Source organism: Streptomyces sp. NPDC052043 (genome assembly GCF_044548235.1).
In the GTDB taxonomy this organism is placed as follows: domain Bacteria; phylum Actinomycetota; class Actinomycetes; order Streptomycetales; family Streptomycetaceae; genus Streptomyces.
In genome coordinates, this window is sequence record NZ_JBIUBT010000010.1 from 274,246 (window position 1) to 328,930 (window position 54,685).

The window sequence follows — 54,685 nt, forward strand, 5'->3', positions numbered from 1 at the left end:
CGGGACGTACGCCTCGCGCACCTCGCCGTCCAGTCGGCGGGTCTGCGGTGCCACGAACGCCGGGCCCGCGTCGGGGTCGTAGTCGAACCCCGACGCCGGCGACGCGCCCGGGCCGGGGGACGACGAGGACGAGTACGAGAGGGGCATGGCGGCTCCTGGGACCTGCGGCTGCGCGCCGCTCTGCTGCGGTGATACGCGCCGCGCTCACCGGTCGTTCACCGGGGTGCGCGCTCTGAGGTGTTACCGCCGGTTGCCAAAGGAATCGTACGGGGCCGGGATGGCGAGTGCGTGCGGGTTCGGGAAGGGTCCGGAGACGGTCCGGGGCCGGGGCCGTGTACTCCCCCGATCTCCCGGGGCCCCCGGCCCGACGTAGGATTACCTCCGGTAACCTGCGGTGGGGCAGGGAGGGTGACCCCTGGGGAGAGGGACATGGCCGACCACGTCGTGGGCTTCGCCCGCACCGCGTCCACGCGGGACCTCCGCCTGACGACTGCTCTGGTCCGCGGCGCCCTGCGCTCCCCCTTCAAACGGCCCCGCCCGGACGCCCCCTTCCCCCGCACCCGGCTCGTGCTGCCCTCCGTCCGCGTCGACCTCGCGCGGCTGGCCGCCTACGAGCGGGTGTGCGGCTTCGCGGCCGGCGACGACGCGCTGCCGATCACCTATCCGCACGTACTGGGCTTTCCGGCCGCCATGAGCCTGATGAGCGACGGGGGCTTCCCGCTGCCGCTGCTCGGGCTGGTGCACACCTCGGTCACCCTCACCCGGCACACCGCCCTGTCCGCCACGGACGCCTACGAACTGAGCGTGCACGTGGCCGGGTTGGCACCGCACCGGCGCGGCACGGAGGCCGCCGTCGTCACCGTCCTCAGGACGGCGGGCGGGGACGTCGTAGGGGAGTCGACGAGCACGTACCTGGCCCGCCACCGCACCGACGGGCCCGCGCCCGGGCCCGCGCGGCGGGAACACCGAGCCCTGCCCGCCGTCGCCGAGTGGTGCCTCGGACCGGACGTGGGGCGGCGCTACGCGGCCGTCTCCGGGGAGCGCAATCCGATCCACCTCCACCCGCTCACCGTCCGGCTGTTCGGCTTCCCGCGGGCGATCGCGCACGGCATGTGGACCGTCGCCCGCTGCCTCGCCGCCCAGGGCACCCCCGCCGCCGCCCTGGTCCGGGCCCGGTTCGGATCCCCGGTGCTGTTGCCGGGCACGGTCGTCCACGCGGCCGACACCCTCGGCCACTTCGAGCTGCGCGACACCTCCGGGATGGAGGTCCCCCCGCTCGAGCGAAGGCGAGAGTGGGGGAGGGTCCACCTGACGGGCCAGGTGCTTCCACCGCCCGCGTGAGCGCCGTCGGGGGCGTGGTGGCCCTCATGCACTCCGGCGCGGACCGCCCGGGTCAGCCCACCGGCCGGATCAGAACGTCAGTCAGGACGTCGACCCCTGGGCCTGCTCCTGGGACCGCAGCCGGTCGTCGGCGAGGTCCTCCTGGCCCGCGTTGGCCTCGAAACCCGCCTTCATGCGGTCCACCCGCTCGGCCACCTGCACCGACGCGCGATCCCGCTCCTTGCGCAGGACGACGAAACTGATCGGGGCCGAGAGCACCAGGGCGAGCGTGGCGATCCACAGGCCGTTGGAACCCCCGAGGCCGCGCGGGGCGAGGCCGGAGTAGACGAGGCCCCAGACGACCAAGAGGCAGCCCACGAAGATCCCGAGGCGCATCAGCGTGTAGCGGAGCATCTCAATCCACTCTTCCCGTTCCGAAGGTTCCCAAAGGGGCACCGTCCAGTGAAGCACGCCGAACGCGGGATCCCGCAGGCGGGTGCCAAGCACCGGTAAAGCCTCAGGTCAGCGGAAGAAGCATGATCACGTCGTCCCGGTCGTCGCCCGGCTCGACGCGGATGGCGCCGGGCACCCGTCCGACCTCCTTGTAGCCGCAGGAGGCGTAGAACCGCTCCAGGCCGAGCCCGCCGCGGCAGGCGAGCCGGATCGCCTCGATGCCCGGGAAGCCGCGGGCCGCGTCCGCGGCGGCCGCCAGTAGGTCCCGTCCGTAGCCCCGGCCCTGGTGGCGCGGGTGCACCATCACCGTGTAGAGCCAGAGCCAGTGCGTCATCAGCCGGTGGGTGTTGAAGGTCAGGAAGGCGGTGGCGGCCACCCGCCCCTCCTCGTCGTGGCCGACCAGCAGCCGGGCGCGATCCTCGGCCAGCACCAGGAACTGCTTGACCAGTTCCGGACGTATCTCCTCCCGCGTCACGGGCGGCAGGAAACCGACCGCTCCGCCGGCGTTCGTGACGTCGGTCCACAGGTCGAGGATGCCGTCGCGCAGGGCCGGGTCGACGGTGGGGTCAAGGGTGAAAGTAAGGGGCATTGGGCGATGGTATCTATTACATCAGGGCGCGCGCAGCCACTTTCAGGTCGGAGACCAGCCCCCGGTACGCGGCTTCCCGGTCGTCCGCGCGCAGCACGGACGAGGGGTGCACGGTCGGCACCAGCCGCTCCTGGCGCCCGTGGATCTCCTCCTCCAGCACCGTCCCGCGCACCTCGGTCACCCGGAACGAGGAGCCCAGCAGCGCCTTGCCGGCCGTCGCCCCCAGGACCACGATCAGCTCGGGCTCCACGAGCCTGAGTTCGGCCGCGAGCCAGGGTCCGCACGCCACCGTCTCGCGCAGGCTGGGCGCCTTGTGGATACGGCGCTTGCCGGGCGCGGACCGGGTGAACTTGAAGTGCTTGACCGCGTTGGTGACATACGTCCCGCCCGGGTCGATGCCCGCCTCGGCCAGCGCCCGGTCAAGGAGCTTCCCCGCGGGCCCGACGAAGGGCCGGCCCCGTCGGTCCTCCTGGTCCCCGGGCTGCTCGCCGACGAGCATGACCCTGGCGTCGGTGTCCCCGGCGCCGAACACGGTCCGGGTGGCGTCCCGGTGCAGCGGGCAGCCCCGGCAGCCCGCGGCCGCCTCGCGCAGGGCGGCCAGGTCCGCGTGCTCGGGGACGAAGGGCGCGGCGGTGTAGGCGTCCTCGGGTGCCTTGGTGGTGGCCATGCCGGGCGGGTACCCGCCCGGCCCGGGACGTCACGGGGGTGCGCCGAACGCGCCGGCTCAGACGCGCATCGGCTGCGGCGACTCGCGGCGCGCCGGGTCCGGGCCGTCGTACTCGCGGATGATCTCGTAGCGCGTGTTGCGCTCCACCGGGCGGAACCCGGCGTCGCGGATCAGGTCCAGCAGGTCCTCGCGGGTCAGCTTGTTCGGGGTGCCGTAGTTGTCCGCGTCATGCGTGATCTTGTACTCGACGACCGAGCCGTCCATGTCGTCCGCGCCGTGCTGGAGCGCGAGTTGGGCGGTCTGCACGCCGTGCATCACCCAGAACACCTTGACGTGCGGGACGTTGTCGAAGAGCAGCCGCGAGACGGCGAAGGTCTTCAGCGCCTCCGCGCCCGTCGCCATGGTGGTACGGGCCTGGAGGCGGTTGCGGACCTTGCCGTCCTGCATGTCGACGAAGTCGTGCTGGTAGCGCAGCGGGATGAAGACCTGGAACCCGCCGGTCTCGTCCTGGAGTTCACGCAGCCGCAGCACGTGGTCCACGCGGTGGCGGGGCTCCTCGATGTGCCCGTAGAGCATGGTGCACGGGGTCTTCAGGCCCTTCTCGTGCGCCAGCCGGTGGATGCGCGACCAGTCCTCCCAGTGGGTGCGGTGGTCGACGATGTGCTGCCGGACCTCCCAGTCGAAGATCTCCGCGCCGCCGCCGGTCAGGGACTCCAGGCCGGCGTCGATCAGCTCGTCGAGGATCTCGGAGGCGGACAGCCCGGAGATCGTCTCGAAGTGGTGGATCTCGGTGGCCGTGAACGCCTTCAGGGACACGTTCGGCAGCGCGGCCTTCAACTCGCGCAGGGAGCGCGGGTAGTAGCGCCACGGCAGGTTCGGGTGCAGGCCGTTGACGATGTGCAGCTCGGTGAGGTTCTCCGACTCCATCGCCTTGGCCAGCTTCACGGCCTCCTCGATGCGCATCGTGTACGCGTCCTTCTCGCCCGGCTTGCGCTGGAAGGAGCAGTACGCGCAGGACGCGGTGCACACGTTCGTCATGTTGAGGTGCCGGTTGACGTTGAAGTGCACCACGTCGCCGTTCTTGCGGGTGCGCACCTCGTGGGCGAGACCGCCGAGCCACGCCAGGTCGTCCGACTCGTACAGCGCGATGCCGTCCTCACGGGTCAGGCGCACACCCGCCCTGACCTTCTCCTCCAGCTCGCGCTTGAGCCCGACGTCCATGCCTCTACCTCTTTCCTGAAGACTGCGACCACCGTACTCCGCCACCCTCCGGGCGAAGGCGCCCCCGAAGGGCGCTCCGCGCCCGGACGATCACACCTGTTCGGGCAGCTCGCCCACCCGGTTCTCCCACTTCGTGGACAGCACGATGGTGGTGCGGGTCCGGGAGACGCCCTTGGTTCCGGACAGCCGACGGATGATGCTCTCCAGTCCGTCGACGTCCGGGGCGCGCACCTTGAGCATGAAGGAGTCGTCGCCGGCGATGAACCAGCAGTCCTCGATCTCGGAGAGGTCCTTCAGCCGCTGCGCCACGTCCTCGTGGTCGGCGGCGTCGGAGAGCGAGATGCCGATCAGGGCGGTGACGCCGAGACCGAGTGAGGCGGAGTCCACCGTGGCGCGGTAGCCGGTGATGACGCCGGCCGCCTCCAGCCGGTTGATGCGGTCGGTGACACTCGGTCCCGACAGGCCGACGAGGCGTCCCAACTCCGCATAGGAGGCCCGGCCGTTCTCCCTCAGGGCCTGGATGAGCTGCCTGTCCACCGCGTCCATGCGATCGAAGCCTTCCACTGAAGAGATCCGACGAGAGATCTGAAGAAAGTTCCTGAAGTGTCGAGTGGTACTGGTCCTGCTGGAGAACACCGCGCGGCACTCACGCGGGCCGGGAGCCGCCCAGTTCGCCCTCCCAGCGACGGTAGAGACGGTGGGGCACGCCCACCGCGTCCAGGGCCCGGCCGGCGACGAAGTCCACGAGGTGCTGGATGTGCGTCGCCCCGGCGTAGAAGGCGGGCGAGGCGGGCAGAACGGTGGCGCCCGCGTCGTCCAGCGCCACCAGGTGCCGCAGCGTCCGACCGTTCAGCGGGGTCTCCCGTACGGCCACGACCAGCGGCCTGCCCTCCTTGAGGGTCACGCTCGCCGCCCGTTGCAGCAGGTCCTTGGACAGCCCGAGGGCGACGCCCGCCACACAGGCCGTCGAGGCGGGCACGATCAGCATGCCCTTCGCCGGGTACGACCCCGAGGACGGCCCGGCCGCCAGGTCACCGGCGCTCCAGTGCCGCACCCCGGTGAGGTCCACGTCGAACGTGCCGGGCTTGCCGTCGGCGCCGAGGGACAGCCAGGCGCGCAGGTCGTCCCGCCAGTGGGCGTCCCGGAAGGAGATGCCGGTCTCGTCGAGCAGGGTGAGCCGCGAGGCCCGGCTGACCACCAGGTCGACGCTCTGTCCGGCGTCGAGCAGCGCACGCAGTACAGCGGCCGCATACGGCGTGCCGGACGCTCCGGACACCCCCACGATCCAAGGCGCGCGCTGCGTTTCTCCTGCGTTCACGCGGCTAGCCTACCGGCGGGGCGTGGCGGGCTCAGGTCCGGCTCGTACTCGCCGCGGTTCTCGGCCTCCGCCGCTGCCGGGACGGGGGCAGTGGCGGTTCGTCAGGTCGCCGGGGAACGTGTCCTCCGGCTGCCCGTATTCATCGAATCCGTTCTCCTCGGATCCGGTCCCCTGCCCTGCGATCGGGCCCGCCGCGCGGGACGCGGTCGGACGGGTTCGGGGGGTTGAGCTGCGCGGCCGGCAAGGCGGCGAGAGCGAGGGGGCGGACCACAGCCGTAGCCCTTCCTGTGCGGCGGATCCCGTCGTCCCGCGTGGCCGGGGAGTCCACGCCGCCGCACCCCGACGCTCTACACCGTCAGCCCCCGCACCAGCAGATCGAGCAGCGCGCACACGAAGAGCGCGATGCCGATGAACCCGTTGACGCTGAAGAACGCCCGGTTGAGGCGGGACAGGTCGTGCGGCCGGACGATCGTGTGCTCGTAGACGAAGGCGCCCGCGACGACGACCAGGCCCAGCCAGAAGAAGGCGCCGGCGCCGGTGGCGAGGGCGTACCAGACGAACAGCGCGGTGGTGACGAGGTGGCAGGCCCGTGCTCCACGGATGGCGGCGGGGACGCCGAAGCGGGCCGGGACCGACTTCACGCCGACCTCGCGGTCGGTCTCCACGTCCTGGCAGGCGTAGATGAGGTCGAAGCCGCCGATCCAGACGCCGACGGCCAGGCCCAGGATCACCGCGTCCCAGGACCAACTGCCGGAGATCGCCAGCCAGCCGCCGATCGGGCCCATCGCCTGGGCCAGGCCCAGGATGGCCTGCGGGAAGTTCGTGAACCGCTTGCCGTAGGGGTAGACCACCATCGGGACCACCGCGATGGGGGCGAGCGCCAGGCAGAGCGGATTGAGCAGGGCCGCTGCGGCCAGGAACACGACGAGCGCGACGAGCGCGCCCGTCCAGGCGTGCCGCACCGACATCGCGCCGGTCACCAGTTCGCGGTGCGCGGTGCGCGGGTTACGGGCGTCGATCTCCCGGTCGATGATCCGGTTGACCGCCATCGCGAACGTGCGCAGCCCCACCATCGCCACGGTGACGAGCAGCAGCCTGCCCCAGTGGATGGTCCTGTCCCACTCGTACATCGCGGTCAGGGAGGCGATGTAGGCGAAGGGCAGCGCGAAGATCGAGTGCTCGATCATGACCAGGCGCAGGAAGGCCTTGGTGCGTCCCGGTTGCGGGATCGCGGCGGACGCCGAGCTCACAGGCCGTACTCCTTCCAACGGCGGTCCACCAGGGCCGCCGTGTCGGGGTCCGAGAGGACCATCTCCGGCCACCCGCCGTCCCGCGTGTAGCCCTCCTCGGGCAGTTTCCTCGTCGCGTCGATGCCCGCCTTGCCGCCCCAGAACTGCTGGTAGGAGGCGTGGTCGAGGTGGTCGACGGGGCCCTCCACGACTGTGAGGTCGCGGGCGTAGTCCGTGTTGCCGAGGGCCCGCCAGGCGACCTCGTGCAGATCGTGCACGTCGCAGTCGGCGTCGACGACCACGATCAGCTTGGTCAGCGACATCATGTGTGCCCCCCAGATGGCGTGCATCACCTTCTGGGCGTGCTTGGGGTACTTCTTGTCGATCGAGACGATCGCGCAGTTGTGGAAGCCGCCCGCCTCGGGCAGGTGGTAGTCCACGATGTCCGGGACGATGATCTTCAGCAGGGGAAGGAAGAAGCGCTCGGTGGCGCGGCCGAGCGGTCCGTCCTCCGTCGGGGGGCGGCCCACGACGATCGACTGGAGCAGCGGCCGCCTGCGCATCGTCACGCAGTCGATGGTCAGCGCCGGGAAGGGCTCCTGCGGGGTGTAGAAGCCGGTGTGGTCGCCGAACGGCCCCTCGGGCAGCATCTCGCCGGGCTCCAGCCAGCCCTCCAGGACGACCTCGGCGTGCGCCGGGACCTGGAGCGGAACGGTCTTGCAGTCGACCATCTCGATCCGCCGGCCCGCGATGAACCCGGCGAACAGGTACTCGTCGATGTCGCCGGGGAGGGGAGCGGTCGAGGCGTAGGTGACGGCCGGGGGGCAGCCGAAGGCGATCGCCACGGGCAGCCGCTCGCCGCGCCGGGCGGCGACCTGGTAGTGGTTGCGGCTGTCCTTGTGGATCTGCCAGTGCATGCCGATGGTGCGCTTGTCGTGGCGCTGGAGGCGGTACAGCCCGAGGTTGCGGATGCCGCTCTCCGGGTCCTTGGTGTGGGTGAGTCCCAGGTTGAAGAAGGAGCCGCCGTCCTGGGGCCAGGTGAAGAGGGCCGGCAGGGCGTCGAGGTCGACGTCGTCGCCGTGCAGGACGACCTCCTGCACGGGTGCGCTGTCGGACTTCACCTTCTTCGGCGGTACGTGCGTCATCGCGCCGAGCTTGCCGAACGCCTCGCGCACGCCCACGAAGCCGTGCGGCAGCTCGGGCCGCAGCAGCCCGCCGATCCTGTCGGAGATCTCGCCGTACGACTTCAGGCCGAGGGCCTTCAGCAGCCGCCGGTCGGTCCCGAAGACGTTCATGGCCAGCGGCATGGCCGAGCCGCGCACGTTCTCGAAGAGCAGCGCGGGGCCGCCGGACTTCTGCACCCGGTCGACGATCTCACCGACCTCCAGATGCGGGTCGACCTCGGCCTTGATGCGCTTGAGGTCGCCCTCGCGCTCCAGCGCCCTGAGCAGGGAACGAAGATCGTCGTACGCCATGGGGTCCAGTATCCCCGAGCGGCTACCCTGGCCCCGTCACGGGGCCGGTGCAGGGCCCCTCCGCCGCTTTCCAGGGGGTTCTCGACATGCTCAGGGTGCTGCTCTACGTCGTGCCGCTGGCACTGACGATCTTCGCGTTCATCGACTGCCTGAACACGCCGGAGGACGAGGCCAAGCACCTTCCCAAGGTCGCCTGGGTCTTCATCATCCTGCTCTTCTGGATCGTCGGCCCGATCGTCTGGCTCGCCGCGGGCAAGGACCGCCGTCCGCCGGCGAACGGCCGCACGCCCTCGGAGTGGCACCAGAACCAGCGGCTCGATTACATCGCCCCGGACGACAACCCGGCGTTCCTGAAGTCCCTCGCCGAGGAGAACAAGAAGGACGAGGACCTGCTGAAGAACTGGGAGGCCGATCTGCGCCGCCGCGAGGAGGAACTGCGCCGCAAGGAGAACGGCGAGGAGCCGAAGAGCAGCTGAGCGGCCCCGGTCGGGGGGCGATACGGCTAGCGCAGCCGGGACGACGACAGGATCGACAGCAGGTGGGCCGGGACCATCACCCAGGTGATGGCGGCGAGGGCGATCAGCGCCCAGCGGGTGACGTCGGCTCCGCCGGTGACGGTGTCGCCGACGGCCGCGGCCAGCAGGAGCAGGGAGGCCTCGATGCCGTTGGTCACCCGGTGGATCTTGAACGCGGCGGCCAGCCGGCGCACCGTGGCCACGCCCTGCGAGCGGGGCCGGGTGGACTCGTCGTCGGCGACGGCCAGCCCGCGCCGGGCCCGGGCCACGTCGACCAGGTCGGTGGAGGCCTTCAGCAGGACCACGCCGAGGGCGGTCGCCAGGCCCAGCGACACCCAGCCGCCGAAGCCGGACCGCGCCGCGTGGAAGCCGGCGCCCACCATCAGAGCGGCGTCCGCGAGGTAGGCGCCGAGCCGGTCGACGTAGATGCCGACGGCGCTGTTCTGGCCCTTCCAACGGGCGACCTCGCCGTCCGCGCAGTCGAAGAGCAGGAAGAGCTGCATCAGCACGACGGCCAGGACGGGACCGGTCAGGCCCGGGATCAGCAGCGCCGCCCCGGAGGCCATCCCGCACCCGACCATGGTCCAGGTCAGCTGGTCGGGGGTGACGGGGGTGCGCACCAGCTGCCGGGTCAGGCGCAGCGAGATCCTCCGCATGTACAGGCGCCCCGCCCAGTGCTCGCCGTTGCGGCTCGCCAGTTTCGCCTGCGGCTGGCAGACCTCCCGCAGCTCCTCCAGGACCGGAGCAGCACCCATGACCGTTTCCTCCCACCCACCGAACCCGACTGCCGCGCACGCGGCGATGATCGGGTCAGGGTACAGAGTGCGGAGCGCGCGGTTTCCGGGGGCGTGCGCCGGGCCGTTGCCGTGGGGCGGGCGCGTCAGCACAGTGAGTGCATGGATCGGGAACAGGCACGTTCATGGCTCGCCACCGCCCTCGCCGAGGCCCGCGCCGGGCTGGCCGAAGGGGGCGTCCCCATCGGTGCCGCGCTCTACGGAGCCGACGGCACCCTGCTCGGCCGCGGCCGCAACCGCCGCGTCCAGGACGACGACCCGTCGACGCACGCGGAGACGGCGGCGTTCCGTGCCGCGGGACGGCAGCGCTCGTACCGCGGCACGACGATGGTGACCACGCTCTCGCCCTGCTGGTACTGCAGCGGGCTGGTCCGTCAGTTCGGCATCGCGCGGGTGGTGATCGGTGAGACGGCCACGTTCCGGGGCGGGCACGCGTGGCTCGCGGAGCACGGTGTGGAGATCGTGGTCCTGGACGACGCGGAGTGCGTCGCGTTGATGCGGGACTTCATCGAGCAGCATCCGGACCTGTGGAACGAGGACATTGGCGAGCCACCACTTCGATCAGACGTTCGAAGCGACTCCGCCAGCGTCGCTCCGTCTCCGCCTCGCCCCGGAACTCGTGGGTGAAGCGGAGCACGGAACCGTCCTCCCCGTCGCGCTCCAGATGGAAGCGGACGCGGCCGCCGCCCTCCACGGTGTACTCGGCGACCCGGTCCACGTCCCACGCGGTGATCCGCCCGCTGCCCAGGCCCCGCAGGCTCACCGCGCCGCCGAGCCTAGGTTCCAGCTCGTCGGCGCCGGTGAACCAGCGCGCCAGCCCCTCCGGTGTGGTCAGCTCCGGCCAGACCTGGTCCATGGGCCTCGGGAGCCGCACCAGGAAGGTGAGCAGGTGCGTGTTCCCGTGGATCCGGCTGGTGCCCTGTTCGATGGAACCGGTCATGACACCAGTGTCACCGAGGGGCCGGTCAGACGCCCGAGTACGAGTGCTTGCCGCTGACGAAGATGTTCACGCCGTAGTAGTTGAACAGCCAGCAGCCGAACGCGATCAGCGCGATGTAGGCCGCCTTGCGGCCCTTCCAGCCGGCCGTGGAGCGGGCGTGCAGGTAGCAGGCGTAGGCGACCCAGGTGATGAAGGCCCAGGTCTCCTTGGGGTCCCAGCCCCAGTAGCGGCCCCAGGCGGACTCGGCCCAGATGGCGCCCGCGATGATCGTGAACGTCCACAGCGGGAAGACGGCGGCGTTGACGCGGTAGGAGAACTTGTCCAGGGACGCCGAGGCGGGCAGCCGCTCCAGGACGGAGGTCGCGAAGCGGCCGGGCTTCCCGCCGGAGGCGAGCTTGTTCTCGTAGGAGTCCTTGAACAGGTACAGCAGGGTGCCGACGGCGCCGACGTAGAAGACCGCGCCGCAGAAGATCGCGGTGGAGACGTGGATGTACAGCCAGTACGAGTGCAGGGCGGGGACCAGCTGGTCGCTCGCCGTGTAGAGCACGGTGACCGCGAGGCCGAGGTCGAGCAGGACGGTGGTGGTCAGGAACAGGCCGAGCCAGCGCACGTTCTTCTTCAGCGCGAGCAGCAGCAGGTAGACGCCGACCGCGACCGTGGAGAAGGTGATGTTGAACTCGTACATGTTGCCCCACGGCGCCCGCTGCACGGAGGCCGCGCGGGCGACCACGCCGCCGAGCGCGAGGAGGAAGCCGAGGACGCTGAGGGACACCGCGATCCGGCCGTACAGGTCGCCCTTCTCGTCGCCGCCGTGCGCGCCGGGCCCGTCGGGCACGTCACGGGCGCCGGCGGCGGACCGTACGACCACCTGGGGGCGCTCCAGCACGGCGGTGCTCCCGGCGGACTTCACCGTCACCGCCGGGCCCTGCGCCTTGGCCGCGCCGCCCTCGGTGGTCAGCGCGGCGGCCGTGCGGGCCACCTTGCTGCGGCTGCCGAAGAGCCACTCGGTGATGTACGCGAAGAAGGCCAGGGTGTAGACGGCCATCGCGGAGTAGATCAGCGTGTTGCTGATGTTGGCCAGGTTCTCGTTGGTCGCCGTGGCGAGCTCTGTTGCGGCGGCGAGAGTCACTTCTCCTCAGCCCCTTCGGCGGGTACGGGGGTGCCGGCGTCCGGCTCCCGGTCGGGGTCGGCGTCGGCCTGTGCAGGCGCCTTGTCGTGGACGAGGGCGGCCAGGTCGCCGAGCTCCTCGGGGAGTTTCGCGGACTCGCTGCGGCCCAGGCCCGCCATCTCGACGACGGTCACGCCGTCGGCGCCCCGCACGGCGCGCACCCAGACGCGGCGGCGCTGGATGAACAGCGAGCCGGCCAGTCCGGCGATGGCGGCGAGCGCTCCGGTGAGCGCCCAGCCGGTGCCCGGCTGCTGCACGATCTGGAAGCCGGCCCACTCCTTGATGTCCTTGTCGAAGGTGATGGAGCCGGCGCCGTTGGGCAGCGTCATGGTCTCGCCGGGCAGCAGCCGGGCGGCCACGGGGTTGCCCTTGGCGTCCTTGAACTGCTTGAGGTTCGGGTTCTTGGTGTCGAGCTGGTAGACGTTCTGCGGCACGCCCGCGTCGACGCCCAGGTCGCCGTGGTACCCGGTCAGCGCGAGGACAGGGAAGTCCAGCGCGGGGAACTGGGAGAACATCGTGCCCTTGCCGGCACCGGCGAAGGTCGGCACGAAGAACGCGGAGAAGCCGAGCTGCTCGGACTTGCCCTGGGCGTTCTTGTAGCCGTCGAGCACCTTGATCGCGCCCTGCGAGGTGACGTTGGGGTCGACCGGCAGCAGCGGCACGGCCTGGTGGTAGACCACGTTGCCCTTGCCGTCCCGGACGGTGACGGTGGGGGCGTAGCCGTGGCTGACGAGGTAGACCCGGGCCTCGTCGACGGTCAGCGGGTGGTTGGGCGAGATGCTGGCGTTCCGCTCCTCGCCGTGGGCGCCCAGGCTGTAGGCGATGTCCGCCCGGTACACGCGCGGCGTGCCCTTCTGCGGGCCGGTGCGCTCGTAGGTACCGGTGAACTTCTTCAGGTTGAAGCTGAAGGGCACCAGGTCGTCGTCGTTGAAGAGGTTGCCGGACTTGAAGTCGTCGTACTGGGTGAGGGTGTTGGCGAAGCCGTCGCCCTCGACGATCAGCTTGTTGCCCTCGGTCTTGTACAACTGGCCCCAGGCGAAGGCGATCAGCATCACGATCAGCGCGATGTGGAAGACGAGGTTGCCGGCCTCGCGCAGATAGCCCTTCTCGGCGGCGACGGCGTCGCCTTCGGGGTGGGCGCGGAAGCGGCGCTGCTTGAGGATCCTCAGCGCGGCCTCGCGGACCTCCTCGGGGGCGGCGGCGGTGCGCCAGGTGGTGTACGCGGGCAGCCGGGTCATCCGCTTGGGGGCGCCCGGCGGGCGGCTGCGCAGTTGGCCGACGAACTGCCAGGTGCGCGGCACGATGCAGCCGATGAGGGAGACGAACAGCAGGATGTAGATCGCGGAGAACCACACCGAGCTGTAGACGTGGAACAGGCCGAGCTTGTCGTAGATCGGCGCGAGCACGGTGTGCGCCTGCCGGAAGGCCTCGACCTTCAGCGCGTCGGTGCCGCTCTGCGGGATCAGCGAGCCGGGGACCGCGCCGAGGGAGAGCAGGAACAGCAGCATCAGCGCGACCCGCATGGAGGTGAGCTGCCGCCAGAACCAGCGGAGCCAGCCGAAGACCTCCCGCCAGGTCCAGGCGAGCCGGCCGGCCAGTCCGGGCGCCCGGTTGCCGCCGAAGGAGCCGGGGACGGATGTCTCGGCGGGGGCGGTGGACAGCTGGGAGCCGGCAGCGCCGAGGTCCTCGTCGCCGGGCGGCACCACCGCCGGGCTCCCGTCGTCCGTCGTACTGGTTGGCGTCTTGCTCATGGATCAGATCCCCACAGTGAAGCCGGTGGACCAGGTCTGCATCTCCTGCACCAGCCGGTCCCAGGCGCCGGTGAGCAGCAGCACGCCGGTCACGATCATCATCGTGCCGCCGGCGCGCATCACCCAGACATAGTGGCGCTTGACCCAGCCGAAGGCTCCCAGCGCCTTGCGGAAGGCGATCGCGGTCAGCACGAACGGAATGCCGAGGCCGGCGCAGTAGGCGACGGTCAGCAGGGCGCCGCGGCCGGCGCTGGCCTGGGTGGAGGAGAGCGCCACCACGGAGGCGAGGGTCGGGCCGATGCACGGGGTCCAGCCGACTCCGAACAGGGCCCCGAGGAGGGGTGCGCCCACCAGGCCCGTGGTGGGGCGCGTGTGGAAGCGGAACTCGCGCTGGGTCAGCCAGGGCATCAGGCCCATGAAGAAGACGCCCATGAGGATCATGAGCACGCCCAGCACCTTGGACAGGGTGCCCTTGTAGTCCTGGAGGGTCTGCCCGAAGAAGCCGAACAGTGCCCCGCCGGAGACGAAGACCACGGTGAAGCCGAGGACGAAGAGGCAGGCGCCGACGGCCATCCGGCCGCGCCGGGCCTCCGCCAGGTCCGTGCCGGTGACTCCGGTCACATAGGAGAGGTAGCCGGGCACGAGCGGCAGGACACAGGGGGAGAAGAAGGAGACGAGCCCCCCGAGTACGGCGACGGGCAGCGCGAGCAGCAGGGCTCCGCTGAACACCGTCTGGTTGGGATCAGTGGCTGCGGCCAGTAGCACGGCGGCTCACTTCTCCGCGACGACCGGGTCGAGCATCTTGCGCAGCTTGTCCTCGCTGAGCGCCTGGAGAGCGCGCGCGGCGATCTTCCCGTCCCGGTCGACGATGATCGTGGTGGGGATCATCTGCGGGTTCAGGGTGCCCTTCTGGAAGCGGAGCATGAGCTTGCCGGTCGGGTCGTACAGGCTCGGGTACGGCACGTCGAACTGCTTCTCGAACGCGAGGGCCGGCTGAGTGCTGGAGTCCCGCGTGTTGATGCCGACGAACTGCACGCCCTTGCCGGCGGTGTCCTTGGCCACCTTCACCAGGTTGGGCGCCTCGGCCCGGCACGGCGAGCACCAGGAGCCCCAGACGTTCAGGACGACGACCTGGCCCTTGTAGGCGCCCATGTCGAGCTGCTTGCCCTCGAGGCTCTTGCCGGACAGGTCGGGAGCGGGCTTGCGGTCGGCCTTCGGCACGGTCGCGATGCCGTCGGCGCCGGTGATGAAGTTGGTGTTGCCCGAGCCGCCGGAGGTGCCGCCGGAGCCGCAGGCGGACAGGGCGAGTGCCAGGGCGGCGCTCCCGGCGGCGAGCAGGGCGGCGCGGCCACGGACGCGGCTCGGACGCGTGCGGTGCGGACGGGGCGTGCGGTTCGCCCGGTTCGAGCACTGGGGGGCACGACTGACGGCACTCATGTGAAAAGTTTCGCATGCCCCTTCCGGGGATCTTGCGCACCCCCCTCACGGCAGGAAAAGCGCATTTCAGGCGGCCTTCGAAGGGGCCTTGGCAGGTGCCGTGCCGGTGCCTGCGGCGTCCTCGAGGAACTCCTTCCAGCCGCCCGCCGGCCGCTGCCCCACGTCGAGGGTGCGCAGCTTGGCGAGCACCTCGGGCCTCTGCACGTCCATCCAGTCGACGAACTGCCGGAAGGAGACCATGCGCACGTCGGCGCCCTTCTCCCGCTCCCGCGCGATGTGCTGGAAGGCCTCTTCGACGGCGTCCATGTAGATGCCGCCGTTCCACTGTTCGAAGTGGTTGCCTATGAAGTACGGCGCCCGGTTCGTCTCGTATGCCCGCTTGAAGCCCTGGATGTAGGCCTGCCCGGACTGCTTGCGCCAGCCCGGGTAGTTGTAGGCGGGGGCGTTGGTGGAGTTGACCGACTGGTTGGCGAGCATGTTGTAGTCCATCGAGAGGACCTCGAACCTGTGCCCGGGGAACGGTATCTGCTGCAACGGCAGGTCCCAGATGCCCAGCCGCTTGTCCGGCCAGACCTGGCGGCCGCCGGGCGAGGACGCGTCGTAGCGCCAGCCGAGCTCGCGGGCCGTGGGCAGCAGCCGGTTCTGGCCGAGCAGGCAGGGGGTGCGGCCGCCGACGAGTTCCTTGTCGTAGTCGAAGGGCAGCGCGGGCAGGTCGCTCCAGCCGGTGTTGGTCCGCCACTGCTTCACGAAGCCCTTGGCCTGGTCGATCTCGCTGCGCCACTGCCGGGGCGTCCAGCCCGCGACCGAGCCGCCGCCGGAGCAGAAGTGGCCGTTGAAGTGGGTGCCGATCTCGTGGCCCTCGAGCCAGGCGCGGCGGACGTTGGTGAGCGTGGCCCTGACGTGCTCGTCGGTCAGGTAGCCGATGTCGGAGGCGCCGCGCGGGTTGTTCGGCGGGTCGTACAGACGCTTCTTCGACTCCGGCAGCAGATAGAGCCCGGAGAGGAAGAAGGTCATGTGCGCCTCGTGCTCCTTGGCGAGGTCCAGGAAGCGCGGGAACAGCCCGTTGCCGACCTCGCCGGCCCCGTCCCAGGAGAAGACGACGAACTGCGGCGGGGTCTGGCCCGGCTCCAGCGGGACCGGCGCGGCCGGCTGGTGCGGCTGCCTGCCGGTGAACGAGGTCGAGCCGTCGCCTATGGGACGCACGGGGGGTGTCGTCCGCGCACTCGGCGTGGGCGTGCTCGCACGGGGGGAGGCGGCGCTGCCCCGGGCCGGGGACTCGACCGTGCCGCAGCCCGCGAGCCCGGCGGCCGCCGCGGCGCCCGCGCCGAGGCCGAGTAGTCCCCTTCGGGAGAAGGTGCGCATGGAGATCCCCGATTCGTCACTGCCGCTGATGGTCACTCACTCAGAGGCAGTGACGAACGCGGGGGTTCCGCGAACCAATATGAACTTCACAACAAGCGCACAGGCAAAGGCGGAGTGCTGCCTTACGCGCCGAACGCCTTGCCCTGCCCCTTCACCGGCTTGGCACCCGCGAGGAGATGGGCCGGCACCAGGTCACGGGCCGGCTCGGTGTAGCCGACGGAGACGATCCGGTCGCCCCGGAAGGTGAACGTCGTCAGCGAGGCGAGCGTGCACTGCCGCTTGCGCGGGTCGTGCCACAGCCGCCGCCGCTCGACGTAGGAGCGCACGATCCAGATCGGCAGCTGGTGGCTGACGAGCACCGCCTCGTGCCCGCGCGCCCTGTCCTTGGCCGTGTGCAGCGCGCCCATCATGCGCACCACCTGGTCGAGGTACGGCTCGCCCCAGGACGGCTTGAACGGGTTGACCACGTGCTTCCAGTTGGCGGGCCGGCGCAGCGCGCCGTCGCCCACGCCGAAGGTCTTGCCCTGGAAGACGTTGGCCGCCTCGATCAGCCGCTCGTCGGTGGCCAGGTCGAGTCCGTGCGCCTTCGCTATCGGCGTCGCCGTCTCCTGCGCCCGCTCCAGCGGGGAGGCGACGACGTAGGTGATGTCGCGCGGGGCGAGGTGCTCGGCGACCCGCTCGGCCATCTTCCGGCCCAGCTCGGACAGGTGGTAGCCGGGCAGCCGCCCGTACAGGATCCCGTCCGGGTTCTCGACCTCGCCGTGCCGCATCAGGTGGACGACGGTGATGTCGTCCTGGCCGTTCGTCTCGGGGGCGTCGCTCATGCCGTCGCCTCCGCCGCCGCACGGGCCGCCGCCGGAAGGGCGTCGGCGATCCGCTCGAGTGCCCGCTCGTCGTGCGCGGTGGAGACGAACCAGGACTCGAAGGACGACGGCGGCAGATAGACGCCGTTCTCCAGCATCGCGTGGAAGAACGCGGTGAAGCGGAACGACTCCTGCGCCTTGGCGTCCTCGTAGTCGCGCACCGGGCGGTCCGTGAAGAACACGGAGAACATGTTGGAGGCGTTCTGCAGGGTGTGCGCCACGCCCTCCTTGGTCAGCGCCTCGGAGACCAAGGCCTGGATCTGCCGCGAGACGGAGTCGACCGTGGTGTACGCGACGTCGTCGAGCAGGCGCAGCTGGGCGAGCCCGGCGGCGGTGGCAACAGGGTTCCCGGAGAGGGTTCCGGCCTGGTAGACGGGCCCGGCGGGGGCGAGGCGCGCCATGACGTCGGCGCGTCCGCCGAACGCGGCGGCCGGGAATCCGCCGCCCATCACCTTCCCGAAGGTCATCAGGTCGGGCTCGACGCCGTCGACGCCGTACCACCCGGCCCGGCTGGTGCGAAAGCCCGTCATGACCTCGTCGGAGATGTACAGGGCGCCGCCCGCGGCGCAGAGGTCCTTGAGCCCCTGGTTGAACCCGGGCAGCGGCGGCACCACGCCCATGTTGCCGGGCGAGGCCTCGGTGATCACGCAGGCGATCTCGCCCGGGTGCGCGGCGAAGGCGGCACGCACCGCGTCGAGGTCGTTGTACGGCAGCACGATCGTGTCGCCGGCCTGCGCGCCGGTGACGCCGGGGGTGTCGGGCAGGGCGAAGGTGGCGACCCCCGACCCGGCCGCGGCGAGGAGCGAGTCGACGTGTCCGTGGTAGCACCCGGCGAACTTGATCACCTTGGACCGCCGGGTGAACCCGCGGGCGAGCCGGATCGCGGACATGGTGGCCTCGGTCCCGCTGGAGACCAGCCGCACCCGCTCCAGCGGGCCGACCCGGTCCACCATCTCCTCGGCGAGCGCGACCTCGCCCTCACCGGGCGTCCCGAAGGACGTGCCGTGCACGACCGCCTCCTGCACGGCGGCGATCACCTCGGGGTGCGCGTGCCCGAGGATCATCGGACCCCAGGAGCACACGAGGTCGACGTACTCCCGTCCGTCGGCGTCCTTCAGGTACGGACCGCTGCCGGAGACCATGAACCGGGGCGTACCGCCCACGGCGCGGAAGGCGCGCACCGGCGAGTTCACGCCGCCGGGCGTGACGGCCGCCGCACGGTCGAACAGCGCCTGCGAGACAGGGGCTTCGTAGGAATAGGGCAGTTCGCTCATGACCTGCGACTTCTCCGATTTCTCGGGGGTTCTCCGAATACGGTGGGCAGTGACCTGTTCAGGGTAGGCCAGCGACGGGGGCGGACCGGGGGCGGTGCGGCCAGGACCGGCCGGATCCAGGTGCGGCGAACGGCGGATTCGCGGATTCGGAGCGACCCATCTGCGAAACTGGGCTCCGCGTACGTATGGACAAGCGAAGGGTCGTGTCGGGGACCGTCCGGATCCCGCGGGCAGATGGTTGGGCGCACGTTTCGGCGGGCGGCCGCGGGGGAGGTCACTGACACGATGATCGGGTTGCGCAGCGGGCGCCACGCGTCCTAGAAAAGCAGTCGGGTGGAGATATGCATCGCGGTGGCGGACTGGGCGAGGGGACTGACGGCCTGGGTCCTCGACGTGCCCGGCGGGGAAGGCACCGGCGCGACGCTGAGGAAGCGAGCGAAGCACGCCAGGCACGGGATGTACCGAGTGAGTCCGAGCGGAAGGACCGGCGAGGCGACCGCCGGGCCGAGCTGCTGGGAGCAGGGAGCAGGAATGGTGGTCGGGTGGGGGTGACGTACAAGTACTTCGGCGCGCCCGACGGTGCGACGGCGGCCCGCGTCCCGATCTCGATGCGGCCCGAGGAACTCGGCGGCGACGAGCTCGGCATGGGCGGCATGTTCACCAAGATCAAGCCGGAGACGATGGCCGCCATGGTGCTGACCGGCATCGAGGGCGTGCCCCTGCACAAGGTGCCACCGCTGGAACTGGTCGTCCTGCACCCCGACTACGCGGTCGTGAAACTCCCGACGACCGCGGTCGACCCCCTGCGCGACATCGGCGAGGAAGCGGTCGGCGCGGCCGCCTTCATCTGGTCGACGGTCCCGGACCGCGGCGGCCCACGCGACGCGTTCAACGTGTACCAGCTGCTCCACGAGTGGCAGGACTTCAGCCACCGCCTGCACGAGGCGGGCCACCAGCCGTACTGCCTGGTGTGGCCCTGACCTAGGGTTTCGCGGAGTTCGGGCGGGGCTTTCGGGTCCCGCCCCGTGCCGGGTGGGGCCGTCAGACGGCCGGGGCGCGCGAGCACGCCCCGCACACGTCACCGGCGGTCCTGCGCCGACGCCGTGTCGAGGCCGCGCCGACGTCGTACTAGTGCCGCGACAGGCAACGTTTGCCCCGTCGCGACGCCCGGCACGCCCTCTCGCCGCACCGGCCGAAAGCCCGAGTACATCCAGTACGAGGACTTCCGGCCGGCACACCGAGAGCACGCACCGGACGCCGCTCCTTGACGGGCAAACGTTGCCCGCCGCGGCACTAGGTCGCGGAGCCGCGCCGGTCGCCCCGGCGGTCGGAGCCGCGGCCACCGGCGCCGGAGGAACCGCGGCCGCCCGTGCCGGAGGAGCCGGGTGTGGCTCCGCCGGACGACGGGCGGCGGCCGGAGCCGCGGGCCGTCTTGCCGGAGGCGGAGCCGGAGCCGGTCGTGGCCCGGCGGCCGGAACCGCGGCCGCCCGTTCCGCCCGCGGCGTTCTGGGCCCCGTCGGCTCCCGCCCGGCGGGCGGCACCGCGACCGCCGGACGCGGAGGCGCCGTCGGCCGCACCGGCCGACGCGCGGCGGTTCCGGCCGCCCGTGCCGGTGGCGGCGCCCGTCGCCGGTCCCGCCCCGGCGCCGTTGCGGCGCCGTCGGCCGGAGCGCCTGCCGGGCTCGGTGCCGGCCTTGCGGTCCGGGCTGGACGCCGGCGGCGTCGCGGGCTGGGGCACCTCGATGGTGACGGCCACGCCGGAGGGCTCGCGGGCACCGGTGAGGGTGGCCAGTGCCACGTCGCTCGACTTGATGCTCGCCGTCCGGGGACGGATGCCCGCGTCCGACATGAGCCGGGTGACGTCCCGCTTCTGGTCGGGCAGGACCAGCGTGACCACGCTGCCGGAACCGCCGGCGCGAGCCGTGCGGCCGCCCCGGTGGAGGTAGTCCTTGTGGTCGGTGGGGGGATCGACGTTCACCACGAGGTCGAGGTTGTCGACGTGTATGCCCCGGGCCGCGACGTTCGTCGCCACCAACGCGGTGACCTGGCCGTTCTTGAACTGTTCCAGGGTGCGGTTGCGCTGCGGCTGCGAGCGGCCGCCGTGCAGTGCCGCCGCGCGGACACCGACGGCGAGGAGGCGCTTGGCAAGCCGGTCGGCGGACCTCTTGGTGTCGAGGAAGAGGATGACCCGGCCGTCACGGGCCGCGATGCGCGTGGTGACCGCCTTCTTGTCGGTCTCGTCCTGGACGTGGAGCACGTGGTGCTCCATGGTGGTCACCGCTCCCGCGGACGGGTCCACGGAGTGCACCACCGGGTCGGTCAGGAACCGCTGCACCAGCCGGTCGATGTTGCCGTCGAGGGTGGCCGAGAAGAGCATGCGCTGCCCGTCCGGCCGCACCTGCTGGATCAGCTTGGTGATCTGCGGCAGGAACCCCATGTCGGTCATCTGGTCGGCTTCGTCCAGCACCGTGATCCGTACGCCGTCGAGTACGCAGTCCCCGCGTTCCACGAGGTCGTTGAGCCGGCCGGGGGTCGCCACGAGCACCTCGGCGCCGCGCCGGAGCGCACCGGCCTGCTTCGTGATGGACAGCCCGCCGACGACGGTGGCCAGCCGGAGGTTCACGGCCGACGCATAGGGGGCCAGCGCGTCCGCGACCTGCTGGGCGAGTTCGCGGGTGGGCACCAGCACGAGGGCGAGGGGCGCCTTGGGCTGCGCGCGCTGTCCGGCCGTGCGGGCCAGGAGCGCCAGCCCGAACGCGAGGGTCTTGCCGGAACCGGTACGTCCGCGTCCCAGCAGGTCACGGCCGGCGAGGGAGTTGGGGAGCGTGGCGGCCTGGATGGGGAAGGGCGTGGTCACGCCCTGCTCGGCAAGGGTCTTCAGCAGCCCCACGGGCATGTCCAGACCGGCGAAGTCCTCGACGGCGGGAAGAGCGGGCGTCCTGCTCTCCGGCAGCCGGAACTCCCTCGGCGACGCGGAGGACGGGGATGATGAGGCACGCCGGTTGTTCGGCTTCTGGGGTCTGCGGGACATGCGGTGGTCGGCCTTCCTCGAAACAGCACAAACCGGGGTCAGCACCATGTCGGTGCCGACCCCGGTGAGCAGATACGCGCCCGGCGATCAGGCGGGGACGATGTTCTCCGCCTGCGGGCCCTTCTGGCCCTGCGTGACGTCGAAGGAGACCCGCTGGCCCTCCTGGAGCTCACGGAAGCCCTGGGTCGCGATGTTCGAGTAGTGAGCGAAGACGTCGGGGCCGCCGCCGTCCTGCTGGATGAAGCCGAAACCCTTTTCGGCGTTGAACCACTTCACGGTTCCCTGTGCCATGACTTTCTCCTTCTGTAGGCAGAGGCCCCATCCGGAGATGCCGGAAAACAAATAATGCGCCCAGAGGAGAAACATTCCCGTCAGGCGCACATAGGTTCATGGGTACCACAACTGCAACGTCCAAACGGTAACACAGTCCGGCGGGCCCGCGCCGGGTCGACGGTGGAACCGAAGGTGACGATGACGTGGCGGTCGGACACGGCCGGTGACTGAGCGAGTTTCCCTCCGGCAGCGGCCCTACGTACTGTAGGGGGTCGGCTCGCCACTCAACCACCGACGGGGGACCCATGCAGGAAGCACGTGGTACGGGGCGGCCCGGTGCTTCGCCCGGGGAGAACGGGCAGGGCGGGCTCGGGCCGACCGTCGTCCTGCTCGTCGTCAGTCTCACCATCGCCGCCGTCGGCGTCTATCTGCTGTGCGGCTTCGGGCTGCACAGCCTCAACCCGCGGCCGCGGCTGTTCCGGGCCGGTTTCGCCACGGCCGGGGTGATCGTCGCCGTGGTGGCGGCCGGCGCGGCGGTGGGGAACCTGGCGTGGCTGCTGACGGCGTCCCGCAGACACACGGCCGCGGGCGGCGCCCCACGCGGCGCGTCCGCCGAAGGCCGGCGCGCCGCGCGGGCCGCCGAGTAGACCCGGCCGCTCCCCACCGAGTGGACCCGGTTCCACCTCAGGTGCCGCGGTCCGGGTCCCGGGCCGGACCGCGGGGCCCGGTCGCCCCTCCGCCCGTGTCGTGGTGGCCCCGTTGGGCGCCCGCGGTGAACCCGATGACCGATCCGCCGCCCTCGCGGCGGAACGCGAACGGCGCGCCGCCGTGGGCCAGGGCCACCTCGCGGACGATGGACAGGCCGAGGCCGGATCCGGGCAGGGAACGGGCGTCGGCGGCGCGGTAGAAGCGGTCGAAGACGCGTATCAGGTCGCCGGCGGCGATACCTGGCCCGCGGTCGAGGACCTCGACGCGGACCATGCCCGGCCGTGCGGGTCCGGCGACGGCGATCTCGATGGGTGCCGTGCCCGCGCGGTCGAACTTGACGGCGTTCTCCACGAGGTTGGACAGGGCCCGCTGGAGCATGCCCGGCCGGCCCTGGATCGTGGTGTCTCCGCTGGAGCGGACCACGATGTCGCGTCCGCTGCGCCGGCGCGCCAGCCCCGCGACGTCCTCGGCGATGTCGGCGATGTCGACCCGCTGCACGGGCTCGGTGTCGGACTGCCCGGCCGCGAGGTCGACCAGTTCGTTGACCAGGTCGGTCAGTTCGCGGGCCTCCTGGGTCAGGTCGGCGACCAGTTCCTCGCGGGTGGCGGGCGGCAGTTCGTCGATGCGGCGCAGCAGGGAGATGTTCGTGCGCAGGGAGGTCAGCGGTGTCCGCAGTTCGTGGCCCGCGTCCTGGACCAGGCGGCGCTGGTCCTCCTCGGACTGGGCGAGCCGGCCCAGCATGCGGTCGAAGGAGCGGCCGAGGCGGCCCACCTCGTCGTAGCCGGTGACGGGCACCTCGACGCCGAGTCGCCGGGTGCGGGCGACGTCCTCGGCGGCGGAGGTGAGGACCACCAGCCGGCGTGTGATGCGGCGGGCCAGCCACCAGCCGCACAGGCCGGCGGCGACCACCACGGCGCCCATCAGGATCAGGGTGCGCTGCTGGAGCGCGCGCAGCAGGTCCTCGGTGTCGCTGAACTCCTGGGCGACCTGCACGGCGCCGTGGCCCTTGCCGAGGGCGACGGTCGCGACCCGGTACACCTCGCCCCCGACGACCACGTCCTTGTACTCGACGGCCTTGCCGGCCTTCGCGGCGGCGGCGACGGCCTTGTCCTGGGCGGTCACGGGCAACGGTGGTGTGCCGTGGTCGACGATCTCGCCGTGGGCGCCGAGCACCTGCACGTTGGTGCGGTTGGGCCGCACCAGCTCGTGCCCGGGGCGGGAGGAGGTGAAGTCCGCGGGCATCAGCTGGTAGCGCCGCACCTCGTCCTGTACGTCCTGGACGACCTGCGTGAACACCGACTGCTGGTCCACCCGCACCAGCCGGGCGGCGGAGTTGTACGACAGGATGCCGACGAGGACGGTGACAGCGGCGGTCACCGCGGCGAACGACACCGCGAACGTGGTCCGCAGCGACGACAGCCGGGGCCGCGGTCTGTCCAGCAGCCGCGCGAGGCGGCCCACTCAGTCCTCCCGGAGCACGTAGCCCACGCCTCGGACCGTGTGGATCAGCTGCGGCGCGTTCGGCTCGTCGAGCTTGCGGCGCAGGTAGCCGACGTAGACGGCGAGGTTCTTGGAGCCGGGGCCGAAGTCGTAGCCCCAGATCCGGTCGTAGATGGTGGAGTGGTCGAGCACGATCCCGGCGTTGCGGACGAGCAGTTCGAGCAGTTCGAACTCGGTGCGGGTCAGCTCCAGCTCGCGCGTGCCCCGCCACACCCGGCGGGCCTGGAGGTCCATGCGGATCCCGGCCGCCTCGATCTGCCGCTCGGGCACCTGCGGCTCCTTCGCGGATACGTCCCCCGCGCCGGCCGCGCCGGCCGCGCCGCCCGAGCCGACGCCGACCGGGCTGGTGCGGCGCAGCAGGGCGCGCAGCCGGGCGAAGACCTCCTCGACGTCGAACGGCTTGACGACGTAGTCGTCGGCTCCGGCGTCCAGGCCGGCGATCCGGTCGGCGGTCTCCACCAGGGCGGTGAGCATGAGGATCGGGGTGCGGTCGCCCTCGGCCCGCAGCACCCGGCAGACCTGGAGGCCGTCGATGCCCGGCATCATCACGTCGAGGAGGAGGACGTCCGGCGGGTTCTTGTGGGCCTGGGCGAGTGCCTCGACGCCGTCGGCGACCGCTGTCACGTCGTAGCCCTCCAGTGTCAGGGCACGCTCCAGGGCGTGACGGATGGCACGGTCGTCTTCGGCGAGGAGCACAGTCTGAGGCACCCGTCCAGTCTGCCAAGGCCGCGGGCCCGCAGCCGAGACGAATGGGCCTACGATCACCCTTTTTACCCGCCTCTCACCGACTCGGGGGCAACGCGGCGGGCCGTCTACCGTCCTCTCACCGGCGGCGGCATCGTTGGCCCGCCCGTGTCCTTCCCGAGCAGCACGAACGCGTCACTTCCTCAGCGCCGCCAGCTGCTCCGCGAACGGCACCACCGTGAACCCGCCGGCCTGCGCGGGCGCGGCCTGCTCCGGCACGGAGGCCTGATCCGGGGCGGAGGCCTGCTCCGGCACGGTGGGCCGCTCCGGCCGCCGGCTCGCCGACAGCCCCGTCATCAGCGCCGCCAGCTCCCGCGCGGCCCGCGCGATCCGCTCGGGCAGGCCCTCGGCGCCCCAGTCCTCGGAGGCGGCGTAGACGCCGGTGGGGATGACGACGGCCTTCAGGTACGCGAAGAGCGGGCGCAGCGCGTGGTCGAGGACCAGGGAGTGCCGGGCGGTGCCGCCGGTCGCGGCGATCAGCACCGGCTTGCCGGCCAGCGCGCTCTCGTCCCGTACCCCGAGCACGTCGAAGAAGGACTTGAACAGTCCGCTGTAGGAGGCGGAGAACACCGGCGTGACGACGATCAGCCCGTCCGCCTCCGCGACCGCGTCCAGCGCGTCGGCCAGGGCCGGGCCGGGGAAACCGCCGGTGAAGTTGTGCGCGATCTCCACGGCCAGGTCCCGCAGTTCGATCACGCGCACGTCCGCCGCGGCGTGCTCGGCGGTCGCGGCCGCCAGCCGGTCGGCCAGCAGCCGGGTGGAGGACGGGACGCTCAGCCCCGCCGAGACGACGACGAGCCTCATACGGTGCTCACCTCTTCCTCGTTCCCGGGCCGGCTCGCGGCCGGCAGGGATCCATGGGTCGGCGCGTCCGGCACGCCCGCCGGGCGACCCTTGGCGAACTCCTCGCGCAGTACCGGCACGACCTCCTCGCCGAGCAGGTCGATCTGCTCCAGCACGGTCTTCAGGGGCAGGCCCGCGTGGTCCATCAGGAACAGCTGGCGCTGGTAGTCGCCGGCGTACTCGCGGAAGGACAGCGTCTTCTCGATGACCTGCTGCGGGGAGCCGACGGTCAGCGGGGTCTGGGCGGTGAAGTCCTCCAGGGAGGGCCCGTGGCCGTAGACCGGCGCGTTGTCGAAGTAGGGACGGAACTCGCGGACCGCGTCCTGGGAGTTCCTGCGCATGAACACCTGGCCGCCGAGCCCGACGATCGCCTGCTCGGGCGTGCCGTGCCCGTAGTGGGCGTACCGCGCCCGGTACAGCTCGATCATCCGCTTGGTGTGGTCGGCCGGCCAGAAGATGTTGTTGTGGAAGAAGCCGTCGCCGTAGTACGCGGCCTGCTCGGCGATCTCCGGGGAGCGGATGGAGCCGTGCCAGACGAAGGGCGGTACGCCGTCCAGCGGGCGGGGCGTGGACGTGAAGCCCTGCAGAGGCGTGCGGAACTTCCCCTCCCAGTCGACGACGTCCTCGCGCCACAGCCGGTGCAGCAGGGCGTAGTTCTCGACGGCGAGGTTGATGCCCTGCCGGATGTCCTGCCCGAACCAGGGGTAGACCGGGCCGGTGTTGCCGCGGCCCATCATCAGGTCCACCCGCCCGTCGGCCAGGTGCTGGAGCATCGCGAAGTCCTCGGCGATCTTCACCGGGTCGTTGGTGGTGATCAGGGTGGTGGAGGTGGACAGGACCAGCCGCTCCGTGCGCGCGGCTATATAGCCGAGCATGGTGGTCGGGGACGACGGCACGAACGGCGGGTTGTGGTGCTCACCGGTCGCGAAGACGTCCAGGCCGACCTCCTCGGCCTTCAGCGCGATGGCGACCATGGCCTTGATCCGCTCGCGCTCGGTCGGCGTACGCCCCGTGGTGGGGTCCGGCGTGACGTCGCCCACGCTGAAGATCCCGAACTGCATGGCCACTCACCCTCCAAGTTGTTGACGGTTCAACTATACCTGCCCAACCGTCCCCGTTCCGGAAGTATTCCGCCCCTCCCCCGCACGACGACCGAGCAGAGGGGTCGTGCGAGGCTGCCCCCATGCTGATCCTCCGCTCCGCCGCCCTCTTCGTCGTCGCCGCGTTGTTCGAGATCGGCGGCGCCTGGCTGGTCTGGCAGGGCGTGCGCGAACACCGCGGCTGGATGTGGGCCGCCGGCGGCGTCCTCGCGCTCGGCGCGTACGGCTTCGTCGCCACTTTCCAGCCCGACGCCCACTTCGGCCGCGTCCTCGCCGCCTACGGCGGGATCTTCGTCGCCGGTTCGATCCTGTGGGGCATGGTCGCCGACGGCTACCGGCCCGACCGCTGGGACGTGACCGGCGTGCTGGTCTGCCTGGCCGGCATGGCCGTGATCATGTGGGCACCACGGAACGGCGGCTGACCTTCACCTACTCTGGGCAGAGCGACCGAACGCACCACACCTCCGCCCCGAGGAGCCGCCCATGGCCACCGCCGCCCCGTCCGCCGCCTCCCGCATCGCCGTCGTGACCGGTGCGAGCAGCGGCATCGGCGCCGCCACGGCCCGGCAGCTCGCGGCCGCCGGCTACCGGGTCGTCCTGACCGCCCGCCGCAAGGACCGCATCGAGGCGCTGGCCGAGGAGATCAACGCGGCCGGCCACTCCGCCGCCGCCTACCAGCTGGACGTCACCGACCGCGCGGCGGTGGACGAGTTCGCCACGGCCTTCAGCGCGATCGGTGTCCTGGTCAACAACGCGGGCGGGGCGCTGGGCGCCGACCCCGTCGCCACCGGCGACCCGGCCGACTGGCGCACCATGTACGAGACGAACGTCCTCGGCACCCTCAACCTCACCCAGGCCCTCCTGCCCCGGCTGGAGGCCAGTGGCGACGGCACGGTGGTCGTGGTCTCCTCCACCGCCGGCCACGGCACCTACGAGGGCGGCGGCGGCTACGTCGCCGCCAAGCACGGCGCCCACGTCCTCGCCGAGACCCTCCGCCTGGAGATCGTCGGCAGGCCGGTCAGGGTCATCGAGATCGCCCCCGGCATGGTCAGGACGGACGAGTTCGCCCTCACCCGCTTCGGCGGCGACCGGGAGAAGGCCGCCAAGGTCTACGCCGGCGTGGCCGAGCCCCTGACCGCCGACGACGTGGCCGACACCATCACCTGGGCGGTCACCCGCCCCAGCCACGTCAACATCGACCTCCTCGTCGTCCGCCCCCGGGCCCAGGCGTCGAACTCCAAGGTCCACCGGGAGCTGTGATGGTCGACGACCGCGACGACGACCGCGACCGGGAGGCGGAGCGCGCCCGGCTCGCCCTGGAGAAGAAGCGCGAACGGTACGTCTGGTACTACCTCGGCTACTTCCTCTTCGGCATCCACGTCGTCGCCTTCGTCATGATCTACGCGGTCCGCCACGCCAAGTAGCCGTACGGGCCGGGCGTACGACCACGACCGAGGGCCTCAGCCCTTCACGCAGACGACCTGCCTCAGCTTCGCCACGACCTCCACGAGGTCCCGCTGCTGGTCGATGACCTGCTCGATCGGCTTGTAGGCGCCCGGGATCTCGTCGACGACGCCGGAGTCCTTGCGGCACTCCACACCCCGCGTCTGCTCCTCCAGGTCCTTGGTCGAGAAGCGGCGCTTGGCGGCGTTGCGGCTCATGCGCCGACCGGCGCCGTGCGACGCGGAGTTGAAGGACTGCTCGTTTCCGAGGCCCCTGACGATGTACGAACCGGTGCCCATGGAGCCCGGGATGATGCCGTACTCCCCGGCCCTGGCGCTGATCGCTCCCTTGCGGGTGACGAGAAGGTCCACGCCCTCGTAGCGCTCACGGTTCACGTAGTTGTGGTGGCAGCTCACCTCGGGCTCGAAGGTCACCCTGGCCTTCTTGAACTCCCTGCGGACCACGTCCTTCAGGAGCGCCATCATGATCGCGCGGTTGTACCTCGCGTACTCCTGGGCCCAGTACAGGTCGTGCTCGTACGCCGCCATCTGCGGTGTGTCCGCCACGAAGACGGCGAGGTCGCGGTCGACCAGACCCTGGTTGTACGCGAGTTTCTGGGCCACGCCGATGTGGTGCTCGGCGAGTTCCTTGCCGATGTTGCGGGAGCCGGAGTGCAGCATGAGCCACACCGACTGGGACTCGTCGACGCAGACCTCCACGAAGTGGTTTCCGCTACCCAGCGTCCCCATCTGCTTCGTGGCGCGCTCCTGGCGGAAGCGCACCGCCTCGGCCACCCCGTCGAACCGCCCCCAGAACCCGTCCCACCCCGCGGTGGCCAGGCCGTGGAAACGTCCCGGGTCGACGGGATCGCCGTGCATCCCCCGCCCCACCGGGATCGCCTGCTCGATCTTCGAGCGGAGGCGGGACAGGTCGCCGGGGAGGTCGCCGGCGCGCAGCGAGGTCTTCACGGCCGACATTCCGCAGCCGATGTCCACGCCCACCGCCGCCGGGCAGACCGCGCCCCGCATCGCGATGACCGAGCCGACCGTCGCGCCCTTGCCGTAGTGCACGTCCGGCATGACGGCGAGGCCCTTGATCCACGGGAGGGTCGCGACATTGCGAAGCTGCTGCATCGCCACGCCCTCGACGGTCGCCGGGTCGGCCCACATGCGGATCGGGACCTTCGCGCCCGGTATCTCCACATACGACATATCGCCCTCATTCCCCCGAAAGGACACAGAAATCCAGAAACGCAATACCGGCGCCAAGGTCGACGAAACAGGACATCGGACCGGCGTCCACGGCAGTGCGTGCGATACACATTGTCTCCGGAGAGCGGCCCCGCCCGGCAAGCGAATAACCAGCGGGGCCATCGAAAGCGAGAGGAGCCTGACCGTGCTGCGGAAGGCGTACGTACCCGGTGCTGCCGCGCTCCTCGCGGCGCTGCTGCTGGGCGGCTGCACCGGCGGTTCGTCGAGTGGCGGCCGGGCGGACAACGCCAACCCCGGCGGCGCCGACGTGACGACGCCGGCGGCCCAGCCGGGCCGGTACCGGACGCTTCCGGAGGCCTGTCACGCGGTCGGCGACAGCACCCTCGACGCGCTGCTGCCCGGCATCAGGCAGATCACGGACGCGGACCAGCGGGAGAAGGCCTACGCGGGCCAGGCGACGCTCACGTACGACACCGACCGCAAGGTCGGATGCCGCTGGAAGGTGGAGTCCCCGGACGCCACCGACCACCTCTACGTCGACTTCGAGCGGGTCGTCTCCTACGACAACACCGTCAGCGACGACACCCAGGCCGAGTCGGTCTTCGCCACCAAACGGGCCGCCGCCGACCTTCCCGAGCCGACCGCCGGCGGGAACTCCGCCTCCACGACGGAGTCCAAGGCCGCCTCCGACTCCGGCAGCACCCCGTCGCCCTCGTCGCCCTCGTCGTCCTCGGCGTCTCCATCGCCTTCGTCGTCCTCGTCGTCCTCGCCCTCCCCCGGCTCCCCTTCCTCCTCCGAGGCCGCCTCCGGCGACGCCGCTCCGGCCGACCTCCAGCCCCGGATCCTGAGCGGTCTCGGCGACGAGGCGTTCCTCGACGACGTCCTCGGCAGCGCCGGTTCGACCGCCGGGCAGCGCACCGTGACTGTGGCATTTCGCACGTCCAACGTGGTCGTGACCATCGTCTACGAGGAGCAGCCGGCGACCGTCGGCGTGGTCCCGGACAGCGAGGAAATGCAGGACAAGGCAAGGAAACTGGCGGCTCGGCTGGACGATTCACTGGGTGGTTGACGGCCCCCGCGCGACACCCACCGCCTCCGCGCTCAGGACGGCGAAAGAGACCGCACATCTGTCTCACCGCGTACGGTGGCCCCTCGGACCCGATCCCGACCGCAGGAACCACGAGCGTGATGAGTGAAGGAACCATGCAGCGAGAAGAGCGAGCCCCGCGCGCGAAGCGTCCGAACCGCGTCCTTGTCTGCGCGATATCCGTCCCCGTGATGCTGCTGGCCGCGGCCTGCTCCTCCTCGGACTCCGGTTCCGGTTCCGGTGCCCAGCAGACTCCGGCGGGCGACGTGAAGGGCTCCGCGAGCGCGAGCCCGTCACCGACGGTACAGGCGGCGGCGTACGGGAAGCTGCCCCAGGCCTGCAAGGTGCTCTCCGACAAGACGCTCGGTGAACTGGTCCCGAAGGGCGTGAAATCGGGCAAGGAGAGCTCCTCCAGCGACCTCTCCGCGCGCGCCGGATGTTCCTGGACCAGCCTGGACAACAACGGCGTGAAGGGCTCTCAGTTCCGCTGGCTCAACGTGTCACTGCTGCGTTTCACCTCTGACGCCACCCGCGGCACGGGCGAGAAGCAGGCGCATGAGTTCTACCAGCGGCAGGTGCAGGACGCGCAGCACGTGGCGGACGCGCAGCACGTGACGTCGGAGCCGGTGTCCGGGACGGGCGACGAGGCCACGGTGGTGCGCTACGACCTGAAGAAGAAGGAAGGCGCCTTCAAGCAGCAGACGGTCGTGGCGCGGGCGGAGAACGTGGTCGTCACCCTCGACTACAACGGCGCCGGTCTGGCCGGCGACAAGACCCCGAACGCCGACGACCTGACGAAGGCCGCACAGAAGGCGGCCAAGGAGGCGGTGTCCGCGGTCGCGACGGCGAACGGCGCGTCCGGCGGTGCGGCGCCGAGCAGCTCCTCGTCCTCCTCGTCCACCGCGTCCCCCTCCGCCTCCTCGTCTCACTCGGCGTCCAAGTCCCCCGCGAAGTCGGCCTCGCCGTCGAAGTCGGCGTCCAACGGCTGACCCAGGGACGGCCCGTGGAAGCGGAGCAACCGGACCGGTACTCCACCCCTCGCACAGATGTGCCACTCTGTTGCGCGCAACAACACGCAAGGGGAGGGAGTTACCGGTGGCCACGCCACAGCTGACCCGGATGCACCGCGTTCTCATCGGCGTGGTCGTCGCGGGTGCCGTGATCATCGCCGGTATCGGCTTCGCGGGTTCGTACGCGGCCGTCCGTGAACTGGCCATCAAGAAGGGCTTCGGGAACTTCAGTTATGTCTTCCCGATCGGCATCGACGCGGGCATCTGCGTGCTGCTCGCCCTGGATCTGCTGCTGACCTGGATCCGGATCCCCTTCCCGCTGCTGCGCCAGACCGCGTGGCTGCTGACGCTGGCCACGATCGCCTTCAACGGCGCCGCCGCCTGGCCGGACCCGCTGGGCGTGGGCATGCACGCGGTGATCCCGGTGCTGTTCGTGGTCGCCGTGGAGGCGGCCCGGCACGCGATCGGCCGGATCGCGGACATCACGGCGGACAAGCACATGGAGGGCGTCCGCCTGACCCGCTGGCTGCTCTCCCCCGTGCCCACCTTCCTGCTGTGGCGGCGGATGAAGCTGTGGGAGCTGCGCTCCTACGACCAGGTCATCAAGCTGGAACAGGAACGTCTCGTCTACCAGGCCCGGTTGCGCTCCCGCTTCGGCCGGGCCTGGCGCCGCAAGGCCCCGGTGGAGTCCCTGATGCCGCTGCGTCTCGCCCGGTACGGCGTCCCCCTGGGGGAGACGGCCCCCGCGGGCCTGGCGGCGGCGGGCATAGAACTCCCGGCGCTCCTGCCGGCACCCGCTCCCGCTCCGGCGGCGCCTCAGAGCGAGCAGCTCCCCGAGTTGGCCCCCGCTCCCCACGCCGAACAGCCCGAACACGCTCCCGCGCAGGTACCGGCAGCCGATCCGGAGGCGAACCCCTGGTTGCATGCCAGGGACCCCCAGCAGATCGAGTACCAGGGCGACTACGACCCCACCTACGAGCCGCCCTTCGACCCTCAGTACGCCGAGGAGCAGTACGCGGCCTGGTACGAGCAGGAGCAGTACCAGAAGGACCAGTACCAGCAGGAGCAGCACCCACAGGAAGTGCTCCCCCAGAACCAGTTCCCCGAGGAGCAGCCCTTCCCCGAGGAATCCCCGTCGGAGACGACCGGCAGCTTCCCCATCCCCTCGGGCCCGGGTCGCACCCGTGAGCTCGGAGAGGGCGGCGGTGTCCCGGAACCGACCGAGGAAGACTTCTACCTGGTCTTCAAGAAGTCGATCGACGGCAGCTACCCCACCTCGGGCCAGCTGAAGGACGACGTGGAGGCGACGTACGGCATCTCACTCCCGCAGCGTGACGCGGACCGCATGGTCAATCGCTTCACGAACCGCCACACGGCGGAACTGCAGGACGACCACATCGCCTGAACCTCGCACCGCGGAACACGAACGAGGGGCCCTCGCATGAGGGCCCCTCGTTCGTGCCGTTCCGCTACTCCCCGAGCAGGGCCCGCACCCGCTCCTGCCCCACCGCGAGCAGCAGCGTGGGCAGGCGCGGCCCGGTGTCGCGGCCGACGAGCAGGTGGTAGAGCAGCGCGAAGAAGGTCCGCTGGGCGGTCTTGATCTCCGGCGGCAGCTCCTTGGGCGTGGCGTCGGCGGAGAAGCCGGCCTGCACCTTGGGCACGCCGTACACGAGGTGGGTGAGCCCGTCGAGCGACCAGTGGTCCTCGAGGCCGTCGAGCAGCAGCCGGACCTGCTGCTGTGAGGGCTCGTCGAGGGACTTGAGCAGCTCGGTGTCGGGCTCCTCGCGGACGATGGTGCGCTGGTCGGCGGGGACGTGGGTGTTGATCCACGCCTCGGCCCTGTCGTACCGCGGGCGGGCCTCCTCGAGCGAGCCCAGCGGGTTGGCCGGGTCGAGCTCGGACAGGATGCGCAGCGCCTGGTCCTGGTGGCCGGCGGTGATGTCGGCGACGGACGCGAGCGTCCGGTACGGCAGCGGGCGCGGCGTCTTCGGCAGCTCCGCGGCGGCGGTGCCCACGGCCCGCGTGTACGCGGCGACGTCACCGGGCAGCGCCGATGTGTCGGCGACCTTGGCGGCGAGCTTGTCCCACTCGTCGTACAGGCGCTGGATCTCCTGGTCGAAGGCGATCTTGAAGGACTGGTTCGGCCTGCGCCGGGCGTACAGCCACCGCAGGAGCTGCGGCTCCATGATCTTCAGCGCGTCGGCCGGGGTGGGCACGCCACCGCGCGAGGACGACATCTTCGCCATGCCGGAGATGCCCACGAACGCGTACATCGGGCCGATCGGCTGCTTGCCGCCGAAGATCCCGACGATCTGCCCGCCGACCTGGAACGAGGACCCCGGCGAGGAGTGGTCGACACCGCTCGGCTCGAAGATCACGCCCTCGTACGCCCACCGCATCGGCCAGTCGACCTTCCAGACCAGCTTGCCGCGGTTGAACTCGCTGAGCCGGACCGTCTCCGAGAAGCCGCACGCGGTGCAGGCGTAGGTCAGCTCGGTGGAGTCGTCGTCGTAGGCGCTGACGGTGGTGAGGTCCTTCTCGCAGTTGCCGCAGTACGGCTTGTACGGGAAGTAGCCGGCGGAGCCGGAGCTGCCGTCGTCCTCGGATGCGGCGCCCGAGCCCTCCTCGGCCTCCAGCTCGGCCTCGTCCACGGGCTTCTGCTGCTTCTTGGCCGACTTGGGCTTGGTGCGGTACTGGGCGAGGATCGCGTCGATGTCGCCGCGGTGCTTCATCGCGTGCAGGATCTGCTCGCGGTACACGCCGGAGGTGTACTGCTCGGTCTGGCTGATGCCGTCGAACTCCACACCCAGCTCGGCGAGCGAGGCGACCATGGCGGCCTTGAAGTGCTCGGCCCAGTTGGGGTGCTCCGAGCCCTTCGGGGCCGGGACGGAGGTCAGCGGCTTGCCGATGTGCTCGGCCCACGACTCGTCGACGCCGGCGACACCGGCCGGGACCTTGCGGTACCGGTCGTAGTCGTCCCAGGAGATCAGGTGCCGTACCCGGTACCCCCGGCGGCGGATCTCGTCGGCGACGAGGTGCGGGGTCATGACCTCGCGCAGGTTGCCCAGGTGGATGGGGCCGGACGGCGACAGCCCGGACGCGACGACGACCACCGGAGCGGTAGCGACTGATGTCACTGTGCCCGGGGTCCGACGCTCCGACTCCTCGATGACGTCGTCCGCGAAACGGGAGACCCAGTCGGCGGTCTCGGTGCTCTGAGCCACGATCGGCACGTCCTCTTTCCCTGAAGTTTCTCTGAAGGTTCTCCGTGGGCAGCCGCTACGGTCGCACGGCTGACCGCTCCATTGTCCCAGGCGGGCCGGTATCCATGAAAACCCCTTTTCAACGCATGGGACGGGCACGGGCGGTCCGGCGTTCGCCCGGCGACCGGAAAACTCGCTTTACCCCGCGTGGGATACTGACTCTGTCTATCCATCCCCACGAGGAGAACGGCACCCTTTCCTATGGCCTCGGTCACGTCCCTCACCGCTTCCGTCCACCAGCGCCTCGCGTCCGCCCTCTCGGCCACCCTGCCGGAGACCGCCGCCGCGGACCCGCTGCTGCGACGCAGCGACCGGGCGGACTTCCAGGCCAACGGCATCCTGGCGCTGGCGAAGAAGGCGAAGGCGAACCCGCGGGAGCTGGCGACCCAGGTCGTCGGGCACGTGGTCACCGGTGACGTGATCAAGGACATCGAGGTCTCAGGACCCGGCTTCCTCAACATCACGGTCACGGACAGCGCCATCACCGAGAACCTCGCGGCGCGGGCCGCCGACCCGGACGGCCGGCTCGGCGTGCCGTACGCGGAGCAGCCGGGCACGACGGTGATCGACTACGCCCAGCCGAACGTGGCGAAGGAGATGCACGTCGGCCACCTGCGGTCCGCGGTGATCGGCGACTCCGTGGTCCAGCTCCTGGAGTTCGCCGGCGAGAACGTGGTCCGCCGGCACCACATCGGCGACTGGGGCACCCAGTTCGGCATGCTCATCCAGTACCTGGACGAGCACCCGCACGAGCTGGACCACAAGGCGTCCCAGGTGAGCGGCGAGGAGGCGATGTCGAACCTCGACCGCCTCTACAAGGCCGCGCGCAAGCTGTTCGACTCCGACGAGGAGTTCAAGACGCGCGCCCGGCGCCGGGTGGTGGACCTCCAGGCCGGCGACCCGCACACGGTGGCCATGTGGCAGAAGTTCGTGGACGAGTCGAAGATCTACTTCTTCTCCGTCTTCGAGAAGCTGGACATGGAGGTCCGGGACCCGGACATCGTCGGCGAGTCCGGCTACAACGACATGCTCGCCGAGACCTGCCGGCTGCTGGAGGAGTCCGGCGTCGCGGTCCGCTCGGAGGGCGCCCTGTGCGTCTTCTTCGACGACGTCAAGGGCCCGGACGGCAACCCGGTCCCGCTGATCGTCCAGAAGTCCGACGGCGGCTACGGCTACGCGGCCACCGACCTGTCGGCGATCAGGGACCGGGTCTTCAACCTCAAGGCGAACACCCTGCTGTACGTGGTGGACGCCCGGCAGTCCCTGCACTTCAAGATGGTCTTCGAGACCGCGCGGCGGGCCGGCTGGCTGAACGACGACGTGACGGCGTACCAGTTGGCGTTCGGCACGGTGCTCGGCAAGGACGGCAAGCCCTTCAAGACCCGTGCGGGCGAGACGGTCCGCCTGGTCGACCTGCTCGACGAGGCGATCGAGCGTGCCTCGGCGGTCGTCCGGGAGAAGGCGCAGGACCTCTCGGAGGAGGAGATCGCCGAGCGGGGTGCCCAGGTGGGCATCGGCGCGGTGAAGTACGCGGACCTGTCGACCTCGGCGATCCGGGACTACAAGTTCGACCTGGACCAGATGGTCTCGCTGAACGGCGACACGAGCGTGTACCTGCAGTACGCGTACGCCCGTATCCGGTCCATCCTCCGCAAGGCCGGCGAGACCCGTCCGGTGGCCCACCCCGAGCTGGAACTGACCGAGGCGGAGCGGGCGCTCGGCCTGCACGCCGACGCCTTCGCGGAGACGGTGCGGGAGGCCGCCGCGGAGTACGCCCCGCACAAGCTGGCCGCGTACCTGTACCAGCTGGCCTCCCTGTACACGACGTTCTACGACAAGTGCCCGGTCCTGAAGGCCGAGACGCCGCAGCAGGTGGAGAACCGCCTGTTCCTGTGCGACGTCACGGCCCGCACCCTGCACCGGGGCATGGACCTGCTGGGCATCAGGACCCCCGAGCGCCTCTGAGGGCCCCGGCGCTTGCGAGGGCCCGCACGTCACGCCTTACGGCCGCACGCGTCACGCCGTGCGGCCGATGGCCCCGTAGACGCTGATGTCCTCGTCCGTGACGTCGTTGGGGTCGTGGTACTTGATCCGGTCGATGAAGTCCAGGGAGGCGAGGTACTCGGGGCTCGGCGCCTGGAGCACGGGGGCCGAGCCGTCGGGCCGCCAGCGGTGCACGGGAACCAGGCCCGGGTCGGCCGTCTTCAGCCCGTTGTCGCCGAAGAACCGCTCGATCTGGGCCCGCGACCGGAGTACGAAGGTCAGTCCGTTCTTCTTGAACGACTGCGCCACGTTGGCGCTCTCCTCCGGGTTGAGGTCGCTGGCCAGGTGGCTCAGCACCAGCCAGCTGCCCGGGGGCAGCGCGCCCAGCAGTTCCCGGACCACGTCGTAGGCCGCCTCGTCCTCGATGAAGTGCAGCACCGCTGCCAGGCACAGCGCGACGGGCCGGTCGAAGTCGAGCGTGCGGGCCGCCTCGCGCAGGATGCGCCCGGGGTCGCGCAGGTCGGCGTCGATGTAGTCGGTGCGTCCCTCGGGGACACTGGTGAGCAGGGCGCGCGCGTGCGCGAGCACGATCGGATCGTTGTCCACGTACACCACCCGCGTCTCGGGGGCGATGCTCTGGGCGATGTGGTGCACGTTCTGCGCGGTCGGCAGGCCCGCGCCGATGTCGAGGAACTGGCGGACGCCCTCCTCCCGCACGAGTGCGGTGACGGCGCGGCGCAGGAAGTCCCGGTTGTGCCGGGCGGTGAGGAAACCGCGCGGGTGGTTGGCCATGGCCGCGGCGGCCGCCTCCCGGTCGACCGGGTAGTGGTCCTTGCCGCCGAGCAGGACGTCGTAGACCCGGGCCGGGTGGGGCTTGGTGGAATCGATCCTCTTCCTCAGCTCGGCGGAGTCGTGGCTGAAGGCATCACCGGACATCGGACGTCTCCCTGAGAGGTCGGCTGATCGTCAACAACCTAACTCCCAGGGCGACTTGGCCGTTCCCGGTTTCCGGGTGCCCGCGTTCGGCCGCGGCCCCTCAGCGCAGCTTCTGCGCGACCTCGGTGGCCCAGTAGGTGAGGATGTTGCACGCCCCGGCCCGCTTGATGCCGGTCAGGGCCTCCAGGATGGCCCGGTCCCGGTCGATCCAGCCCTTCTCGGCGGCGGCCTCGATCATCGAGTACTCGCCGGAGATCTGGTAGGCGGCGACCGGCACGTCCGAGGCGTCGGCGACCCGGGCGAGGACGTCGAGGTAGGGACCGGCCGGCTTGACCATCACCATGTCGGCGCCCTCCTCCAGGTCCAGGGCCAGCTCCCGCAGCGACTCCCGCTGGTTCGCCGGGTCCTGCTGGTAGGTCTTGCGGTCGCCCTGCAGCGAGGAGCCGACCGCCTCCCGGAAGGGCCCGTAGAACGCGGACGAGTACTTGACGGTGTAGGCGAGGACGGCCACGTCCTCCCGCCCGATCTGGTCCAACGCGTCCCGGACGACGCCGATCTGCCCGTCCATCATCCCGCTGGGGCCCACGACATGAGCGCCGGCGTCGGCCTGGACCTGGGCCATCTCGGCGTACCGCTCCAGCGTGGCGTCGTTGTCGATCCGCCCCTCGGCGTCGAGGACACCGCAGTGGCCGTGGTCGGTGAACTCGTCCAGGCACAGGTCGGACATGACGAGCAGCTCGTCCCCGACCTCGGCGCGCACATCGCGCAGCGCGACCTGGAGGATCCCGTCCGGGTCCGTCCCCGCCGTCCCGAGGCCGTCCTTCTTCTCCTCCTCCGGCACCCCGAACAGCATGATTCCGGAGATCCCGGCCTCCACCGCCTCGGCGGCCGCCTTCTTCAGGCTCTCCCGCGTGTGCTGCACCACGCCGGGCATCGCCGAGACCGGCACGGGCTCGCTCACGCCCTCGCGGACGAACGCGGGCAGGATGAAGTCCGCCGGGTGCAGCCGGGTCTCGGCGACCATGCGCCGCATGGCGGGGATGGTACGCAGCCGGCGAGGACGCGTACCGGGAAAGGATCCGTACTTCGTCATGCCCTCTACGCTACGCCCGCCGCCCCGGTGCCTTTGCCGACGGGGAGTCGGCCGGGACCGCCGCCGCGGAGCCGGCGCCCCGCTGCTGCCCGCCGAGCGTCAGGACGACTCCAGGGCGCCGGCCGCCAGTCCGAGTTCGGCCTCGGCGAAGGTGCGGACCATGTCGGCGATCGGCGCCGCGCGACGGTCGGCGCTGGTGTTGATGTAGGCGCTGGTTCCGTCGATCACGACGAGGATGCGCACGGCTGCCGCCCAGGGATCGCCGCAGCGGAAGTCCCGGCTCTCCACCCCGGCGGTGATGAGCCGCTCTATGCGCCGGCACCAGAGCAGCTCCTGCTCCACGACGTGCTCATGAAGGACCGGGCGGTAGCGCGAGAGGTGCCGTGCGTTGAGCCAGAGCCTGCTGACGTTGTCGAAGTCGGCGCTCGAGATCAGGGTGAAGAAGCGCCGCAGTGCGCGCAGCGGGCTGCCGTCACCGGAGTCGGCCGGTCCGTCCAGAGGTCCGTCCGGCGGTCCGTCCGGGAGCAGGCTGTCGAGTTCGGCCATGGTGGCACTGGTGAAGGCCTCGGCCACGAGCTTGTCGGCCGCGGGGAAGTAGTGGCCGACGAGTCCCGACTGGACGCCGAGCTCGTCGGCGACCCGCCGCAGGGTGACGCACTCGAGACCTTCCGTGAGCCCGATCCGCGCGGCACTGGTGACGATCTCGCTCCGGCGCTCGGCCGGCGCCTTGCGGACTCGCTTTCCCGGACCCCTTGACGTCATGCCCGGAATGTTATTGAGTATGCGACCAATTAGGAAATTGGCCACGCGGCCAATAGCCGTGGACATGAGGAAGCCGCTGATCAAGGGGATCCCACCCCGCCACCAGACCCCGGCCCCCGTCCCGGCCGAGCCGGCACCTCCGGCACGCACCACCGTCAGGAGACGCACGTGAACGACACTCCCACCGACGCCGGTGACCTTGCCGAGTACGGCTATCAGCAGGAGCTGAGACGCACCCTGACCCCGTGGGCCGTGTTCGCGATCGGGTTCGCGACCATCTCCCCCGTGGTCGGCATCTACGCCGTCGTCCAGCTCGGGTTCGTCTTCGCGGGCCCCGCGTGGATCTGGGCGGTCGTCGCGGCCTTCCTCGGCCAGTTGCTGACCGCCGTCGTCTACGCCGAGCTGTCCTCCCAGTTCCCCATGACGGGCGGGGTCTACCAGTGGGTGCGCCGGCTGGGCGGACCGCGGCTCGGCTGGCTGGTGGGCTGGATCTACCTCGCCTCGGCCGTCGCGTCGCTGGCCACGGTGGCCTACCTGGGGGCGGGCTGGCTGCACATGCTCTTCGGTCACGGGACGCCGTCGGCGACGACCCTGGTGCTCCTCGGCGTGGTCTTCATCGCCGTGGCGCTCGGGATCAACCTCCTCGGCGTCAACCCGGTGAAGCACTTCCTCAACGCGGGCATCCTCGCCGAGGGCGTCGCCTCCATCGCGATCAGCGTGATCCTGCTGCTCTTCGTGCGCCACAACGGCTTCGGGACGCTGTTCGACACGCTGGGAGCCGAGGCGGCCTCCAAGGGGTCCGTCCTGGCCGGTTTCCTGACCTGTCTCGCGGTGGCCGGCTGGGCGTTCCTGGGCTTCGACGCGACCACGCAGGTCGCAGAGGAGACCGAGCAGCCCCGGCGCAGCGTGCCGCGTGCGCTGCTGCGCGCCTACCTGTTCGTCGCCTTCACGGTCCTGCTGACCGGGCTCGCGGTGACGCTCTCACTGCGCCGGCCCGGGGACGCCGTGTCCGGCAGGACGGCGGACCCGGTCCTCACCGCGGTGACCGACGGGCTGGGCGGATGGAGCGAGAAGCCGTTCGTCGTCGTCGTTCTGATCGCGTTCTTCGCGTGCGCCATCTCGATCCAGACGTACATCGGGCGAGCCGTCTACTCGTTCGCCCGTGACCGGCAGCTGCCCCTCTCCTCGACGCTCGCCACCATCGGCCCGCGGCAGATCCCGTACGTCTCGCTCATCGCGACGGCCGTGCTGGCCGGCCTCGGGCTGCTGCTCGGGCTGAACGGCAACGCCGCCGCGACCCTGATCGCGTTCGGCTCCGGCGGCTTCTACTTCATCTTCCTCACCGTCGCGGTCGTGGCGCTCGCCGCCCGGTTGAGCGGCCGGTGGAACCCCTCCGCCGGGGCGCTGCGGCTGGGCCGGACCGGCCTGGTGGTCAACGTGCTCGCCGTGGTGTGGCTGCTCTTCGAGGCGGTCAACATCGCCTGGCCCCGCGCCGAACTCGCCCCGGTCGGCGGCAGCTGGATCCAGGTCTGGGCCGTGATCCTGGTCTTCTCCGTGCTCTTCGCCGTCGGTCTCGTCTACGTCGCGGTCGCCAAGCCCCACACCAAGCTCCCCCAGAACCCGGCCCCCGAAAAGGTGAAGGTGTCCTGATGCCGTCGAAACTCTCCCCGACCCTCTCCCCGGCCATCGTCTTCGACCCGGTCTCGGGGCTGCGGTCGCAGGACGTCTCCCTCCGGTCCGCCGGACCGGGCGAGGTCGAGATCGACGTGCGCGCGGCCGGCGTGTGCCACTCGGACCTGCACATCGTGACCGGCGACTGGCCCACCGACCGCCCGCTCGTGCTCGGACACGAGGCGGCCGGGGTGGTCACCGCGGTGGGGCCGGGTGTCTCCTCCGTGCGGCCCGGCGACCACGTCGTGCTGTCCTGGTTCGCGCCGTGCCGGCGCTGCCGCAAGTGCGTGGCCGGGATGGCGTGGCTGTGTACCGGCACCCGGGCCGTCGCCAACACGCTGCCCGACGGGACCACCCCGTTCACGGACACCGAGGGCGAGGCGGTGTGGCCCTACCTGGGCCTCGGGGCGTTCACGGACCGGCTGGTCGTACCCGAGTCGGCGGCGGTGAAGGTCCCCGAGGAACTGCCGTTCAGCATCGGCGCCCTGCTCGGCTGCTCCATCACCACCGGCATCGGCGCGGTCATGAACACCGCCCGGGTCCGCCCCGGCGAGTCCGCGGTCGTCATCGGCACGGGCGGCGTGGGGCTCAGCGTGGTCATGGGCCTTCGCCTGGTGGGCGCGGACCCCGTGGTCGCCGTCGACCTCTCCCCCGAACGCCTCGCCGTGGCCGAGCGGTTCGGCGCCACCCACACACTCGACGGGGCCGGGACCGACGTCGCGGCCTGGTGCCAGGACGAACTCGGCGGCGTGGACTACGCCTTCGAGGCGATCGGAAGCCCGAAGGTCATCGAGACCCTCCCGGGCATGCTCACCTCCGGCGGCGCGGCGGTCCTGGTCGGGATGGCACCGACCGGCGCGACCGGGTCGTTCAACCTGTTCGACCTCGCCGACCAGGGCAAGCGGATCCTCGGCTGCAACTACGGCTCCAGCGTCGGGGAGATCGACATCCCCAAACTGGCCCGCCTCTACCTGGCCGGCCGGCTGCCGCTGGACGACCTGATCGGCAGGACCCGGCCCCTCGCGGAGACGGCGGAGGCGTTCGACGACCTCAGGTCGAACACCGGGGTCAGAACGATCCTGACCCCGTGAACCGCCCCGCGATCGGCAACCGCCCCGCACCCGACGCACCCGACCACTCTCCGGAGAGCTGATGTACGCCGTCACCGACCCCACCACCGGCGAAGTCGCCGCGACCTACCCGACCGCCACCGACGCCGAGATCGAGGCGGCCGTCGCCGCCGCCCACGCGGCCACGTCCTGGGGCCGTACCAGCTCCGTGGCCGAGCGCTCCGCGCTGCTGCGCAGGCTCGGCGACCTGCACACCGAGCACCAGGCCGAACTGGCCGCGAGCATCGTGCGCGAGATGGGCAAGCCGCTCGCGGAGGCCGAGGGCGAGATCGGCTTCTGCGCCGACATCTACCACTACTACGCCGACCACGCCGAGGGGTTCCTCGCCGACGAGCCGCTCGACGTCATCTCCGGACCCGGCAGCGCCGTCGTCCGGCGCGGCCCGGTGGGTGTCCTGCTCGGCATCATGCCGTGGAACTTCCCCGCCTACCAGGTGGCCCGGTTCGCCGCCCCGAACCTGGCGCTCGGCAACACCATCGTCCTCAAGCACGCCCCGCAGTGCCCGGCCACCGCCGCTCTGCTGGAGAAGCTGTTCGCCGAGGCCGGCTTCCCGGCCGGCGCGTACGTCAACGTGTACGCCACCAACGAGCAGATCGCCGAGGTGATCGCCGATCCGCGGGTCCAGGGCGTCTCGCTCACGGGCTCGGAGCGGGCCGGGGCGGCCGTCGCCGAGATCGCCGGACGGCACCTGAAGCGCGTCGTCCTCGAACTCGGCGGCTCCGACCCGTTCGTCGTGCTGTCCACCGACGACCTCGACGCGGTCGTGGAGGCCGCCGTGGCCGCCCGGCTCGACAACACCGGCCAGGCCTGCAACGCCGCCAAGCGGTTCGTCGTCGTCGAGGACCTCTACGACGCGTTCGTCGAGAAGTTCACCGCCCGGCTGCTCGCCGGCGAGACCGGTGCCCCGCTGTCGTCGGTCGCCGCCGCCGAGAACCTCGCCCGGCAGGTCGACGAGGCGGTCGCCCAGGGCGCCACGCTGCACAGCGAGGGCGAACGGCACGGGGCCTACTTCCCGGCCGGCGTCCTCACGGGGCTCACCACCGAACACACCGCCGCCCGCCAGGAACTGTTCGGACCGGTCGCGATGGTCTTCCCGGCGACCGACGAGAACGACGCCCTGCGCATCGCCAACGACACCCCCTACGGCCTCGGTTCCTACCTCTTCACCACCGACCCCGCGCAGGCCGCGCGCGTCGCCGACCGCATCGAGGCCGGCATGGTCTTCGTCAACGGCGTCGGCGCGGAGGGCGCGGAACTCCCCTTCGGCGGCATCAAGCGCTCCGGCTTCGGCCGCGAACTCGGCCGCGCCGGAATCGAGGAGTTCGTCAACAGGAAGCTCATCCGGACCGTGGCGTGACCACTCAGGGCAGGTGACCGGGTCCGGGCCTGCGACGGGGGCCCGGACCTCCGCATCGGCACGTGCGACCGGCCGATGACAGGACGCCGCTATGCCAGCCATGTCCCGTCGCGCATGATGACTCGGCCGCGCAGTTCCGGCTCGCCGCGCCAAGCGCGGACGGTCTTCGGCACCACGCGCACGTACATGAAGGAACCCTCCTCCGCGCGGGGGTCCCACCCGAACTTGGCGGCGAACGCCTCCGCCGCGTCTGCGGGCACATCCTGGTCCGGGAAGCACTCCGCCTCGCCATGGAGCAGCACCACGTCGAAGGTGTCCGGCAGCGCCAGGCGCACGCGCGGCTCCTCCCGGGCGTTCCGCGCGGTCGCGGAAGTGGCACCGGTGCACATCCACACCGCTCGCCCGTCCCACGAGAACCACAGCGGCACCTGGTGCGGCCCGTGATCAGGATGTGCCGTCGACACCCATACGTCCCGCTCGGCGACGAGCCGTTCCAGAGTGTCGCGCCTGCGCTCCGCCGCCTGGCGGCGGACCATCCCCGTGGTCTTCATGAGCGCCGACCTTAGCCAGCAGGCTCACGGCGCGCATGAGGCGAAAGACCTACTCCCGGCGACCGATGAGAGGGCCGGGGCGCCCACCGCGGGCAACAACGCGCGAGGGCGGAACGCGCCCGCACAGGGCACGCTCCGCCACCAGCTCACTCAGCGCTCACGCCGGACTCACGTCGACGAGCGGCGCCTGCGCGACCCCGGTCGCCGTTCGCTCGGCCGGGTCACCGGGTCGCCCGCGTCCAGGGCCGCGAGCCGGCGCCGCGCGCCGAAGTCGGCCAGGGCCTCGGCCAGCTTGTGGACCGAGGGCTCGGGGGCCATCACGTCGACCCGCAGGCCGTGCTCCTCGGCGGTCTTCGCCGTGGCCGGGCCGATGCAGGCGATCACCGTCACGTTGTGCGGCTTGCCCGCGATGCCGACCAGGTTCCGCACCGTCGAGGACGACGTGAACATCACCGCGTCGAAGCCACCGCCCTTGATGGCCTCGCGGGTCTCCGCCGGGGGCGGAGAGGCGCGGACCGTGCGGTAGGCCGTGACGTCGTCGACCTCCCAGCCCAGTTCGATCAGACCCGCCACGAGGGTCTCCGTGGCGATGTCCGCGCGGGGCAGGAAGACACGGTCGATCGGGTCGAAGACCGGGTCGTACGGCGGCCAGTCCTCCAGCAGGCCCGCGGCCGACTGCTCACCGCTCGGCACCAGGTCCGGCTTCACGCCGAAGGCGATCAGTGCCTTGGCCGTCTGGTCACCGACCGCGGCCACCTTTATGCCGGCGAAGGCCCGGGCGTCGAGACCGTACTCCTCGAACTTCTCCCGCACCGCCTTCACCGCGTTGACCGAGGTGAACGCGATCCACTCGTAGCGACCGGTCACCAGGCCCTTGACCGCGCGCTCCATCTGCTGGGGCGTGCGCGGCGGCTCGACGGCGATCGTCGGCACCTCGTGCGGTACGGCCCCGTAGGACCGCAGCTGGTCGGAGAGCGAGGCCGCCTGCTCCTTGGTGCGCGGCACGAGGACCTTCCACCCGAACAGCGGCTTGGACTCGAACCACGACAGCTGGTCGCGCTGAGCAGTCGCGCTGCGCTCGCCCACCACGGCTATCACCGGGCGCCCGCCGTCCGGGGACGGCAGGACCTTGGCCTGCTTCAGGGTCTGCGCGATCGTGCCGAGCGTCGCCGTCCACGTGCGCTGGCGGGTGGTCGTACCGGCGACCGTCACCGTCAACGGGGTGTCGGGCTTGCGGCCCGCCGAGACCAGCTCGCCGGCCGCCGCGGCGACCGAGTCGAGCGTGGTCGACACGACGACCGTGCCGTCCGAGGCGCCGACCTCGGTCCAGCAGCGGTCGGACGCCGTCCGCGCGTCGACGAACCGTACGTCGGTGCCCTGGGCGTCGCGCAGCGGCACCCCGGCGTACGCGGGCACGCCGACGGCGGCCGAGATGCCGGGGACGACCTCGAAGGGAACGCCCGCGGCGGCGCAGGCGAGCATCTCCTCCGCGGCGTACGTGTCGAGTCCCGGGTCCCCGGACACCGCACGGACGACCCGCCTGCCGCCCCGCGCGGCCTCCATGACAAGATGTGCGGCATCCCGCACCGCGGGGATCCCAGCGGTTGTTGACGTGCCGTCAACAACCGTGAGCTGGGGTGTGCCCGTGCCCGGATGCGAGTCCGCCGAAGGACCCGGGTCCGTGTGCACGACGGCGACGCCCTGCCTGGCGTGCGTGCGCACGACGTCGAGCACCTCGTGCTCGGCGACGAGGACATCCGCGTTGGCCAGCGCCTCCACGGCGCGCAGTGTGAGCAGTCCCGGATCTCCGGGTCCGGCGCCGAGGAAGGTGACGTGCCCGTGTTCGGGACAGGCGGGAAGGGTGGTGGGGCTCACTGTGCTCGCTCCCCCATCAGACCGGCCGCGCCCTGGGCGAGCATCTCGGTGGCGAGTTCGCGACCGAGTGCCATCGCCGCATCGTGCGTCTGGGGCACGGGACCGGTGGTGGACAGCTGCACCAGCGCGGAGCCGTCGGGCCTGCCGACGACGCCCCGCAGGCGCATTTCCTTGACAATCCGCCCGTCGGCCAGGATGTCGGCCAGCGCGCCCACCGGGGCGCTGCAGCCGGCCTCCAGGGCGGCGAGCAGTGACCGCTCGGCGGTCACGGCGGCCCGCGTGTGCGGGTCGTCGAGCTCGCCGAGCTCGGCGGCGAGGGCAGCGTTGTCCGCGGCGCACTCGACCGCCAGGGCCCCCTGGCCGGGGGCCGGCAGAATCGTGTCGACCGACAGGAAGTCGGTCGCCTCGTCGCTCCGGCCGACCCGGTTCAGCCCGGCGGCGGCGAGCACCACCGCATCGAGTTCGCCGTTCTTGACGAAGCCGATGCGGGTGTCGACGTTGCCCCGGATCGGGACCGTCTCGATGTCCAGGCCGTGGGCGCGGGCGTACGCGTTCAGCTGGGCCATGCGGCGCGGCGAGCCCGTACCGATGCGCGCCCCGCGGGGCAGGTCGGTGAACTTCAGCGCGTCCCGGGCGACGAGCACGTCACGCGGGTCCTCGCGCTCCGGTACGGCGGCGAGGACCAGGCCCTCGGGCTGCGCGGTGGGCAGGTCCTTGAGCGAATGAACCGCGAAGTCCACCTCGCCCCGCTGCAACGCCTCGCGCAGTGCGGCCACGAACACACCCGTGCCGCCGATCTGTGCGAGGTGCTCACGGGAGATGTCGCCGTAGGTGGTGACCGGGACGAGCTCGACAGGCCGTCCGGTCACCTGGCTCACGGCGTCCGCCACCAACCCGGACTGGGCCATGGCGAGCTTGCTGCGCCTGGTCCCGAGCCTCAGTGCCTTCTCAGTCATGCTGGCCCTCGGTTCTTGCTGTGCTTCTCGGAGTCGTCGTGCTTCTCGGAGTCGTCGGAATCGCGGTCCGCCCGGGAGACGGAGGCGACCGTCTCGGAGTCCAGGTCGAACAGGGTGCGCAGCGCGTCCGCGTACCCGGCGCCGCCGGGCTCGGCCGCGAGCTGTTTGACCCTGACCGTCGGCGCGTGCAGCAGCTTGTCCACCACCCGCCGGACGGTCTGGGTGATCTCCGCACGGTGCTTGTCGTCGAGACCGGGCAGCCGCCCCTCCAGGCGGGCGATCTCGCTGCTCACGACGTCGGCGGCCATGGTGCGCAGCGCGACGACGGTGGGTGTGATGTGCGCCGCCCGCAGGGCCGCCCCGAAGGCCGCCACCTCGTCGGAGACGATCCGGCGGACCTGGTCGACGTCGGCGGCCATCGGAGCGTCGGCGGAGGCCTCGGCGAGCGACTCGATGTCCACCAGGCGCACCCCGGCGAGCCGGTGCGCGGCCGCGTCGACGTCGCGCGGCATGGCGAGGTCCAGCACGAAGAGGGCCGGCTCGGGGCGCGGTGCGACGGCGACCGGCTCGGGCCTGCGGTGCTCGGGGACACGGCCGGCGCTGGCGACGGTCGCGGCGAGCGCGGTGATCAGCTCGGCGTCGGTCTCGGGGTCGGCCTCGGCACGGGCGGACTCGCGGCGGTCGACCGTTCCTCCCCCAAGCTCCCGGCTCCGCTCGAGCAGGGCGGCACCCCCGTCGACCCACGTGCCGTGCTGCTCCAGGGTGGCCGCGTCCATGCCCGCCACGGCGGACTCGCCCATCAGGGAGAAGCCGGGCTCGGCGGCGAGGTCCAGCGGGCAGTTCTCGTCGGCGCCGGCGCCGACGAGCGGCACGGGGGTCTCGCGTACGTCCGTGCGCACCGCCCCGCGCTCCGCACCGGCGGCCCGCGCCACGGTGGCGGGCGCCCCGGTACGGCCCTCGACCGCGGCGCCGACCGTCTCGGCGGTCAGGACGAGTCCGGTCGCGCCGGTGCAGGAGACGGCGACATCTGCACGTGTCAGCTCGAGCGGCACCGCGTCCATCGGTACCGCGCGGGCCAGCACGTCCGTGTCGTCGTCCTCGGTGAGGATCTGGACGAGGCGCTCGGCCCGGTCCTGCGTACGGTTGGCGATCACTATCTCGCCCACGCCCACCCGGGCGAGGGTGGCGGCGGCCAGCGACGACATCGAACCGGCGCCGATGACCAGGGCCTTCTTGCCACGCGCCCAGGCCTGCACGTCCGCGCCCGCGGACAGCTGCTCCAGGCCGAAGGTGACCAGGGACTGCCCGGCGCGGTCGATGCCGGTCTCGGAGTGGGCGCGCTTGCCGACCCGCAGGGCCTGCTGGAACAGGTCGTTCAGCAGACGCCCGGCGCTGTGCTGGTCCTGGGCGCAAGCCAGGGCGTTCTTGATCTGACCGAGGATCTGGCCCTCGCCGACGACCATCGAGTCCAGTCCGCAGGCCACCGAGAACAGGTGGTGGACGGCCCGGTCCTCGTAGTGCACGTAGAGGTACGGGGTGAGCTCCTCGAGACCGACCCCGCTGTGCTGGGCGAGCAGCTGGGACAGCTCGGCGACACCGGCGTGGAACTTGTCCACGTCGGCGTACAGCTCGATGCGGTTGCAGGTGGCGAGCACGGCGGCCTCGGTGGCCGGCTCGGCGGCGACCGTGTCCTGGAGCAGCTTGTCCTGGCCGTCCGCGCTCAGCGAGGCGCGCTCCAGGAGGCTGACCGGGGCGCTGCGGTGGCTCAGTCCGACGACGAGGAGGCTCATGCCGGCATCACGGCGGGGACATCCCCGTCCGGGCCCTGGTCGGCGGACTCGTCGCGGACCGCCGCGGCGGGCGGGAGCGCGCGCTCGGCGACGGCCTCCTCACCGGCCTTGCGCTGCTCGTGGAAGGCGAGGATCTGCAGCTCGATGGAGAGGTCGACCTTGCGCACGTCGACGCCGTCCGGGACGGACAGCACGGTCGGCGCGAAGTTCAGGATGGAGGTGACACCGGCGGCCACCAGCCGGTCGCAGACCTGCTGGGCGGCGCCCGCGGGGGTCGAGATCACGCCGATCGAGACGCCGTTGTCCCGGATGATCTTCTCCAGCTCGTCGGCGTGCTGGACCGGGATGCCGGCGACGGGCCGGCCGGCCATCGCCGGGTCGGCGTCGATGAGCGCGGCGACGCGGAAGCCGCGGGAGGCGAAGCCGCCGTAGTTGGCGAGGGCGGCGCCGAGGTTGCCGATACCGACGATCACAACCGGCCAGTCCTGGGTGAGGCCGAGTTCGCGGGAGATCTGGTACACGAGATACTCGACGTCGTAGCCGACCCCGCGGGTCCCGTAGGAGCCGAGGTAGGAGAAGTCCTTGCGCAGCTTCGCGGAATTGACCCCCGCCGCGGCCGCGAGCTCCTCGGAGGAGACCGTGGGCACCGAGCGCTCCGACAGTGCGGTCAGGGCTCGGAGGTACAGCGGAAGCCTGGCGACGGTGGCCTCGGGAATCCCTCGGCTACGGGTCGCCGGTCGGTGAGTTCGGCCAGTTGCCACGGTGCTCCTGCGGGTAGAGCGGGGCTGCGGGCGGTCATATGTCCCCAGACCGCCCCGTCGACAGCAGGCTATGTCTTTGTGAACGTGTGCACAAAGATGGTGTCCGATTTGCCCGGCCAACGTGACCGGGGTCACGCACCCCCGGCGTGGTTTTTTGGAACCGGCGCATCCACGCCGCCGCGCCTTACTTGTGGGGGGCAAAACCGCACACTCTCCTCTACGATCCCCACCCCCGAGACCAAGACGCCATCGATCCTAGGCGACTTCTGGCCAGTTTGTACTCCTCGGTCAGTCTCGATCAGCCCTTGAGCTCCTTGCGCAGCCGCTCCTCGTTCACCCGCCAGAAGGTGTGCTGTTCACCGTCGACGAGTACCACCGGGATCTGCTCCCAGTACCGGTCGTACAGCTCCGGATCCTCGGTGATGTCCTTCTGCTCCCAGGCGACGCCCAGATCGGCGCACACCTTCTCCACGACGGTCTGCGCGTCGTCGCACAGATGGCAGCCCGGCTTGCGGACGAGGGTGACGAGCCGCCCCTGGGGCCCGGGGGACTTGCGGCGGAAGATGGGACTCATGTCGGCCATTGTCGCTCCGGCGCGCGCCGCGGCGCCCTCGGCGGCACCCTCGCAACGGCGCCGTCGCGAAGAGTTCACGGCCCGCGAAACCTCTCGACGCCGGAACCACCCGGCCAACTGGCTATGCTCACGCCATGGCCGCTCTCGGATGGCTCACTTCCCGTAGGCGCTCCGCCACGGCGCGAAGCGTGTTGGCAGGCGAGGCCTCGGCGGAGGCAGCGCGCAAATCCTCCCAGGAAGCGGGTGTACCGCCGTCCCCGCAGGAGGCGTCGGAGTTCCCGGTGCACGGGGACGAGCAGGCCGCTGCCTTCTTCGACCTGGACAACACCGTCATGCAGGGCGCCGCGCTGTTCCACTTCGGCCGGGGTCTGTACAAGCGGAAGTTCTTCGACACGCGCGACCTCGCGAAGTTCGCCTGGCAGCAGGCGTGGTTCCGGCTGGCCGGGGTGGAGGACCCCGAGCACATGCAGGACGCCCGCGACTCGGCGCTGTCGATCGTCAAGGGCCACCGGGTCGCCGAGCTGAAGTCGATCGGCGAGGAGATCTACGACGAGTACATGGCCGAGCGGATCTGGCCGGGCACGCGCGCGCTCGCCCAGGCCCACCTGGACGCCGGCCAGAAGGTGTGGTTGGTCACCGCAGCGCCGGTGGAGATCGCCCAGGTCATCGCCCGCCGCCTGGGCCTGACCGGCGCGCTGGGCACGGTGGCGGAGTCCGTCGACGGCGTCTATACCGGCCGCCTGGTCGGCGAGCCGCTGCACGGCCCGGCGAAGGCGGAGGCGGTACGCGCCCTGGCCGCGGCGGAGGCCCTGGACCTGACCCGCTGCGCCGCCTACAGCGACTCCCACAACGACATCCCCATGCTGTCCCTGGTCGGCCACCCCTACGCCATCAACCCCGACGCCAAGCTGCGCCGCCACGCCAGGGAGATGGACTGGCGCCTGCGCGACTACCGCACCGGCCGCAAGGCGGCCAAGGTCGGCATCCCCGCGGCGGCCGGCGTCGGCGCCGTGGCCGGCGGCACCGCGGCGGCCATCGCCCTGCACCGCCGCCGCCGCTGACACCACTGCCGCCGGCACCGCTGCCGACACCGACGCACCGCACCGCCGCCGCTCACCACGCGCCGCCCAACCGGTCGCGCCGTACCCAGCCGCCCGTGCCGCCCGTGCCGCCTACTGGCGGTACGGGCCCTCGCCGGTCGCGGTCGGGCGGCGCACCCGGAAGCACGGGCAATTGACCGAACGTACGCCCTTGCCGTTCTGGCCATTCGACTTGGCGGTGCATCGCCAGGATGCACCCCAGAGACAGACCGAAGACGGAACAGATCGGTCAGCAAACGGTCACTCTCCGACGTCCGAACGCACGCCAATCAGTTACGGAAGCGACGGAATCGGTGATTTGAGCAACTCGGTGTAGCAGCCCCTGCACGAAGCGTTATTCTCCTCAGATGCATACCGGGACCCCATCGTCGCTACGACGGGTGAACGGTTCCGCACTGCACGTGATGGAAGCTCTGCCTCTGGGAGTCCCGTGTACCCACACGTCGGGGTTGACGCCTCGGGCCTGGCTACGCTCCGCGCAACGGTCCTCGACCTGCTGCGCGGTCTCGTCCCCACCGCGTACGCCGGCCCCGTATTCGCCACCGCCGCGCCGCTCGGACCGGCCTACGCGCTGGCCGACGGCATGGAGCAGGTGCCGACTCGCAGCGCCGTGGTCGAGGGACGACGATCGGGCGAAGGGCGAGCGGCCGGCAGACGAGGACGCCCGGCCGCGGCGGCCACGGTCCGCCGCCCGGCCGCGGACAGCGACAGCGCCCGGATGATGGAGCTCGTCGAGCGCGCGCAGGCCGGCGAGGCCGACGCCTTCGGACGGCTCTACGACCAGTACAGCGACACCGTGTACCGCTACATCTACTACCGCGTGGGCGGCAAGGCGACGGCCGAGGACCTCACCAGCGAGACCTTTCTGCGCGCCCTGCGCCGCATCGGGACCTTCACCTGGCAGGGCCGCGACTTCGGCGCCTGGCTGGTCACCATCGCGCGCAACCTCGTCGCCGACCACTTCAAGTCCAGCCGGTTCCGGCTCGAGGTCACCACCGGCGAGATGCTCGACGCCAACGAGGTCGAACGCTCCCCCGAGGACTCCGTCCTCGAATCCCTGTCCAACGCCGCCCTCCTGGACGCCGTACGACGGCTCAACCCCCAGCAGCAGGAGTGCGTCACGCTCCGCTTCCTCCAGGGCCTGTCCGTCGCCGAGACCGCACGCGTGATGGGCAAGAACGAGGGCGCCATCAAGACCCTCCAGTACCGGGCTGTGCGCACCCTGGCCCGGCTCCTCCCGGACGACGCACGCTGAGCCGCACACGCTGCGCGACGCCCAACTCACGCTCTGTCGAGGTGTGTTGACTTCTCGATCCGATGCGCCCGGGTCCGTAACCCAAGTGCCGAGCCGCTCGTTGTGCGGGATAGAGGCTCCCTGTGGTCACGCCCTGGCCAATCCTGATCACCGATCGGAAGAGGCGACTGTGGACGTGCACCCTCAGGACCCCCGGGGAGTCGACCGTCATGACGAGAGGAGGTGCCGCCAGTGATCGCGAAAGTATCGGCGCACCGGCGGGCGAACGCCTTCGCCCAGGCCCTGGAAGAGCTGTCCGACCGGGGCACGGCGGCCGAAGAGGCCGAAGGACCGGCACCGGCACCGGCGGCCGCGGAACAGATCGAGCAGGGCCGCATGCTGGCCCTCGCCACCGGTCTGGACGCGCTGCCGCGGCCGGAGCTGGAACCCGAGGTCAAGGTCGTCCAGCGGGCCCGCCTGGTGGCCGCGATGGAGGCCATGCTCCAGGAGAGCACCGCGGCGGGCGAGGCGAGTGACCTACCGGTGCCCAGGCAACGGGGGCGGGGCGCACACCGGGCGAGTCGCCTGGGGAAACTGCGGCCGCGTACACGGCTGAGCAAGTCGCTGGCCGCCGGCGGACTCAGCGTGGGTGTGGCCGCGGGAGCCTTCGGCGGCGTGGCCGCCGCCAGCTCCAACGCCCTCCCCGGCGACTCGCTGTACGGCCTCAAACGCGGCATCGAGGACTTCAAGCTCACCTACCTGACCGACGGCGCCGACGAGCAGGGCCAGGCCTACCTCGACCTGGCCTCGACCCGGTTGAGCGAGGCCCGCAGGCTGATGGAGCGCGGCCGCGGCGGCCAACTCGACCACGAGTCGCTGGGCGAGGTCCGCCGCACCCTGTCCGGGGTGCAGCACGACGCCACCGAGGGCCACCGCCTGCTGCACGAGGCGTACGAGCGCGACCCCGACTCCCTGCGTCCCATCCAGGCGCTCTCCACCTTCTCGCGGTCCCACCGCGAGGCCTGGGGCGCGCTCCGCGACCGGCTCCCGGTGCAGCTCGGCGACGTCAGTCAGCAGGTGTCGTCGGTGTTCGACGCCATAGACGACGAGGTCGCCCCGCTCCAGTCGATGCTTCCCCAGCCCCCCACCCCGGGCGGCGAGGGCAGGCAGCACGGCCTCCGGCCGACGCCGTCCGCCGGTTCGCCCGGCGCCGTGGACTCGGCCCAGCCCAGCACCGGCGGCGACCCCTCCTCCGACAGCCCTCGTCCCGGCAGCGCCACCCCCAGCGCGTCGGCCGGCTCCGGCAGCGAGGAGGACGGGCTGCTCGGCGGCTCCACCGGCGGTCTGCTCGACCCGCCGAAGCCCAGCGGCAGTGCCGCCTCCCCGTCCGCCACGAAGCCGCCCGTCAGCGGGCCCGACGTGACGCTCCCGCCGCTCCTCCCGGGCCTGCTGCCCGGCCTCGGCATCAACGCGGAGGACGCGAAGTAGGCGGGGCCCGGCAGAAGTAGGCGGCACCGAACAGCCCCACGACGGCGGGGCACCCCACCCAGGGGTGCCCCGCCGTCGTGGCACCGTCAGAAGAACACCGACCTGCGCTGCACCAGCAGCTTGTAGAGGGTGTGCTGGATCTGTTCGCGGACCTGGTCGGTCAGGTTGAACATCAGCATCGGATCCTCGGCCGCCTCCGGCGGATACCCGTCCGTTTCGATCGGCTCGCCGAACTGGATCGTCCACTTCGTCGGCAGCGGGATCGCCCCCAGCGGACCCAGCCACGGGAAGGTGGGCGTCAGCGGGAAGTACGGGATGCCCAGCAGCCGCGCGAGGGTCTTGGCGTTGCCGATCATCGGGTAGATCTCCTCGGCCCCGACGATCGAGCACGGGATGATCGGCACGCCCTGGCGCAGCGCGGTCGACACGAAGCCGCCGCGGCCGAACCGTTGCAGCTTGTAGCGCTCGCTGAACGGCTTGCCGATGCCCTTGAAGCCCTCCGGCATCACCCCGACCAGCTCGCCCTGCCCGAGCAGCCGCTCGGCGTCCTCGGTGCAGGCGAGGGTGTGGCCGAGCTTGCGGGCGAGCTCGTTGACCACCGGCAGCACGAACACCAGGTCGGCCGCGAGCAGACGCAGATGCCGGCCCGCGGGATGCCGGTCGTGGACGGCGACCTGCATCATCAGCGCGTCCAGCGGCAGCGTGCCGGAGTGGTTGGCGACGATCAGGGCGCCGCCCTCGGCGGGGATGTTCCCGATGCCCTTCACCTCGACCCGGAAGTACTTCTCGTACAGCGGCCGCAGCAGGGACATCAGGAGCTGGTCGGTGAGCTCGGC

At 71.3% G+C, this 54,685-nt stretch carries 53 protein-coding genes and 1 pseudogene (2 of these 54 running past the window's edge); 18 read left to right on the plus strand and 36 right to left on the minus strand.

Annotation, left to right across the window (positions count from 1 at the left end; translation table 11 throughout):
* Positions 1 to 147, minus strand: the 5' portion of a protein-coding gene (locus ACIHCX_RS25445; protein ID WP_400033184.1) for an AMP-dependent synthetase/ligase. The gene continues 1,806 nt to the left of window position 1, outside the view; the window shows 147 of its 1,953 coding nt (coding positions 1–147); the start codon lies at positions 145 to 147; its stop codon lies off the left edge, out of view.
* Between the two features lie 282 nt (positions 148 to 429).
* Between ACIHCX_RS25445 and ACIHCX_RS25450 the strand changes: the two genes are divergently transcribed.
* On the plus strand, positions 430 to 1,341 hold the full coding sequence (locus tag ACIHCX_RS25450) for a MaoC/PaaZ C-terminal domain-containing protein (RefSeq protein ID WP_400033186.1): 912 nt from the start codon (positions 430 to 432) through the stop codon (positions 1,339 to 1,341).
* A gap of 81 nt (positions 1,342 to 1,422) precedes the next feature.
* On the opposite strand, the gene ACIHCX_RS25455 is transcribed toward ACIHCX_RS25450, so the two are convergent.
* From ACIHCX_RS25455 to ACIHCX_RS25490, 8 genes are all read right to left on the minus strand, one after another.
* Positions 1,423 to 1,734 (minus strand): DUF4229 domain-containing protein, encoded by a 312-nt coding sequence (locus ACIHCX_RS25455; protein WP_400033188.1) that lies wholly within the window; start codon positions 1,732 to 1,734, stop codon positions 1,423 to 1,425.
* A gap of 103 nt (positions 1,735 to 1,837) precedes the next feature.
* Positions 1,838 to 2,362, minus strand: a complete 525-nt coding sequence (locus ACIHCX_RS25460; RefSeq protein ID WP_400033190.1) for a GNAT family N-acetyltransferase — start codon at positions 2,360 to 2,362, stop codon at positions 1,838 to 1,840.
* A 16-nt stretch (positions 2,363 to 2,378) separates the two neighbouring features.
* Positions 2,379 to 3,029, minus strand: a complete 651-nt coding sequence (locus tag ACIHCX_RS25465; protein ID WP_400033192.1) for a UdgX family uracil-DNA binding protein — start codon at positions 3,027 to 3,029, stop codon at positions 2,379 to 2,381.
* Positions 3,030 to 3,086: 57 nt separating this feature from the next.
* Complete coding sequence (mqnE, locus tag ACIHCX_RS25470) at positions 3,087 to 4,250, minus strand: aminofutalosine synthase MqnE (protein WP_400033194.1); 1,164 nt, start codon at positions 4,248 to 4,250, stop codon at positions 3,087 to 3,089.
* A 90-nt stretch (positions 4,251 to 4,340) separates the two neighbouring features.
* On the minus strand, positions 4,341 to 4,796 hold the full coding sequence (locus tag ACIHCX_RS25475; RefSeq protein ID WP_400033315.1) for an Lrp/AsnC family transcriptional regulator: 456 nt from the start codon (positions 4,794 to 4,796) through the stop codon (positions 4,341 to 4,343).
* Positions 4,797 to 4,896: 100 nt separating this feature from the next.
* Positions 4,897 to 5,568: a UbiX family flavin prenyltransferase gene (locus ACIHCX_RS25480; protein WP_400033196.1), complete on the minus strand. Its 672-nt coding sequence runs from the start codon at positions 5,566 to 5,568 to the stop codon at positions 4,897 to 4,899.
* A 347-nt stretch (positions 5,569 to 5,915) separates the two neighbouring features.
* Complete coding sequence (gene mqnP, locus ACIHCX_RS25485; RefSeq protein WP_400033198.1) at positions 5,916 to 6,818, minus strand: menaquinone biosynthesis prenyltransferase MqnP; 903 nt, start codon at positions 6,816 to 6,818, stop codon at positions 5,916 to 5,918.
* The gene (locus ACIHCX_RS25490; RefSeq protein ID WP_400033200.1) at positions 6,815 to 8,272 is read right to left on the minus strand and encodes a menaquinone biosynthesis decarboxylase; all 1,458 of its coding nucleotides are present in this window, start codon (positions 8,270 to 8,272) and stop codon (positions 6,815 to 6,817) included. The genes mqnP and ACIHCX_RS25490 overlap by 4 nt, the downstream gene beginning before the upstream one ends.
* Before the next feature lie 86 nt (positions 8,273 to 8,358).
* On the opposite strand from ACIHCX_RS25490, the gene ACIHCX_RS25495 reads away from it, so the two are divergent.
* The gene (locus ACIHCX_RS25495; RefSeq protein WP_400033202.1) at positions 8,359 to 8,748 is read left to right on the plus strand and encodes a PLD nuclease N-terminal domain-containing protein; all 390 of its coding nucleotides are present in this window, start codon (positions 8,359 to 8,361) and stop codon (positions 8,746 to 8,748) included.
* A 26-nt stretch (positions 8,749 to 8,774) separates the two neighbouring features.
* Here ACIHCX_RS25495 and ACIHCX_RS25500 read toward each other — a convergent pair whose 3' ends face one another.
* Entirely contained in the window at positions 8,775 to 9,542 is a 768-nt protein-coding gene (locus ACIHCX_RS25500) for a CDP-alcohol phosphatidyltransferase family protein (protein ID WP_400033204.1), read from the minus strand.
* A 141-nt stretch (positions 9,543 to 9,683) separates the two neighbouring features.
* Here ACIHCX_RS25500 and ACIHCX_RS25505 point away from each other — a divergent pair, with 141 nt between their 5' ends.
* Entirely contained in the window at positions 9,684 to 10,208 is a 525-nt protein-coding gene (locus ACIHCX_RS25505) for a nucleoside deaminase (protein ID WP_400033206.1), read from the plus strand.
* On the opposite strand, the pseudogene ACIHCX_RS25510 reads toward ACIHCX_RS25505, so the two are convergent.
* From ACIHCX_RS25510 to hemL, 8 genes and pseudogenes are all read right to left on the minus strand, one after another.
* Positions 10,138 to 10,521, minus strand: a pseudogene (locus tag ACIHCX_RS25510) (SRPBCC domain-containing protein); the annotation flags it as partial. The gene ACIHCX_RS25505 and the pseudogene ACIHCX_RS25510 sit on opposite strands and share 71 nt — an antisense overlap.
* 25 nt (positions 10,522 to 10,546) lie before the next feature.
* Complete coding sequence (gene ccsB, locus ACIHCX_RS25515) at positions 10,547 to 11,650, minus strand: c-type cytochrome biogenesis protein CcsB (RefSeq protein ID WP_400033208.1); 1,104 nt, start codon at positions 11,648 to 11,650, stop codon at positions 10,547 to 10,549.
* Positions 11,647 to 13,440 carry a cytochrome c biogenesis protein ResB gene (locus ACIHCX_RS25520; RefSeq protein WP_400033210.1) on the minus strand — a complete coding sequence of 598 codons (1,794 nt, stop codon included), beginning with the start codon at positions 13,438 to 13,440 and terminating at the stop codon, positions 11,647 to 11,649. The genes ccsB and ACIHCX_RS25520 overlap by 4 nt, the downstream gene beginning before the upstream one ends.
* 3 nt (positions 13,441 to 13,443) lie before the next feature.
* Positions 13,444 to 14,205, minus strand: a complete 762-nt coding sequence (locus ACIHCX_RS25525; protein ID WP_400033212.1) for a cytochrome c biogenesis CcdA family protein — start codon at positions 14,203 to 14,205, stop codon at positions 13,444 to 13,446.
* Between the two features lie 6 nt (positions 14,206 to 14,211).
* Positions 14,212 to 14,877 (minus strand): TlpA family protein disulfide reductase, encoded by a 666-nt coding sequence (locus ACIHCX_RS25530; protein WP_400033214.1) that lies wholly within the window; start codon positions 14,875 to 14,877, stop codon positions 14,212 to 14,214.
* Positions 14,878 to 14,943: 66 nt separating this feature from the next.
* Positions 14,944 to 16,239 (minus strand): hypothetical protein, encoded by a 1,296-nt coding sequence (locus tag ACIHCX_RS25535; protein WP_400033216.1) that lies wholly within the window; start codon positions 16,237 to 16,239, stop codon positions 14,944 to 14,946.
* A gap of 122 nt (positions 16,240 to 16,361) precedes the next feature.
* Positions 16,362 to 17,063 (minus strand): histidine phosphatase family protein, encoded by a 702-nt coding sequence (locus ACIHCX_RS25540; protein ID WP_400033218.1) that lies wholly within the window; start codon positions 17,061 to 17,063, stop codon positions 16,362 to 16,364.
* Positions 17,060 to 18,376 (minus strand): glutamate-1-semialdehyde 2,1-aminomutase, encoded by a 1,317-nt coding sequence (gene hemL / locus ACIHCX_RS25545; protein WP_400033220.1) that lies wholly within the window; start codon positions 18,374 to 18,376, stop codon positions 17,060 to 17,062. Before hemL ends, ACIHCX_RS25540 begins: the two co-directional genes overlap by 4 nt.
* A gap of 341 nt (positions 18,377 to 18,717) precedes the next feature.
* On the opposite strand from hemL, the gene ACIHCX_RS25550 reads away from it, so the two are divergent.
* On the plus strand, positions 18,718 to 19,356 hold the full coding sequence (locus ACIHCX_RS25550; RefSeq protein WP_400033222.1) for a hypothetical protein: 639 nt from the start codon (positions 18,718 to 18,720) through the stop codon (positions 19,354 to 19,356).
* A 313-nt stretch (positions 19,357 to 19,669) separates the two neighbouring features.
* Here ACIHCX_RS25550 and ACIHCX_RS25555 read toward each other — a convergent pair whose 3' ends face one another.
* Positions 19,670 to 21,406 carry a DEAD/DEAH box helicase gene (locus tag ACIHCX_RS25555; protein ID WP_400033224.1) on the minus strand — a complete coding sequence of 579 codons (1,737 nt, stop codon included), beginning with the start codon at positions 21,404 to 21,406 and terminating at the stop codon, positions 19,670 to 19,672.
* Between the two features lie 87 nt (positions 21,407 to 21,493).
* The gene (locus tag ACIHCX_RS25560; RefSeq protein WP_023544341.1) at positions 21,494 to 21,697 is read right to left on the minus strand and encodes a cold-shock protein; all 204 of its coding nucleotides are present in this window, start codon (positions 21,695 to 21,697) and stop codon (positions 21,494 to 21,496) included.
* Positions 21,698 to 21,984: 287 nt separating this feature from the next.
* Here ACIHCX_RS25560 and ACIHCX_RS25565 point away from each other — a divergent pair, with 287 nt between their 5' ends.
* Positions 21,985 to 22,326, plus strand: a complete 342-nt coding sequence (locus tag ACIHCX_RS25565; RefSeq protein ID WP_400033227.1) for a hypothetical protein — start codon at positions 21,985 to 21,987, stop codon at positions 22,324 to 22,326.
* Between the two features lie 37 nt (positions 22,327 to 22,363).
* Here the strand turns inward: ACIHCX_RS25565 and ACIHCX_RS25570 are convergent, their stop codons facing one another.
* The 4 genes from ACIHCX_RS25570 to ACIHCX_RS25585 form a co-directional block, all read right to left on the minus strand.
* Positions 22,364 to 23,848 carry an ATP-binding protein gene (locus ACIHCX_RS25570; protein ID WP_400033229.1) on the minus strand — a complete coding sequence of 495 codons (1,485 nt, stop codon included), beginning with the start codon at positions 23,846 to 23,848 and terminating at the stop codon, positions 22,364 to 22,366.
* Complete coding sequence (locus ACIHCX_RS25575) at positions 23,849 to 24,583, minus strand: response regulator transcription factor (RefSeq protein WP_400033317.1); 735 nt, start codon at positions 24,581 to 24,583, stop codon at positions 23,849 to 23,851. It abuts the gene before it with no gap.
* Positions 24,584 to 24,766: 183 nt separating this feature from the next.
* A complete protein-coding gene (locus ACIHCX_RS25580; protein ID WP_400033231.1) occupies positions 24,767 to 25,435 on the minus strand; it encodes a CE1759 family FMN reductase in 669 nt (222 codons plus the stop codon).
* Positions 25,432 to 26,535, minus strand: coding sequence for an LLM class flavin-dependent oxidoreductase (locus ACIHCX_RS25585; protein ID WP_400033233.1), 1,104 nt, complete (start codon positions 26,533 to 26,535; stop codon positions 25,432 to 25,434). The genes ACIHCX_RS25580 and ACIHCX_RS25585 overlap by 4 nt, the downstream gene beginning before the upstream one ends.
* A gap of 122 nt (positions 26,536 to 26,657) precedes the next feature.
* On the opposite strand from ACIHCX_RS25585, the gene ACIHCX_RS25590 reads away from it, so the two are divergent.
* From ACIHCX_RS25590 to ACIHCX_RS25600, 3 genes are all read left to right on the plus strand, one after another.
* Positions 26,658 to 26,996: a YnfA family protein gene (locus ACIHCX_RS25590; protein ID WP_361420948.1), complete on the plus strand. Its 339-nt coding sequence runs from the start codon at positions 26,658 to 26,660 to the stop codon at positions 26,994 to 26,996.
* Positions 26,997 to 27,057: 61 nt separating this feature from the next.
* Complete coding sequence (locus ACIHCX_RS25595; protein WP_400033236.1) at positions 27,058 to 27,834, plus strand: SDR family NAD(P)-dependent oxidoreductase; 777 nt, start codon at positions 27,058 to 27,060, stop codon at positions 27,832 to 27,834.
* Positions 27,834 to 27,998: a hypothetical protein gene (locus ACIHCX_RS25600; RefSeq protein ID WP_400033238.1), complete on the plus strand. Its 165-nt coding sequence runs from the start codon at positions 27,834 to 27,836 to the stop codon at positions 27,996 to 27,998. Before ACIHCX_RS25595 ends, ACIHCX_RS25600 begins: the two co-directional genes overlap by 1 nt.
* A 36-nt stretch (positions 27,999 to 28,034) precedes the next feature.
* Here ACIHCX_RS25600 and ACIHCX_RS25605 read toward each other — a convergent pair whose 3' ends face one another.
* The gene (locus tag ACIHCX_RS25605) at positions 28,035 to 29,228 is read right to left on the minus strand and encodes an RtcB family protein (RefSeq protein ID WP_400033240.1); all 1,194 of its coding nucleotides are present in this window, start codon (positions 29,226 to 29,228) and stop codon (positions 28,035 to 28,037) included.
* Positions 29,229 to 29,412: 184 nt separating this feature from the next.
* Between ACIHCX_RS25605 and ACIHCX_RS25610 the strand changes: the two genes are divergently transcribed.
* The 3 genes from ACIHCX_RS25610 to ACIHCX_RS25620 all read left to right on the plus strand — a co-directional run bounded on the left by ACIHCX_RS25610 (position 29,413) and on the right by ACIHCX_RS25620 (position 32,730).
* Positions 29,413 to 30,297 (plus strand): DUF3558 domain-containing protein, encoded by an 885-nt coding sequence (locus ACIHCX_RS25610; RefSeq protein ID WP_400033242.1) that lies wholly within the window; start codon positions 29,413 to 29,415, stop codon positions 30,295 to 30,297.
* A gap of 134 nt (positions 30,298 to 30,431) precedes the next feature.
* Positions 30,432 to 31,304, plus strand: coding sequence for a DUF3558 domain-containing protein (locus ACIHCX_RS25615; protein ID WP_400033244.1), 873 nt, complete (start codon positions 30,432 to 30,434; stop codon positions 31,302 to 31,304).
* 130 nt (positions 31,305 to 31,434) lie between these two features.
* Positions 31,435 to 32,730 (plus strand): DUF2637 domain-containing protein, encoded by a 1,296-nt coding sequence (locus ACIHCX_RS25620; RefSeq protein ID WP_400033319.1) that lies wholly within the window; start codon positions 31,435 to 31,437, stop codon positions 32,728 to 32,730.
* A 64-nt stretch (positions 32,731 to 32,794) separates the two neighbouring features.
* Here the strand turns inward: ACIHCX_RS25620 and lysS are convergent, their stop codons facing one another.
* A complete protein-coding gene (lysS, locus tag ACIHCX_RS25625; protein ID WP_400033246.1) occupies positions 32,795 to 34,558 on the minus strand; it encodes a lysine--tRNA ligase in 1,764 nt (587 codons plus the stop codon).
* Between the two features lie 231 nt (positions 34,559 to 34,789).
* On the opposite strand from lysS, the gene argS reads away from it, so the two are divergent.
* Positions 34,790 to 36,553, plus strand: a complete 1,764-nt coding sequence (gene argS / locus ACIHCX_RS25630; RefSeq protein ID WP_400033248.1) for an arginine--tRNA ligase — start codon at positions 34,790 to 34,792, stop codon at positions 36,551 to 36,553.
* Between the two features lie 51 nt (positions 36,554 to 36,604).
* Here the strand turns inward: argS and ACIHCX_RS25635 are convergent, their stop codons facing one another.
* The 3 genes from ACIHCX_RS25635 to ACIHCX_RS25645 all read right to left on the minus strand — a co-directional run bounded on the left by ACIHCX_RS25635 (position 36,605) and on the right by ACIHCX_RS25645 (position 39,362).
* Positions 36,605 to 37,507 carry an SAM-dependent methyltransferase gene (locus tag ACIHCX_RS25635; protein WP_400033250.1) on the minus strand — a complete coding sequence of 301 codons (903 nt, stop codon included), beginning with the start codon at positions 37,505 to 37,507 and terminating at the stop codon, positions 36,605 to 36,607.
* A 100-nt stretch (positions 37,508 to 37,607) separates the two neighbouring features.
* Positions 37,608 to 38,600, minus strand: a complete 993-nt coding sequence (gene hemB / locus ACIHCX_RS25640) for a porphobilinogen synthase (RefSeq protein ID WP_400033252.1) — start codon at positions 38,598 to 38,600, stop codon at positions 37,608 to 37,610.
* A 99-nt stretch (positions 38,601 to 38,699) separates the two neighbouring features.
* A complete protein-coding gene (locus ACIHCX_RS25645; RefSeq protein ID WP_400033254.1) occupies positions 38,700 to 39,362 on the minus strand; it encodes a TetR/AcrR family transcriptional regulator in 663 nt (220 codons plus the stop codon).
* 168 nt (positions 39,363 to 39,530) lie between these two features.
* Between ACIHCX_RS25645 and ACIHCX_RS25650 the strand changes: the two genes are divergently transcribed.
* The 3 genes from ACIHCX_RS25650 to ACIHCX_RS25660 all read left to right on the plus strand — a co-directional run bounded on the left by ACIHCX_RS25650 (position 39,531) and on the right by ACIHCX_RS25660 (position 43,520).
* Positions 39,531 to 41,012 carry an APC family permease gene (locus ACIHCX_RS25650; protein WP_400033256.1) on the plus strand — a complete coding sequence of 494 codons (1,482 nt, stop codon included), beginning with the start codon at positions 39,531 to 39,533 and terminating at the stop codon, positions 41,010 to 41,012.
* Entirely contained in the window at positions 41,012 to 42,124 is a 1,113-nt protein-coding gene (locus ACIHCX_RS25655) for an alcohol dehydrogenase catalytic domain-containing protein (protein WP_400033258.1), read from the plus strand. Before ACIHCX_RS25650 ends, ACIHCX_RS25655 begins: the two co-directional genes overlap by 1 nt.
* A 61-nt stretch (positions 42,125 to 42,185) precedes the next feature.
* Positions 42,186 to 43,520 (plus strand): NAD-dependent succinate-semialdehyde dehydrogenase, encoded by a 1,335-nt coding sequence (locus ACIHCX_RS25660; protein ID WP_400033260.1) that lies wholly within the window; start codon positions 42,186 to 42,188, stop codon positions 43,518 to 43,520.
* An 89-nt stretch (positions 43,521 to 43,609) separates the two neighbouring features.
* On the opposite strand, the gene ACIHCX_RS25665 is transcribed toward ACIHCX_RS25660, so the two are convergent.
* The 6 genes from ACIHCX_RS25665 to ACIHCX_RS25690 form a co-directional block, all read right to left on the minus strand.
* On the minus strand, positions 43,610 to 44,071 hold the full coding sequence (locus ACIHCX_RS25665) for a pyridoxamine 5'-phosphate oxidase family protein (RefSeq protein ID WP_400033262.1): 462 nt from the start codon (positions 44,069 to 44,071) through the stop codon (positions 43,610 to 43,612).
* A 168-nt stretch (positions 44,072 to 44,239) separates the two neighbouring features.
* Positions 44,240 to 45,946 (minus strand): uroporphyrinogen-III synthase, encoded by a 1,707-nt coding sequence (locus ACIHCX_RS25670; RefSeq protein ID WP_400033264.1) that lies wholly within the window; start codon positions 45,944 to 45,946, stop codon positions 44,240 to 44,242.
* On the minus strand, positions 45,943 to 46,902 hold the full coding sequence (gene hemC / locus ACIHCX_RS25675) for a hydroxymethylbilane synthase (RefSeq protein WP_400033266.1): 960 nt from the start codon (positions 46,900 to 46,902) through the stop codon (positions 45,943 to 45,945). Before hemC ends, ACIHCX_RS25670 begins: the two co-directional genes overlap by 4 nt.
* Positions 46,899 to 48,692 (minus strand): glutamyl-tRNA reductase, encoded by a 1,794-nt coding sequence (locus ACIHCX_RS25680; RefSeq protein ID WP_400033268.1) that lies wholly within the window; start codon positions 48,690 to 48,692, stop codon positions 46,899 to 46,901. The genes hemC and ACIHCX_RS25680 overlap by 4 nt, the downstream gene beginning before the upstream one ends.
* Positions 48,689 to 49,453: a redox-sensing transcriptional repressor Rex gene (locus ACIHCX_RS25685; RefSeq protein ID WP_400033270.1), complete on the minus strand. Its 765-nt coding sequence runs from the start codon at positions 49,451 to 49,453 to the stop codon at positions 48,689 to 48,691. Before ACIHCX_RS25685 ends, ACIHCX_RS25680 begins: the two co-directional genes overlap by 4 nt.
* 298 nt (positions 49,454 to 49,751) lie before the next feature.
* On the minus strand, positions 49,752 to 50,027 hold the full coding sequence (locus tag ACIHCX_RS25690; protein ID WP_400033272.1) for a glutaredoxin family protein: 276 nt from the start codon (positions 50,025 to 50,027) through the stop codon (positions 49,752 to 49,754).
* Positions 50,028 to 50,161: 134 nt separating this feature from the next.
* Here ACIHCX_RS25690 and ACIHCX_RS25695 point away from each other — a divergent pair, with 134 nt between their 5' ends.
* The 3 genes from ACIHCX_RS25695 to ACIHCX_RS25705 all read left to right on the plus strand — a co-directional run bounded on the left by ACIHCX_RS25695 (position 50,162) and on the right by ACIHCX_RS25705 (position 53,849).
* A complete protein-coding gene (locus tag ACIHCX_RS25695) occupies positions 50,162 to 51,088 on the plus strand; it encodes an HAD family hydrolase (protein ID WP_400033274.1) in 927 nt (308 codons plus the stop codon).
* A gap of 469 nt (positions 51,089 to 51,557) precedes the next feature.
* Complete coding sequence (locus tag ACIHCX_RS25700) at positions 51,558 to 52,382, plus strand: ECF subfamily RNA polymerase sigma factor, BldN family (protein ID WP_400033276.1); 825 nt, start codon at positions 51,558 to 51,560, stop codon at positions 52,380 to 52,382.
* Positions 52,383 to 52,613: 231 nt separating this feature from the next.
* Complete coding sequence (locus ACIHCX_RS25705) at positions 52,614 to 53,849, plus strand: DUF5667 domain-containing protein (RefSeq protein WP_400033279.1); 1,236 nt, start codon at positions 52,614 to 52,616, stop codon at positions 53,847 to 53,849.
* 86 nt (positions 53,850 to 53,935) lie between these two features.
* On the opposite strand, the gene ACIHCX_RS25710 is transcribed toward ACIHCX_RS25705, so the two are convergent.
* A protein-coding gene (locus ACIHCX_RS25710; RefSeq protein ID WP_400033281.1) for a lysophospholipid acyltransferase family protein crosses the window boundary here: on the minus strand, positions 53,936 to 54,685 show its 3' portion. The gene runs 303 nt beyond the window's last position; only the last 750 of its 1,053 coding nucleotides appear in the window; its start codon lies beyond the right edge, outside the window — the gene reads right to left on this strand; it ends in the stop codon at positions 53,936 to 53,938.

Excerpts from the sequence above, each read along its gene's own strand:
- ACIHCX_RS25450 (WP_400033186.1), top strand. The coding sequence starts at position 430 with ATGGCCGACCACGTCGTGGGCTTCGCCCGCACCGCGTCCACGCGGGAC.
- ACIHCX_RS25455 (WP_400033188.1), bottom strand. The coding sequence starts at position 1,734 with ATGCTCCGCTACACGCTGATGCGCCTCGGGATCTTCGTGGGCTGCCTC.
- ACIHCX_RS25460 (WP_400033190.1), bottom strand. The coding sequence starts at position 2,362 with ATGCCCCTTACTTTCACCCTTGACCCCACCGTCGACCCGGCCCTGCGC.
- ACIHCX_RS25465 (WP_400033192.1), bottom strand. The coding sequence starts at position 3,029 with ATGGCCACCACCAAGGCACCCGAGGACGCCTACACCGCCGCGCCCTTC.
- mqnE (WP_400033194.1), bottom strand. The coding sequence starts at position 4,250 with ATGGACGTCGGGCTCAAGCGCGAGCTGGAGGAGAAGGTCAGGGCGGGT.
- ACIHCX_RS25475 (WP_400033315.1), bottom strand. The coding sequence starts at position 4,796 with ATGGACGCGGTGGACAGGCAGCTCATCCAGGCCCTGAGGGAGAACGGC.
- ACIHCX_RS25490 (WP_400033200.1), bottom strand. The coding sequence starts at position 8,272 with ATGGCGTACGACGATCTTCGTTCCCTGCTCAGGGCGCTGGAGCGCGAG.
- ACIHCX_RS25495 (WP_400033202.1), top strand. The coding sequence starts at position 8,359 with ATGCTCAGGGTGCTGCTCTACGTCGTGCCGCTGGCACTGACGATCTTC.
- ACIHCX_RS25500 (WP_400033204.1), bottom strand. The coding sequence starts at position 9,542 with ATGGGTGCTGCTCCGGTCCTGGAGGAGCTGCGGGAGGTCTGCCAGCCG.
- ACIHCX_RS25505 (WP_400033206.1), top strand. The coding sequence starts at position 9,684 with ATGGATCGGGAACAGGCACGTTCATGGCTCGCCACCGCCCTCGCCGAG.
- ACIHCX_RS25520 (WP_400033210.1), bottom strand. The coding sequence starts at position 13,440 with ATGAGCAAGACGCCAACCAGTACGACGGACGACGGGAGCCCGGCGGTG.
- ACIHCX_RS25530 (WP_400033214.1), bottom strand. The coding sequence starts at position 14,877 with ATGAGTGCCGTCAGTCGTGCCCCCCAGTGCTCGAACCGGGCGAACCGC.
- ACIHCX_RS25535 (WP_400033216.1), bottom strand. The coding sequence starts at position 16,239 with ATGCGCACCTTCTCCCGAAGGGGACTACTCGGCCTCGGCGCGGGCGCC.
- ACIHCX_RS25540 (WP_400033218.1), bottom strand. The coding sequence starts at position 17,063 with ATGAGCGACGCCCCCGAGACGAACGGCCAGGACGACATCACCGTCGTC.
- hemL (WP_400033220.1), bottom strand. The coding sequence starts at position 18,376 with ATGAGCGAACTGCCCTATTCCTACGAAGCCCCTGTCTCGCAGGCGCTG.
- ACIHCX_RS25550 (WP_400033222.1), top strand. The coding sequence starts at position 18,718 with ATGCATCGCGGTGGCGGACTGGGCGAGGGGACTGACGGCCTGGGTCCT.
- ACIHCX_RS25555 (WP_400033224.1), bottom strand. The coding sequence starts at position 21,406 with ATGTCCCGCAGACCCCAGAAGCCGAACAACCGGCGTGCCTCATCATCC.
- ACIHCX_RS25560 (WP_023544341.1), bottom strand. The coding sequence starts at position 21,697 with ATGGCACAGGGAACCGTGAAGTGGTTCAACGCCGAAAAGGGTTTCGGC.
- ACIHCX_RS25565 (WP_400033227.1), top strand. The coding sequence starts at position 21,985 with ATGCAGGAAGCACGTGGTACGGGGCGGCCCGGTGCTTCGCCCGGGGAG.
- ACIHCX_RS25580 (WP_400033231.1), bottom strand. The coding sequence starts at position 25,435 with ATGAGGCTCGTCGTCGTCTCGGCGGGGCTGAGCGTCCCGTCCTCCACC.
- ACIHCX_RS25585 (WP_400033233.1), bottom strand. The coding sequence starts at position 26,535 with ATGCAGTTCGGGATCTTCAGCGTGGGCGACGTCACGCCGGACCCCACC.
- ACIHCX_RS25590 (WP_361420948.1), top strand. The coding sequence starts at position 26,658 with ATGCTGATCCTCCGCTCCGCCGCCCTCTTCGTCGTCGCCGCGTTGTTC.
- ACIHCX_RS25595 (WP_400033236.1), top strand. The coding sequence starts at position 27,058 with ATGGCCACCGCCGCCCCGTCCGCCGCCTCCCGCATCGCCGTCGTGACC.
- ACIHCX_RS25600 (WP_400033238.1), top strand. The coding sequence starts at position 27,834 with ATGGTCGACGACCGCGACGACGACCGCGACCGGGAGGCGGAGCGCGCC.
- ACIHCX_RS25605 (WP_400033240.1), bottom strand. The coding sequence starts at position 29,228 with ATGTCGTATGTGGAGATACCGGGCGCGAAGGTCCCGATCCGCATGTGG.
- ACIHCX_RS25615 (WP_400033244.1), top strand. The coding sequence starts at position 30,432 with ATGCAGCGAGAAGAGCGAGCCCCGCGCGCGAAGCGTCCGAACCGCGTC.
- ACIHCX_RS25620 (WP_400033319.1), top strand. The coding sequence starts at position 31,435 with ATGCACCGCGTTCTCATCGGCGTGGTCGTCGCGGGTGCCGTGATCATC.
- argS (WP_400033248.1), top strand. The coding sequence starts at position 34,790 with ATGGCCTCGGTCACGTCCCTCACCGCTTCCGTCCACCAGCGCCTCGCG.
- ACIHCX_RS25635 (WP_400033250.1), bottom strand. The coding sequence starts at position 37,507 with ATGTCCGGTGATGCCTTCAGCCACGACTCCGCCGAGCTGAGGAAGAGG.
- hemB (WP_400033252.1), bottom strand. The coding sequence starts at position 38,600 with ATGACGAAGTACGGATCCTTTCCCGGTACGCGTCCTCGCCGGCTGCGT.
- ACIHCX_RS25645 (WP_400033254.1), bottom strand. The coding sequence starts at position 39,362 with ATGACGTCAAGGGGTCCGGGAAAGCGAGTCCGCAAGGCGCCGGCCGAG.
- ACIHCX_RS25655 (WP_400033258.1), top strand. The coding sequence starts at position 41,012 with ATGCCGTCGAAACTCTCCCCGACCCTCTCCCCGGCCATCGTCTTCGAC.
- ACIHCX_RS25660 (WP_400033260.1), top strand. The coding sequence starts at position 42,186 with ATGTACGCCGTCACCGACCCCACCACCGGCGAAGTCGCCGCGACCTAC.
- ACIHCX_RS25665 (WP_400033262.1), bottom strand. The coding sequence starts at position 44,071 with ATGAAGACCACGGGGATGGTCCGCCGCCAGGCGGCGGAGCGCAGGCGC.
- hemC (WP_400033266.1), bottom strand. The coding sequence starts at position 46,902 with ATGACTGAGAAGGCACTGAGGCTCGGGACCAGGCGCAGCAAGCTCGCC.
- ACIHCX_RS25680 (WP_400033268.1), bottom strand. The coding sequence starts at position 48,692 with ATGAGCCTCCTCGTCGTCGGACTGAGCCACCGCAGCGCCCCGGTCAGC.
- ACIHCX_RS25690 (WP_400033272.1), bottom strand. The coding sequence starts at position 50,027 with ATGAGTCCCATCTTCCGCCGCAAGTCCCCCGGGCCCCAGGGGCGGCTC.
- ACIHCX_RS25695 (WP_400033274.1), top strand. The coding sequence starts at position 50,162 with ATGGCCGCTCTCGGATGGCTCACTTCCCGTAGGCGCTCCGCCACGGCG.